Here is a 57,671-nt window from a genome sequence, read left to right on the forward strand (position 1 = left end):
TGCGGTAGCCGCTAAGCTCGTTGTCGCAGTGGGGGCAATGTTTTTCCGGACCGATCTCTTCGTCCCATACGATTTCTGTATCGCACCAAGGACAGATCGTTGCGTGTTCCTGTTCCGCCATTCTTCGATACTCCCTCTCCATATTATTGGTTTAAATAAACAACGCCCAGTGCAATAAACAGCAGTGCCAGCCCAAACAGCGTTCCCCATAAATATTTCATCGGTTCACTGCACCTTTCGCAAGGATTGACGCCATATCTGTTCTGCTAGATAAAGTTTTGGTTAGATCACCGTTGCCCCGATCAGATAAGAAAGGGACACGGAAATGATCATGGCAATAACTCCGACAGCCCTGTTGTCGGCGCGAATTTCTTCATCGATGCGGAATACCGGCGTCAAAAATTCGAACAGAAAATAAGCGCCGAGCAGCAGTGCGAACCCGTACGTTGCCCAAATGAGACTTTGATAGATGGAATCGCTCGTTTGAAAGGCGAAGCGGAAAATATTGCAAATTCCGAATATTTTTCCGCCCGTCGCCAGCGCCACCGCTACATTTCCTTTTTTGATCTCTTCCCAGCATTTGTACCGGGCGACCAGTTCAAAGCAGGCCAAAAACACAATGAGCGCAAAAACCGCCACGGCGACGGAAGCAAGCGATGCCGTATAGACATTGTTCATGAGCAAATCAACCATCCGCTCCATCTTCATTCCTTCCTCCCGTTACTTCAGCTCTGCAACCGTCACGCCGGCTCCGCCTTCCCCATAATTGCCGAGGCGGTAGCTTTTGACATGCTTATGACGGCGCAGAAAATCTTGAATGCCGGAACGCAGCACGCCAGTGCCCTTGCCATGAATAATGTAAACCTGCCCCATGCCGGACAAAAACGATTCGTCGAGGAAGCGGTCCACCTCCATGATCGATTCTTCCAAATTCGAGCCGCGCAAATCAAGCTCCATCCGCACGTTGTCGTCGCGCGTACGCTTCAGGCTCGCCGCCTGCTTCGGCTGCTGCGGCTTGATTGCGGCAGCCTGCTTGATCAGCTCAAGGTCGCCGGTTTTCACCTTCATCTTCATGATGCCGAGCTGCACCGTCGCTTCGCTGTCGGATATGTCAACCACATGGCCCTTCTGGTTCAAGCTGTACACCATCACTTCGTCGCCGGGTTCGATTTTCACCGCTTTAACGCTGCGCGCCGCTCCCGCTTTCTTCGGCTTGTGCAGCTCGGGAGCGGCTTCATCGAGTTTGCGGCGAGCTTCGATCAGCTTATGCTGCTTGACCGCGGCCCCTTCCTCCTGCGCCAGCTTGCGCAGATCGGCAATGATATCCTCGGCTTCCCGCTTCGCCTTGGCGACGGCCTCGCGCGCCTCCTCCTGCGCCTTCAGCAGCAGCTTGTCGCGCTGCTGCTCGAACTGGAGGCGCTCGCTTGCATACTTGGCGCGCAGCGCCTCCATTTCGCGGCGCTCCGCTTCGGCGCCTAGACGCTCGTTCTCCGCGCTTAAGCGGTCCTCTTCGAGCGAGGCGATCATGTTCTCCACGCGCAGATCGTCTTCGCTCACTTCGCCGCGGGCCTGGTCGATGATCATTTTGGATAACCCAAGCCGCTCCGCGATCGCAAACGCGTTGCTGCGGCCGGGAACGCCGACGAGCAGACGGTACGTCGGGCTGAGCGTCGCCACGTCAAACTCCATGCTGGCGTTAATCAGCCCTTTGCGGTTATAGGCGTAAGCCTTCAGCTCACTGTAATGCGTCGTCGCGACGATCCGGCATCCCATTCGGTGGATATGATCCAAAATGGCGATCGCCAGCGCCGACCCTTCCGCCGGATCGGTTCCCGCCCCAAGCTCGTCAAGCAAAACGAGGCTTTTCGGCGTCATCGAACGCAAAATGCGGATAATATTGGTCATATGGCTCGAAAACGTACTTAAGCTTTGTTCGATGCTCTGTTCGTCCCCGATGTCGGCGTAAATGGCGTCAAAGACGCACAGCTGGCTGCCGTCCTCCGCCGGCACGAACATGCCCGACATCGCCATCAGGCTAAGCAGCCCGATCGTTTTGAGCGACACCGTTTTACCGCCCGTATTGGGACCGGTGACGATGATGCCGGTGTGAGTGTTGCCCAGTTCCACATCCAGCGGCACTACCTTTTGCGGATCGATCAGCGGATGGCGGCCGCGCCGCAGCTTAAGAAAGCCGCGGTCGTTCATCCTCGGCAGCGCCGCTTTCATATCATGCGCCAGCCTTGCTTTGGCGAACGCAAAGTCAAGCTGGCCGAGCAAGTCGGAATTGAGGAGCAAATCTTCCTCATACTCAGCCGCTTGAGCGGTAAGCATCTGCAAAATTTTCTCGATTTCGCGCTCTTCGGCCGCCCTCAGCTCGCGCAGCTTGTTGTTCATCGCGACAATCGTTTCCGGTTCGATGAACAGCGTCGCTCCGGATCCGGACTGGTCGTGAACGATTCCGCCGAAGTGGGAACGGTATTCCTGCTTGACGGGAATGACGTACCGGTTGTTGCGGAGCGTAATGATGGCGTCCTGGAGCATCTTTTGAACGGAGGTCGAGCGGATCATGTTCTCAAGCTTCTCGCGGATGCGCGACTCGCCGCTGCGCAGCTCGCGCCGGATCGAGGCCAGCTCCATGCTCGCGCTGTCGAGCACCTCCGCGCTGTCGTCGATGCAGCGCATAATCGCTTCCTCCAGCGGCCTGTGCTCGGCCAGCTGCTGCGCCAGCGCCGCCAGCAGCGCGATCGGCTCATCTTCGTGCAGCTGCAGCAGATGGCGCTTCACGCGGCGCGCCCCGCGCGCCGTATAAGCAATTTCCAGCAGCTCCGCGGCGTTCAGCGTGCCGCCGATCCGGGCCCGGTGCAGCGACTGCGCGATATCGGCAATTCCTCCGAATGGGGCGCTCCCTTTGAGCCGGTCCGCTTTGCTTGCTTCGTCGGTCGCCTGCAACGACCGCTTCACATCTTCCAGGTCGGAGTTTGGTCGAAGCTCCTCGGCCCGCTTCCGCCCCATCGTCGTTGCGGTGTGCTGAAGCAATTTATGAATGATTTTGGAATACTCCAAGGTTTGCAATATTTTGTCGTCCAAACGGGCACAACTCCTCTCAAGCTACATTATAGCGGATGAATGTATTCGATGCCATGACCGGGCGGCGCGGTTCGAAATCATAACAAGCTTGTATTCTTAAAGAAGTTTTCGGCTTTCTAAACCTTCCATGTATGTTATTTACGGGTAAGGTGACAATAAGAACGGGTTCTTCAACTACACCAAGCGTGCAGGAGGTTAGCGAATGAATTTTCTTGGTCATGTTGTCCGCTTTATTGTGGCTGCCCTCGTTCTGATGATTGTGGGATTTATTGTTCCCCAATTCTCGGTTGGCGGATTCTGGAGCGCTCTGTTTCTCGCGCTTGCGATTGCCGTTCTCGGGTGGATTGCGGAAGGTATATTCGGCAGACGGATCACGCCGTTTGGACGCGGCATCGTCGGTTTTATCGCCAGCGTTGTCGTCATTTGGCTGGCGCAGTTTATTGTCGCCGGCGTTTCCACCACGCTGCTCGGCGCCATCCTCGCTGCCCTTGTGATCGGGATTATCGACCTGTTCATTCCGGTCACCAGCCCGTTTGAGGCCGGCAAAAAACGCAACTGACGAATAAGCACGCCGGTACTTTAGTGGACAAACCGGCTTCAAGCAAACAGCGTGCCCGCATTCTCGAAAGAAATTCCAAACGAGATGACGGGCACGCTGTTTTTGCATGATTTGCATGCTGGAAGGATTCAATTTTTGTTCAAATTTTTCATAGGTTTGACGATGCGTATTCCCTTTGAATTCATTACAATAGAGTTGATACGTTTTCCCGCAAACAGAAAGCTTTAATTCGGAAAGGGATGGTTCGAAGTGTACCCAACAAAGATCAAGTCGATCACTATACTTTTGGCAGTCGCTTTACTTGCCCTTGCGCTGACGGCCTGCGGCTCCTCCGGCAAACAGTCCGGCGCGGACAATTCCTCTTCGGGAGCGACCGATACAGCCACCGCTTCCCAGGAGCTTGTCGTTCACGCGAAGAACTGGGAGTTTGACAAGAAGGAGTATACGGTCAAAAAAGGCGAGCCGCTCAAAATTTCGCTCGAATCGCAAAATGTGCACGGGATCGAAATCGCGAACACCGATGTTAAGCTGGAACCAGGCGAATCTACGGTAATCACAATCGATAACGCCGGCGATTATGAGATTTCGTGTTATATTCCTTGCGGTACGGGTCATCATGAAATGAAGGCCACGTTAAAAGTCGTATAATCTTAGATTACAAACAAGCTTTATCATCGCGCAAAAAGAGAAGGCCGGATTTTGTTCGGCCTTCTCTTTTTTGAATGAAAAGCAAAGGTTAACTTTGCTCGATCAATTCGATCCATTCATTATATTCCGTTTGCAGCTTTGCATATTCCTGCTTGAGCTTCTCATGCTCGTCGTTCAGCCGGTCGTGCGTTGCGCGAAGACGGTCATGCTCGGAGCGGAGCCGTCCGACGCCGCGCTCATCCTCGGACCGTTCCTGCTCCAGCTGCCGCAGCGTTTCGCCAAGCTGCTGGGCCTGCTCCGTGGCGGCAGCCGCTTGCTGGGCGGCATGCTGCAGCTCTTCGCGCAGCTTGGCATCTTCGCTTTCGCGCTCCTGCCCAAGATGGGCGAAGCGGTGCAGCTCCTCTTCCGCCCGGTGCGCCCGCTCCCGCTCCTGCAGCAGCTGCCGCTCAAGCTCTTCGATGCGACCGGCGTTATTCCCGGCCTCGGTGCGAACGCGGTCCAGCTCCTGCGCAAAGGCTTGCTCGGCGGCTTCACTGTCCGCATTTCGCTTCGCTAGCAGTTCCTCGAACCGAAGCTCTGCCGCTTCTTTTTCCGCCGCCAGCTGTTCAAGACGCTCTTCGGCTTTCCGCTGCACTTCCGCAATCAGCTGCGCGGCATGTTCCGAAGCCTGCTGCTCTGCCGTCTCGGCCAGCCGGCGCAACGTCTCGAGCTGCCGCTCCTGCTCGCCAAAGCTGCTGGTGCGCTGCTGCTCCAATTGCTGCTGTTCGGCCAGCATCCGCTCGGCTTCGGCAAGACGGGCTTCGCGCTCCTGCAGCTCCCGCTCCAGATTGCCGATCGCCGACCGATGGGACTCCTCCTGCTCCAGCGCCGCCATCAGCTGATCTTCCGCTTCGCTGAGCCGTACCCTCCAGCTTTCGGACGCCGTTTCGTGCTCGCTTCTTAATTGGTCGAGCTCTGCGCGCAGCTGCTCCGTCTCCTGTTTCCAATTCGTTTGCCGCCGCTCCAGCTCCGCGCGGAAAGACTGCTCCAGCTGGGCAGCGTCGGCTTTCCACGCAACCAGCCGCTCTTCGGCCTGGCGCTCCGCTTCCAGCTTGTCCGCTTCCGCCCGCTGCTCCAGCTCCTGCAGCCGCTGCTGCGACTGGCGCTCCAGCTCCCGCTTCTGAGCTTCGGCTTCTTCCCGCAAGCTTGCTTCGCGCTCTTTCCAGCCGCGTTCCTGTTCCGTGAGCGCGAGCTGATGCAAACGGTGCGCTTCGGCAAGCTCTGCCGTCCGCACATGGTTTATTCGTTCAATTTCTTCCAGAGAATCCGATTCCTGGGCTTCAATAGCCGTCTTCATTTGTGCCCGCTCCGCTTCCATACGGACTTCAAGCTCCGCTAATTTACTGTGCATAGCGGCTTCAAGCGCTTCCTTCTCCTTCAGCCAGCCGACCTGCAGCCGCTCGTGTTCGATCTCTCGCTCTTCTTCCCACTGCTCGCGCTCGGCTTGCAGGCGCTTCTCATACCGCTCCTGTTCGGACTGTCCTGCCGATACTAGCGAATCGCGTTCGGCAGACCAGAGAGCTTCGAGCTCGGCCCGCTCGCGGCCGAATTGCTCCTCGAGCTCCTCCCGCAACCGCGCCAGCTGCGCCCCGCTTTCCGCTTTCAGCTCGTCCAGCTGCGCTCCGCTTTCCGCTTTTAACTCCTCCAGCGCGCGCTCCGTTTCGCTCCGCTGCTCGGACAGCGCTTGCTCCTTCTCCTTGCGTTCCCCGAGCAGCTTCGCTTCCAGCTCCCGCAGCTGCTCCGCGTACAGCGCTTCGCGGGCGGCAAGCTCTGCACGGTGCCGTGTATGACTTTCCTCGCGCTCCTGCTCGCGTTCCAGACATTCCGCCTCATATAGCCGCTCCAGCTCAAGCCTCTCCCGCTCGCGTTCTTCACGCTCCGCTTCATACAACCGCTCAAGCTCGGCAGCACGCTGGCCGAGCCGGCTCTCCAACTCGGCCCGCTCCTCCAGAAACCGCGCCGCCTGCCGCTCCAGCTCCTCCGTGCGCGCCTGCTCCAGCTGCGCGGTTTGCTCCGCGAACTGCCCCTCCAGCTCTTCGCGCTGCGCATCAAGACGCCCGGCGAGCTCGCTCTCCTGCGACGCCTGCAGCCGCTCCAGCTCTTCATTCCGATCCGCCAGACGCGCCTCGAGCTCTTCACGTTCTCCCGCATAGCGTCGCTCAATCGCTGCAAGCGCCGATTGATGCTTTTCCTCCCGGTCGATCCGGTCGGCTTCGTACAGCCCCTCCCATTCGATCCGTTCACTTTCAAGGAGCCGGCTTGCTTCCTCCTGCTGCGCTTTATGGACGGCTTCGAGCTCGGCGATCTGCTTTTGATGTTTTAGAAGCAGCTCATCCTTCTCGGCCAGAAACTCCTGCTCGATCCGCTCTCTGGCGGCTGCGGCTTCCTTTTCCATCCGGCCGATTTCTTCCTTTACCGCTCCCTGGACGGCCGTCAGCCGCTCCTCCGCTTCGGCGCGGATTCGCTGCTCCGCTTCTTTCCGTTCCGTCTGCAGACCGGAAAGCCGCTGCTGCCAGTGCCGCTCCCGTTCCTGCAGCTCGAGAGCAAACCGTCCCTCCTCTTCTTTGGCGCGTTCGAGCTCTGCCGCAAGCATCTTGCGCAAACGCTGCTCTTCTCCAAGCCGCGCGCTGTCCTCCCGCAGCCTGAACACATCTTCAGCCATATGCACCGCTGCGAGCACCGCAATCCTCGGCATATCGAGCCGCGGGTATCCTTTGGCAAGCTTATGCATATTGTCATCCACATGCGCAGCTACCTGCTTTATGTAGTCGGCGCTGGAATGTCCCATGAGCCGGTACTGATTTCCGTATATATCAACCGTCACCCTCAAGCGTTCAGCATCCTTCAAGGCGGTTTCCTCCCAAGTAAGTCGTTTCGCTTTCTTATGTTGTCGTCGCCCGCTGCTTCCGGACGAGTGGTAAGCCAATTTGTTGCAAGAGCCTTCCGCTTGCTTGCCCATACGTTTGCAAAGCCTTTACATGAAGCTTATTTCCCATCGTACGCAAAATCGTATGCGCTTCGCAACTTTTCCGGATTAAAATTCTCCAATCGTTGGATGCGGCCCCCGAATAACAGAACGTTTGACTTGCGTAAAAAGTTGATCATCATGAACGGATCATTGCGGACAAGCAGAAACGGCTAACGCCGTCTTATTGGGCGGCCATACGTTTCGCGGTGAAATCTAAGAAAGTATAAGCGTGAAACTTATCGTTTCTTGGATTTAAAAAAAAGAAACGCAAAAAAGCCGCATCGCAGTCCTTTCGAAACTAATTCGATGCGGCTTTTATCGTTTCCTGCCTATTTCCTCAATTCAGCGGCAAAAGATTGTTCCAGCTTCGTCACCGATTTGGCATGCAGCTCAGATGCCTCTTCGTCGGTCAGCGTACGCTCCGGATGCCGGTATACGAGCGACAGCGCGACGCTCTTTTTCCCTGCGCCGAGCCGCTCGCCGGTGTAAACGTCGAACACGTTCACCGACTCCAGCAGCTCGCCTGCAGCTTCGCGCACCGCCGCGCACAACGCGCCGGCTTCCACGCCGCTGTCCACCACGACCGCGATGTCGCGTTCAATCGCCGGATAGCGCGGAAGCGCTTTGTACTCGATGGAGAAGTCCGCTTCTTCATATACGGCATCCAGGTCGATCTCCAGCACAAAGGTGTCGTCCAGATCGTTATCCAGCTGAACCGAAGGATGAAGCTGGCCGACATATCCGATCGTTTCCAGGCCCAGCTGCGTCTGCAGCGCAACCGATGCGGTCCGTCCGGGATGGAACTGATCGGGCTGCGCCGCGGCATAGACGATTTTCCCGCTCAGCCCGAGCAGGTGGAACACCGATTCGAGCACCCCCTTGGCGGTGTAAAAATCAACCTTCTCGGCTTTGCGGTTCCACTGCGACGCCTCCCGGCTGCCCGTCAGCAGCGCGGCGAACCGGTGTTTTTCCCGCGGCAGCTGCGTCAGCACGTCCTCGTCGGTATGAAACACGCTGCCGATTTCAAATACCGACACGTCGGCCGTTTTGCGGTTCCGGTTGTAAGCCGCCGTCTCCAGCAGCTGCGGAATGAGGCTGCGGCGCAGCACGCTGCGCTCCTCGCTCATCGGCATCGACAGCCGCACCGGCTTCGCTCCGCCGCCCAAATCCGGGAACATTTCCGTACGCTGCGGGGAAGTGAACGAGTAGTTCACGACTTCGCTTAAGCCCGCGTCGGTCAGACGCTTGCGGAGCTCGCGGCGGATCGCCTGCGGCTTCGTCAGCGCCCCCGGCGTCGTGCTGCCTTCGATCGGCGTCGTCGGGATATTGTCGTAGCCGAACAGCCGCGCCACCTCTTCGATCAGATCGACATCGCGCGTAATATCGCCGCGGCGCGTCGGCACGGTAACGGCGAATTCGCCTTCCGGCGACAGCTCCGACTCAAAGCCGAGACGTCCGAAAATCGTCTGGATTTCCAGCTTGGACAGCTGCGTGCCCAGGTAGCGGTTCGTTTTGTCAATCGAAATCGAGATAACGGCCGGCTCTGCTTCCTGCACGACAACTTCGGCGATGCCCTCGGTTACGAGACCTTGCGCCAGCTTCGCAATCAGCGCGGCGGCGCGGTCGAGCGCGGCAATGACGCGGCCCGGGTCCACTTCCTTCTCGAAGCGGGCGCTCGATTCGGAGCGGAGCCCAAGCTGACGGCTCGTCTTGCGCACCGTACCGCCGTCGAACTTGGCCGATTCCAGCACGATGTTCGTCGTTTCCGCCGTCACTTCGGAATTGGCGCCGCCCATTACGCCGGCGAGCGCCACCGCTTTCTCGGCGTCGGCAATAACGAGCATGTGCGGCTCCAGCGTGCGCTGCTGGCCGTCCAGCGTTTCCAGCGTCTCGCCCGGCTTCGCCGTACGCACCGTAATGTGCCCGCCGGCGATTTTATCGCCGTCGAACGCGTGCAGCGGCTGCCCGTATTCCAGCATGACGTAGTTGGTCACGTCCACCACATTGTTAATCGGGCGGATTCCGGCCGCGATCAAACGGTTTTGCAGCCACAGCGGCGATGGAGCGATCGTCACGTTGCGGATGGAGCGGGCCGAATAATGAGAACAAAGCTCGCCGGCTTCCACCGTCACGCGGATATGATCCTCGGTCCGTTCGGCGGCGCGGAACACATCGTTTTGCGGAAGCTGCACCGGACGGCCCGTCAGCGCACCTACTTCGTAAGCAACTCCAAGCATGCTCAGGCAGTCGGAACGGTTCGGCGTCAAATCCAGCTCCAGCACGTAATCGTCAATGCCGAGCACATCGCCGATCGGCTGTCCGAGCTCCGTAGCCTCCGGCAGCACGAGAATGCCTTCCTGCTGCTCCTTCGGCAGCAGCTTGTCGTTGATGCCCAGCTCCTTCGCCGAGCAAATCATGCCCTGGGACTCCACGCCGCGCAGCTTCGCGCGCTTGATGGCAAGTCCTCCCGGCAGCTTCGCGCCCACTGTCGCCACAGGCACTTTTTGTCCCGCGTCCACGTTGCGCGCCCCGCACACGATTTGCAGCAGCTCGCCGCTGCCGACATCCACCTTGCAGACGTTCAGCTTGTCGGCGTCGGGATGCTTTTCCTTCGCGACGACGTATCCGACGACTACGCCGCTGACCCCTTTGTTGCGGGATTCGACGCCGTCGATTTCGATGCCGCCGGCGGTCATTTTTTCGGCCAGTTGCTCCGGTCCGATTCCTTCCAAGTCGATATATTCGCTAAGCCATTTATAGGAAACATTCATTTTCTCTCACGCAGCCTTTCCGTTACATTCTCGCGAACTGGCCGAGGAAGCGCAGATCGTTCGTATAAAAATGGCGGATGTCATCGATGCCGTACTTCAGCAGCGCGATCCGTTCGATACCCATCCCGAATGCGAAGCCGCTCACCTCGTCCGGATTGTAGCCTCCCGCTTCCAGCACCCGCGGATGAACCATGCCGCAGCCGAGAATTTCCAGCCAGCCGCTTCCTTTGCACATCCGGCAGCCGTGGCCGCCGCACTGCACGCACGTCACGTCCACTTCCGCGCTCGGTTCCGTGAACGGGAAGAAACTCGGACGCAGACGGATTTCCGTCTGCTTACCGAACATCAGCTGCACGAACTGCAGCAGCGTTCCTTTCAGGTCGCTCATCTGGATATTGGGGCCGACAACGAGCCCTTCCACCTGGTTGAACTGGAACGAATGCGTCGCGTCGTCGTCGTCGCGGCGGTATACTTTGCCGGGGCAGATGACTTTGAGCGGCGTTTTGCCGTTCATCGCGTGCATCGCGCGGACCTGCACCGGAGACGTATGCGTACGCATCAAAATTTCGTCCGTCACATAGAACGAATCCTGCATATCCCGCGCCGGATGGTTTTTCGGCAGATTGAGCGCTTCAAAGTTATAGAAGTCCGTTTCCACCTCGGGTCCTTCGGCAATCGTGTAGCCGAGGCCGACAAAAATATCTTCGATTTCCTGCGCCACTTTCGTCAGCGGGTGCAGCGCGCCCTGCGGCAGCGGCGTGCCCGGAAGCGTCACATCGAGCGTCTCCGCGCGCAGGCGCGCTTCGGTTTCCGCCTTCTGGAACGAAGTCTGCTTCTCTTCGATTACCGCTTCGATGGCGCCGCGCACCTCGTTGCCGACTTGGCCGATGATCGGGCGCTCTTCCGCGCTAAGCGAACCCATGCCGCGCAAAATTTCCGTGAGCGCGCCTTTTTTGCCCAAATATTTGACCCGCAAATCGTTCAGCTCCTGGGGACTGCTTACCCCCTGCAGCTCGCTGAGCGCTTCCGTTCTGAGCGCCTCCAACCGTTCTTTCATCGTTTATTCGCCTCCAATAAATACGTTGCTTCACAATACAAAAAGGCCCTTCCTCCCATAAGGGACGAAAGGACCGTGGTACCACCCTAATTCGGGCCACCGCTAATCTTGCTCGCGGCAAACCCCTTTGAACGGATAACGGACCGCAAAGCCGTGTCTTCCTACTGAACCGTTGCGGCTGCCTGTTACCGCGCCCGCTCCGCCGTTCAAAAGACCTGCTCCGGAGTGAAATTCGGCGCAGCTCTTCCCGCAAAGACGCTCGCAATCTATGGCGTCTTCTCCCTGTGCGTCAAGCAACGCTTACTTGTCTCCATCAAAGCATTCACTATACATATATCACCTATTATACTGTCAGTGCGGCAGCGATTGCAAGGGCAATTGACCTGCTCGAAGATCTGCAATTGATTGTATGATACTTTGCTTGAGATCTTCACTCGATCTGCTTGAGGGTTGCTCATGGATATGATTGAGTTTCTGCCCGATATTTGCCCGTAAGCCTCATGCGCCGCATTTCCGCTATTGCCGGCGGTGAACACCTCCCGCCTTATAGACGCTGCCGATAATCCGGAACGGAACATTGGCCGTCTTAACCGTTCCGTTCCGGTACAACACCTCGAACCGGAGCGTGTAAAGGCCTTTGTCCAGACCGTCTGTCAGCGAGCTCCAGCGGGAGTCGTACAGCCGGCCCGCATAATGATTGGCCTCGCCGGTGAACGCCAAAACGGCTTCCGTATCGAGCTGATCGCCCGAAAGTCCGGCGGCGCTCAGTTTAACGGTGACACGGCTTACCGGAGCGGCCGACGTATACCCATGGACGATCATCACTTCTCCGGCATAAAAATCTTTCGGATCGCCCGCTGTCTCATGTCCCGCCTGCTCATGAATTTTCAGCCACTCCGCCGTATGCTCGACGGACGCGCCCAGCGTCAGCGGCTGCACCTGAACCGCACGCTCCGCTTCGCTCTGAGCCTTGCCGTCCGATACGGTCAAACGAATTCTGTACGTGCCCTGAAGAGCCCGGGCGATAACCGGTGGTGTGTCATATACCGTCATCATACCCATTGGGTCGGTTACCGTCCATTGCCCGGTCACCAGATCTCCATCCGGGTCCGTCGATTGATCGATAAGCGTCAAGTCATCGCCTTCCCATACCGGCTTCGGACTCCAGTCAAACGCCGCGTTCGGTGGACGGTTCGTTTCGATATAGAAAAATTTCGGGCTGCTCCACCCGCTCCAATCATAACCGTCAAAGACCCGGATCTGCACATACATGTTCACATGCTCCGGCAAATCGACCGACGGCCGCATGCTCAGCGCATTGCCCGGTTTGATGTCCGTATCCAGAACAACCGTCCCTCCGTATTGGTAAATTTTCAGCTGGTAACGCGTCTGCGGATCGCCGTCGGCGTCGAAGTAGTTCCATTGAAACTGCGGCCTAATCTCCGTCAGCTTCGTCGGGTTATTTGCGTCGGCGCTGGCCGGAACGGTAACCTGCGTCCCCGGAACCTGATTGTATATGTTCACCTGGCGGCTGAATTGCGCCTCGGCGCCCGCCGAATCATGTACGATCTGACGGATGTTGAACGTGCCAAGGCTGCTGAACGTTTTCATCCAACTCGTCCGTGACGTGCTCGCGAACGACTCGGCCCCGTTTGTCGTTACGTTCCGGATAAAATATTGATGCGGCAAATTATCGCGGCCCCCATCTTCATTATCGCGGGCGGTCGAATCGATCGTAATCCCCAAGCCCCGAAACGTGTTCACAGAGCTCGTAGTAAAGCCCGGTACCGGCGGCGAGTTCGGCGTCGGAATCGTGGAAACATCGAGCGATTGCACCGCGTAAGTTGACCATGCTCCATATTCATCTTTGACAGCCATACCAATTTCATACATTCCTTTTTCCTGCGGTGTTACCAGCTTCTCGTATACCGTGTTGCCTGACGGAGTAATATAGTAGAATTTTTTTTCAAGCACGCCGCGTGTCGTCCGGTAATCGATCCCCGTATTTTCGGTCGAATAGCTGGTTGTACTTTCATACCGGTCCGGATCGAAACTGCTGTCGGTCCAAATCACTTTTCCGTCCCCTGCCGGCGTCACCGTAAACAGAGCAATCGGCCGGCGGTGCACCGTTACCCGTTTTGAGAATGCGTTGGAATATTTGCGGTATTCATTGAACGTATTGTCCGGATACAGGTAAGACGGATTGGGATCGTCCTTCGCCTGCAGCGTAACAACGTAGTCGCCTACCTTATCGAAAATCAGCTGCTCGGAATCAAACGTTATGCCGTTTAATCCGGACATCCCCTGATTGTTCAGGAACCGCGGCGTATGTTCCACGCTCCACTTGTACGATCCGGCTTTCGGATCGCCCTCGGGATCGAGAAACTGAATGTTGTTGTACGCAACCTCGGCTCGGGCCGTGCCTTCGTCCCAAATGGCGTAGCTGTCCGACCACTCAACCGTTCCTTGCTTAACGGGCTTGTACGTGAAAGCACTGAAGCGGACAAACGCCTTGTTGGAAAAATAACCGAAGCGTCCCTGACTGTAACTGCCATCGTTCGCGGTCAGAATCGGAATGTTATTAAGGAACACATCGATCTGACTGCCGGCCGCCTTCACTTTAACCGCATAGCTTGCATTGGATTGAAACGCATAGCTGCCGCTTTTCAGCACCGTTTTATTTCCATCCACGTACTTCACCAGATTAAAGCTGTGCCCGTCCGTCTCAACGGCGTACCGGTTGCTCGTATCCTGCATCCGGAAGGAAAAACCGTTCCATTCGTTGTCGTAGTCGATGTCCTCCATCCGGAAGCTGTATTTCATCTCCGCATCGGAAAGCGATACGTCCGAAAGGAACTGGCCGCTCGTGAACGATTGCCGGACCAGGGAAGAACCGTTTGGCGTGCCGACCGCGACATTCAGCAGCAAATTAGCATCGTCACTTGAACTTGAACCGCCGGTCAAATAAACATACACACCGTCTCCGTAATATTGCCCATATCGGACGTAGCACGCTTTTATCGTATTGCTGGTTGCCCCGTTTGGCCCATAAACCGCGATCCCGTCATTGCAGGGTGCCGTATTGCCGTAATTGCCGGGATAGCGCATATTGAACTCCGTCCGGCTGCCATCCACCGTCACACTGCCTTTTCCGGGAGAAAGAGAGCCGTTCCAGTTCGTATAATGGGAAGCAAAATCAAACATCCCCGTTCCCGATCCGCCGCGCGCATTATGATAAGCCTTAATGGTACCGTCCCACATATTAAGGGTATAAATGCTCGGGTAAGAAATAAATCCGTCGTACCCCATTTCATAGACCTGTACCGAAATTTCGCCAGCAAACGTATTGATTTCCAGCGGCGAAAAATTATCGTAACTGTAAATTCCGTTTAAGCCGGGCGCTCCCCCAGGGCTAACCGTTGTAAAATCATTCGGAGCCGTCAGATACCGTTTCCAAATCGGATTTAGGTTCGCGTCGTACTTGTTAATGCTGAGGTCCAAATATTGCGTGTTTTCGCCATTTCGAATGGTGAATCCTTCGTAGGTGTAAACATTCCCATACGGGTCGGTAAAGAGCGGTTTTGCCGCGGCATATGGCCGAGCACCGAAATCGGCTCTCGGTTGCGGCACCCTCCAATCGGCCAATTTTCGCAGCGATAAATCAGGCGACAGCTCGGCAAACTGGGCGTATACCTCCCCAGGCTTGGCATTCGATTTTACCGTCCTCAGCACGACGCTGCTCCCTTTTGCATAGACGATTTGCCAGTATTCATACCCGCTCGATACGGGGTCGGTACCCGAGAATCCAAGATCAAACGGTTTGGTCGTCTGATTGAGCAGTTGGCCTGAAAAAGCGTCATAGACGGCCAATCGGTAGCCGCTGCTGTTTAAACTGGACACATATAAATATTTTCCCGCGACTTCCCAGTTGTTGAAGTAGTTGTTTTTATTCTTCAAATTGATTCGGAACGCATACGGATCGCCGTTCCGGTACTTGTATTTCATCGTCCATCCGCCAGAGATTCCATCAAGCGGGGACAGTTTCTTTGGATCCAGCGCGTAAATGACCGTATCCTCATAAACCATACCTGTTGCCGCAGAATCGTCAAAGTACAGCAGCTTTTGATTGGAGCGCATTTTAAACTGGTCCGCATCATCCGTGTATACGTTATTACCATAAGCGAGCCGGTGACTGGAAGGGATAATTTTGACCGGATCGCCGTTATCGTTAATGATGTAATCATTCAGCTGCACGCTGCTTAAAGAACGCCACGGCGATAAATTGTTGGTACCGAAACCGTTCGGCTGCTGATAAGCAAAGTTCCAAGCCTTACCCCCGCCGAAAACAGGATAGTTATTCATATAGTTCGCCTGATTGCCGAAGTTCCGGGCATCGCCGCTCACCAGGCTGCCGCCTTCAATCCGCCACAGGTTGTTTTTGCTGAAAACCTGCTCGCTGCTGTTCGGCACGTAAAGCGGCCAGTTCAGCATCGTGTCCGGCCGGATCGTTGTGCTGGCTTCCAAATCCGGCTGCGGATTTTTCCCTTCGACTTCAAACGAAACTTCCGGCGCGTTGTTGACGATGTTGAACGTAAGCGTTGAATCCGCTTGATTCGCAGTATCGCCGGATTTACCGTAGTCTTCCGTCACTTTCACATAAAAGAGATACTTGCCCACCTTATTTGCTGAAAACGTCACACTCTTCAACGACCCTTTGATGTCCTGCCATGCATCATCGTAAAAGCCGTTGTTTGCCGCATCGTACTTGTATTTGTACTCCGCATTCACGATTGTATCGCCGTCCGGAGAGTACGATTGATTCAAAATGACGTTTGGTTCATTCCGGATACCGACGCTCGGAACATTCAGCTTCGCAAGCGGAGGCTGATCCGGCTTGACCACCAGATTGCAGCTGGCCGGGGAATCCGATTTACGTCCCTGGTTATCGTAAACGTCGAGGAAAATTTGGACCGTAAGGTCCTGATCGGTGTCGTTGGCGTAGGTCAGCTGCTTGTTTGTCCATTCATCCCGGCTGTGGTCAATCGTACGGCCGCTGACCGGACTGTAGCTGCCGCTGCTGTCAAACGCGCTGTCCGGTACGATATGATTGGCAATAACGCTTGCCGGGCATTTAATGACGGGAACCGGGCTTTTCGAGATGACGTTGATGTAGGTAACTGCTTGCGCCGTTGCTCCCCACTGGTCCCGGATTTGGCCGCTGATGTTATGAAAGCCTTTTTCCATCACGATGCCGTACATGCCCCAGCCGCTCTGCGGATATTTACCGGGAAGCGACTGCATCCACGGATCGCTTTTGTCGAATAAGAATCCGTCAAAACTCATCGTATCGCCATCCGGGTCAAACGGAGTCGGAACGGCCGGATCGTTAACGACGACAAGATCAAGCACTTCACCTTCGATAATCTGGTGAACCGGCTTCGTCGGCTCGCTTCGTTTCACGAATGCGATTTGAAATTGCGGCGGATGGTTATTTGAGGGTCCGTTTACCTCTAGCTGCTTTGGACCGATCCAGTCAGTTGTACCGCAGCTCGTAGCAATTTTCAAATACACGTTATGCGATCCGACGCCGACAACGGTCGGATAATCCGAGCGCGAAAAGCTCGTATCGCTGATGCTGCTATACGCTTGAGTCTGGTTTTCCACGCCGCCGCGCTCGAATTTGTAAATGTGGTACTGGTATGTACAGCCATTTAGGTTAAAGTCCTTGGGGTGGAGTGTAAAGCTCTGGCCGTATTCGATGGTGCTTGGGACGATGTCGAAATCTCCGGTGAAGTCGGAAGCCGCTGGCACTGCTCCGGGCGTGAACGTTCGTGTTACCTCGTTATTACCCTCGTTTTCTTCATTGATGGCTCCTGAACTGTCTACCGACAACTTAAATGTCTTGGCTGCCGCTGTCGTAAACGTGTAGCTGAAGGATAGGGAAGAGGAGGCGCCACTGGCTGCCGAAGGTATTGTATTAAGCTTAATCACTGTGCCCGTTTCATCCATAATCTTCACGTTAAACGGATTTCCGATATTTGTTCCGACATTACGATAAGTAGCCGTAAAGGTAGCTGCTTTTCCGACTTCGATCGAATCCGTTGAGGTAATGTCATCGGCAATAAGATCGGGTTTGGTTATTTCGCCGACACGCTCATAAGAAACTTCGACTTCATATTCTAGGATGTAAGTGGTTCCGGTCCAAACTGTGTTTGAATTCAGGAAGTAACTTCGACCTTGGACGTTTCCGCCGAGAGAATTATCGGCTTCATAATCAATGTTTTCAACATTGTACGAAGATGACAAGGGTTTGTGGACTTTGAGGTATCCGTAACCATCCTGACCTTTGCCTTTGTAATCAATGACCATCCCTGCATCAATTGGTGTTGCTTCTGTAATATTTATCGAATTTGGAGCAACTTTTGAACTCGATATCGTTTCTTTTGAAGGGGTTTGGAAAGCATCCGGTGGAGGAAGTCGATCCGACCAAGAAGCAGCACTTCCATCTGAAAAACGAAGTTGAGGAGGAATGACTTTACCGCTATCATCAGTAGCCGGAAACGACCCTGGATACTGGGAAACCCCTCCTGATAAAGTAGGAGGACTAGCCGTATATATAAAAGAACCGGTTTCGCTAGTACCTGACCTCCAAGTTTTACCGCTGGAATCACGCCATATGGCGTAATACATCGTTGATTTTCCTGAAGATGTTACTGTAACGGGATCACCATTAATTTGAGGGACTATAATTTGCTTGGAATTGTTATCATAACTGCCTAACTGGCCTTTAGTTGTCCCGTTTTTAATCAAGTTCCAAGATTTTACTTCATAATTTTGATATTGAGGGACATTAATTGTTAAATTATTTATGACCGAGTTTGGATAATATTTTTGGTACCCAGGATTATTGGACGATTTGATTGATTGTGTCATTGTGGAAGCTGCACCTTCAACCTTCTTCATTGATAAAACATTAAAGAAGGAAGTGAAAAATGAGAGAATCAATAAGCAGGAGACTATTTTTTTCATTTTTTATTTTCTCCAAAAATACGTCCATCTGGTGCAAACATAATATGATCCATTTGGCTGTTCCAATCAAGATACCAGAAACGATCATTATCTCTTTGATATATTTTCATGTCTTCTTTGCTAATCGTTGCGAGATACCAGGTTGTGACTTTGTTCATTTTATCCATTTGCAAAAAATTGATTTGGTTAATAGGTGACTTCAATTCGGCTGGATAAATAATCGCGTCCATGAGATATGGACTACCGACCATTGTTTTAAATGAGACCCTCGTTTTGGGTATGATTTTGGTATTTTCCATTACAACTTTAAAGGCAACCAAATAGTCTTCTTTCCAACTTTTTCTATCTACTTTTAACAAACCAGGAACCCAATCCCGGTACGGACTATTTGCATCACTTAAATCGATAATCAAAATTTGCTCAAACGTTCCTTTAACCGTATACGATAGGTTATGAGTAAGGGGGAGAGCATTCATCTTTCCTCCCCACATAGTTTCAATATTCGTTCCCCGGTAAGCGACTTCTGCATATGAAGCAGCTCGTTTATCCACGTTCAACTTACCGCCGTTCAATACAGTTAAGATCCGGTCCATAATGACCGTTGCTTGGGCTCGGGTGGATTTTTCTTTAAGGCCCAGCTCACCGCCGGCGAGACCAGAAATAATCCCGCGTTTCGTCGCTTCATACATGAGCTGCGTATCTGATGTCTTTGCTGAAGCAGCTCGTAAGGACTCGTCGACAGCCCGAACCGCAATACGCGCCATTTCTTGCCGAGTGATCGGCTGATCCCAGTTCCCGTTAAAGTCACTTATGCGATGAACACCGGCGTTAACAACAGCATTCAGATATGGGGTATACCACTTCTGACCCGGCTGCACTTCATCGATTGGGAGCTGAAGCAACGAACTGATAAGCTTTAAAAACTCAGCACGACTGATCTCCTTGCTAGGCTTAAAGGTTCCATCAGAAAATCCATTCACAAGTCCCATGCCCAGAAGTTTTTGTATGGAGGAATAATACCAGTCTGTGGCGTTTACATCTTTAAATCCTGCAGCAGATTCGGCTGAAACAGAGGAAAACTGTCCAAACAATAATGAAAAAAGGATTATTGTAAAAAATAAGCGTTTCATCATATTTATCACTCCTTGTTGGATGTGTTTTCTTTTCGATATTCCTAAACTATCGGCAAGCTTACGCCCGCTTTTTAGATGATCACTCTCCCACGAATTGCTCTTCAAAACCGCCCTATCGAACTCACACCTCCCTGCGCAGAAATTCCCCATCATTGTTCCATTTCACGAAAAAAACAAAAAACACCCCTCGCAATGAATCATTGCAAGCGGGTGCTTCCCGTTTGTTACTATTTAGTTCAACGTCCCGTTGCCGAGACGGCACTGATCATTTCCTGTACTATAGTTGCAAGTATAAAATAGAACCGAGCGGAGCGCAAGAAGATGTTAATTAACAATATGTTGAAAAAAAATGCATCCACGCTGCCCCGAGCCTACACCCGACTCCTCTTAAGCCCGAGCCTTCGCTTCAATAATGCTTTCGCTCAGGTTGCGCCGAGGGCTTGGTTTCTCGCGATCATGGAACCGTTCGTCCAGCGATTCCAGTCCTCCCCGGTAACCTAGCGCGACGACGGCGAGCAGTTCCAGTTCGTCGGGAACATCGAGCACCTCGCGCGCTTTTGCGCGGTCAAAGCCGCCGATCGCGCGCGTGGACAAACCGAGCAGATGCGCCTGCAGCGCGAGCGTGCCCCAGGCCGCTCCCGTGTCGAAGGCGTGCGCGCCGTTCGGCTCGCCTTTATCGTTCAGCTTGCTCGAAGCGAGCAGAATAAAGACGGGTGCTTTATCAGCCCATATCCGGTTGCCCGGCAAAATAAACGAGCGGAACAACTCAAGCTGCTCATCCGTTTTTGCCACGATAAATCGCCACGGCTGCAGGTTGCTCGACGACGGCGCCCAACGCGCCGCTTCCAAAACGGTGTGCAGCGTATCGTCGGAAACCGGCTGATCCGAATACGAACGGGCCGACCAGCGGCTAATAAACTGAGGCGATACCGGGTGATCGGCACTGCGGTGAGCTCGCACCTCTTCCGCCAACTCTAACGCTTTATTTTCCGCAACAGCATGTTTTTCACTCATTGACCACACACTCTCCTTTTTTCCTAAAAAAATGATTTAAACTTTTTCCCCTACCCGCGCATAACGGTTAGCCGGCACTTTCAAGCCGAGATTCCCGCGCAGCGTGTCGCTTCCATATTCGGTGCGAAACAGGCCGCGCTGCTGCAGGATCGGCACAACGTGGTCGACGAAATCCTCCAGTCCATTCGGTACCGCTGCCGAAAGCATGAAGCCGTCCGCGGCTCCCGCCTCGAACCATTGCTGAATTTTGTCCGCCACTTGCTCCGGAGTGCCGATAAAATTCCCGCGGGGCGTAACGGATCGAAGCGCCACCTGACGCAGCGTCAGATTTTGTTCCCTGGCGTCCTTTTTGATTTTATCGGTCGTGCTGCGGAAGCTGTTTTGGCCCAGGTCTCCGATGTCCGGGAACGGCTCATCAAGCGGATACTGCGAGAAGTCGTGATGCTCGAAAAACCGGCCGAGGTAATTCAGCGCCGTTTCAATGGTCACGAGACCCGCAACCTCCTCGTACTTACGCTCCGCCTCCTCCTGCGTCGAGCCAACGATCGGTCCGATCCCCGGAAAAATAAGCACCTCTTCCGCCGACCGGCCGAATCCCGCCGCCCTTTGTTTCACATCCCGGTAAAATTCAACCGCGTCCTCCAAACGATCATGTCCTGTAAAGACGGCGTCCGCTTCCTTCGATGCGTAATCCCGGCCGACATCCGACGAGCCTGCCTGAAAAATAACGGGATGCCCCTGTTTGGAACGGGCGATGTTGAGCGGACCTTTGACGGAGAAAAACTCGCCTTTATGATTGAGCGTATGCAGTTTATCCGGATCGAAAAATACGCCCGTTTCCTTGTTGCGGACGAACGCGTCGTCTTCCCAGGAATCCCAGAGCCCCCGCGTCACCTGCAAATATTCGGTCGCGATCCGGTAGCGCAGGTCGTGCTCCGGATGCTCTTTCCCGCCATAATTGAGCGCCGATCCTTCAAGCGGCGAAGTGACGATGTTCCATCCGGCGCGGCCTCCGCTGATTTTATCGAGCGAAGCGAACTGGCGGGCAACCGTAAACGGCTCGCTGTAGGAGGTGGACAACGTGCCGACAAGCCCGATGTGCGTGCTCGCGGCGGCAAGTGCGCTGAGAATCGTAACCGGCTCAAAACGGTTCAAAAAGTGGGGGATCGATTTTTCGTTAATGTACAGTCCGTCCGCAATGAAGATGAGGTCGAATTTGCCGGCTTCGGCTTTATGCACCCATTTCTTGTAAAGCTCGAAGTTTACGCTGGCATCCGGCTGCGTATCGGAGTGTCTCCACATCGCCGGATTTCCACCGACCCCATGCAGCAGAGCGCCCAATTTTAACTGTCTGCGCTTCGTCATCACATGTTCCCCCTCATTAGATTGGTATGGACGGTATCTAACGGCCTGGTGCTCAAAACATCCGGGCTGTATTCAAACCAGTTCATACGCCAGCTTGATCCGTCCGATCTGCTTCAGATGAACGTGCACATGCGCGATAAACCCGCGGACAGCGTCGGCCAGCGAAACGGTGTCCCCTTTGGCATTGACCGCCGTTTTGTGCCAATCTTCCGCGCGCAGGCGCCGGAACAGCAGCTCGTTATAGGCGAGCAGCGCTTCGTACAGATCGAGAATATCGTTCGCATCGCTTTCGTTTGCGCGGGTGCTGCGGACCCAATCGTCCTGGCTGAACGCCGGCAGGCGGCTGGTTGTGCCCGAGAGGATTTCGCGAATACGGAACGTCACGACAAAGTTATGATCCGCCAGATGCGACAGCACCTCCGTCACGCTCCACACTTCAGGAGACGCCTTCCATTTGAGCTGATCCTCATTCAGCCCCTCGATGGCCCGCTTCAGTTCGCCATGTGTTGCCAGATAGCTCTGCAAATCGATAATGACGTTTTCACTCATCCTTTTTCCTCCATTCTCAAAATGATCGTTCGTTCACGCGCAAGCCAGCGCTGCCCGATCTGCAGCTAAAGCCTATCGGACAAGCGTTTCTCCCTATGCAACCGTTTCTTTGTCAAAGCGGGCAAGGGCAAAAAGGGAAATATCGTGCCCGGTCTTCCCTTTCTCGGCCAGATCGGCCAATATTTCGCCGACCGCGCTTGCAAATTTGAAACCGTGTCCCGAAAAACCTCCCGCCAGCAGCACCCCTGGATGCTCCGGATGCCGGTCGATAATGAAACTCTCGTCCGGCGTCAATTCATACTTGCATACCGCTCCGCGCAGCAGTTTGCCTGCCGCCTGCGGCATATACGCTTCCAGCGTACTGCGCAAATCGCCTTCGTCGGACGAATAGCTGCCGAACGGCTCCAGCGGCTCGCCCGGCCGCCATTCGTTGCCGCCGTCGTGGCGGCCGATTTTGACGCCGGCGCCGCCGATGCTCGGAAACCCGTAATAGCCGCCTCCAGGACCGCCGAACGTAAAACCGGGGAACCGCTGCTCAGCGAACAGCTCCTCCTTCGCTTCAAACCAGCCGACCGCCTTGCGCACCGCGCGGATCGGCAGCTTCACAAACGGCTCCAGCGCCCAGAACCAGGCTCCGGCGCTTACGATAACCCGATCCGCATGAAATACTCCGCTTCGGGTATGAACGCTTGCGCTGCCGCCAGCCTCAACAGCAATCCGCTCCACGGGCGTGTACGGCAGCAGCTCCGCGCCCGCCGCCAATGCGAGCCGCCGGTAAGCGGCGACGCATTTCTCGCTGTATAAATAGCCGGCTGTCGGTTCGTACATCGCTTCATAATGATCCGGAAGATTAATGCCTGGCCAGCGTTTACGGACTTCGACAGCATCCAGCATTTCAACCGGTATTCCGAAACCAGCGGCTTCCTTTGCCCGAGTCCGGTACGAATATTGCTCCGGGTCGGCCATATTAAGAACTCCCCGCGCCTCGAGCAGTTGCTCACCGGACTCCCCCTCCAGCTCATCCCACAGCCGGTGCGCACGGAGCGCCAGCGAAATGTAAGCCGGGCCTCCGGAATAAGCGTGCCGGATCAGGCGGGGCTCCCCGTGGTGGCTGCCTTCGGTATGCGGTGGATCGAACGCGTCGAGCAACAGCGTCTTTAAGCCGCGCTTCGCCAAATAATATCCCGCGCTCATGCCCATCGATCCCGCTCCGACGATAATGACATCGTAGGTACGAATAAGATCACCTCCAGTTTTTGCGAAGCAAAAACACTTCGTAAGCTTCTACTCCAGTTTTTGCGAAGCAAAAACGCTTCGTAAGCTTCTACTCCAGTTTTTGCGAAGCAAAAACGCTTCGTAAGCGGATGCTCCTGTTTTGCCAAGACGAGACCGCTGTCGCTGCTTTAATCAGCGATCTTGCTTTCATATATTTGAAGCACAAACGCTTCGCATCCCTTGTCTCCCTTTCCTTACTCGCCACGCTCGCGCGAAAGCTTTGCAAGCACTTGCTCGGCGAGAGCGGCAAAGAAATTCGCCGCTACCGGCAGCGCGCGTTCATCGACGTCAAACGCCGCATGGTGCCACTCGCGGCTGCTTTCCGTGCCGACAAAAACGAACAATCCCGGAACTTCCCGCTGGTAAAAGGCGAAGTCCTCACCGGCAGGCGACGGCACCGGCACGACGGCCTCGTAACCCAGGCTGCGCGCCGTCTCCGCCCCCACCTCCGCCAAACCGGCGTCGTTGATGACCGGCGGGGGGCCTTGAATCCAGCGGAGCGAAGCGGTTGTGCCGTAAGCGGCCGCAACGCCGTCGACGACCTGCTTGAACCGCTCCAGCACCGTTGTCCGGACGGATTCATCAAAGGTGCGCACCGTCCCTTCCAGGATCGCCTTGTCGGGAATGACGTTCCAGGCTGTGCCGCTGTGCAGCTTCGTCACGCTGATCACCGCGCTTTGCAGCGGACCGACGCTGCGGCTGACAACAGCCTGCAGCGCCGTCACGATATGCGCCGCCGTCACAATCGGATCCAGGCCCGCCTCCGGCACCGCCGCATGCGAACCGATGCCGTCAACCTCCACGACAAATCCGTCCGCGGCCGCCATCAGCGGCCCTTCCTTGATGCCGATCGTTCCGACCGGAAGCTCTGGCTTGTTGTGCATCCCAAGCACGGCGCTAACCCCGTCGAGCGCACCGATGCGGATCAGCTCCTGCGCGCCTTTCGCTTTCTCCTCGGCCGGCTGAAACAGAAGCCGGACGGTTCCGTTCCATTCCGCCTGCCGCCGCTTGAGCAGATACGCCGCTCCGATAATGGCTGCGGTATGAAAATCATGCCCGCATGCGTGCATATTTCCGGGAACTTTGGAAGCGAACGGAAGCCCCGTCTCTTCTTCGACCGGCAGCGCATCAATGTCCGCCCTCAGGGCGACGACGGGCCCTTCGCCGGCGCCGCGTATTTCCGCGATCAGCCCGGTGCGCAGCGGATAATCCAATATCCGGATATCCGCTTCCTCCAGCCATGTCCGGATCGAGGCGGTCGTCTTGATTTCCTCGTTGGACAGCTCCGGATATTGATGCAGATGACGGCGGATGGCAACAAGCTTTTGCTCCAACAAGCTTCCTTCGGTCTCGTTAATTTCAGTGTAATGCGCCATGCATCGTTTCCTCCTTGTTCCGCTATCATGCTGCCCGGCATTGCAGCAGCCTTCTCGGCGGGAACCGTTTTTCCTCATTTTGCCCGTTGCAGGCTCAATCGGCAAGCGTCGATTGCGCATTGCCCCTCTTTTTCACCCGCTCCTAGACGTCCGCCGGCACGCCCGCAAAAGCCTCCTTCAGCAGCTCGAACGACCGAATCCGCTTTTCAAACGATTTGACCGACGTCGTAACGATAAATTCCGACACGCCGAATTTGGCCTGCAGCTGCAGCAGCTTCTTCCTTACCGTTTCTTTGGAGCCTTTCGTAATTTCCGGCTCCTTTACCTCGAGCGTGTATGCTTCGCTCGACTGCCGGCCGAATTCCTCGGCATGCTCCAGCGAGCCGACGGTGAGCGTTTTTCCGCTCGCCAGATGGATTTTAACCAGCTTATGGTCGCCGGCCAGCTGGGCCGCTTCCTCATCGGTGTCCGCCACGATGACGGACAGTGCCAGGATCGGGCGCGGAACGGCGCCATTTGCGCCGTTGAATTTGCTGCGGTACACGTCGAACGCCTGCAAAGCGGCGGTTTCATCGCTGTTAATGAATTGCGAGAATACATAAGGAAGTCCCTGCCCGGCGGCGATTTCGGCGCTGCCTGAGCTTGTTCCGAGCACGTAAATATCGGCGGGACGCAGCGGATTCGGATTTGCCTTCAAGCCCGCAAGCGGATGGTCGTCCGCGAGATTGTTCGTAATGAACTGCCTCAGCTCCGCGATTTTGTCGGACAGCGATGCCGGATCGCCAACGCCCCGCTGCAGCGCCTGTGTGGAACCCGGCAGCCCGCCCGGCGCGCGTCCGATGCCCAGTTCGACTCTGCCCGGTGCGAGCGAGGCGAGCACATTGAAATTTTCCGCCACTTTATAAGGGCTGTAATGCTGCAGCATGACGCCTCCGGAGCCGATCCGGATCCGGCTTGTTTTGGCAAGCAAATAAGAGATGAGCACTTCCGGCGAAGACCCGGCCACCTGCTGCGAATCGTGGTGCTCCGACACCCAGAAGCGGTGATACCCTAGCTGCTCCGCCTTTTGAACAAGCGCGACCGTATGGCTGAACGCTTCCTCGGCCGTTTCGCCATCGTAAACCGGCGTTTGATCCAAAATACTGAATTGAATCCCCATCCTCATACCCTCCCTGCGTTTAAACTAAAGTAAAATTTATAATTCATATATGTTTTATCGGAATTAGATGACAACAATTTACCATTGCCTTTCACGTTCGTCAACGGTTCCGTTTATAGACATTTTCTATTGATGAATATAAAAATCCGATCGTTTCGAAAAGGAGCCGCCAAGCACTGGGGGGAGGCCGTTAATTAGCAAGCGTTTTGCCGATTTTGAGCAAGGAATCGATAAACAGCGGATTTTCGCCCTGCATCGCGATCAGGTTGGTTTGCAGGCTGACGCCCGATACTTCGGAGATCTCGATCGGATGCAGCCGCCCTTCCCGGACTTCATGCCGAACGACCAGCTCCGGCAAAAAACAGATGCCCGCCCGCCGCAGCACAAGCTTCTTGGCCGTCTCGGAGTTGTCGACCTGATACTGGATGTCGGGCGGATGGTCGAGATTTTCGAAGGCGCGGTGAACCCGCATCCAGTCCAATGAACCGCATTCGAAAAATACCAGCGGCTGGCGAGACACCTCCTCGATCGTCACGTCTTCACTATCATTGAACGGATGGTCTTCGTAAACATAAAGCCGGATCGGGTCTTCATAAAATTTATACGATTGAATCGTCGGATGGACGACTTTGCGCACGAAGCCGATATCGATTTCGCTGTTGTGGAGCTTTTCCACCAGGCAGTCGGTCGTACCGGTAATGAGCTTGATATTGATTTGCGGGTATTCCCGCCTGAACGCCGGCAAAATTTCGGGAATGAGATAGTTGGATACCGATACCGTCGCTCCAATCCGGAGCTCGTGCGGTACGCTGGTCCGGTTCTGAATATGCAGCTTGCCTTTCTGGAACGTATGCATGATCTGCTGTGCATAGGGGAGAAACTGCTTCCCTTTTTCGGTTAAATGGATCTGCTTTCCGAGTCTGTCGAACAGCCTGCAGTCCAGTTCGCGCTCCAAAGTCTGAATGCGAGCCGTAACGGAAGGCTGAGACAAAAACAGTATTTCCGCAGCCTTGTTAAAGCTTCCGTAATGGTTGACATAAACAAAAGCTTCGATATTTTCGATGTTCACCCGGCTGCCCTCCTATAAATTTAATTATTCCTATACACAAACTATGTATTTAAGTAGTTGTATTTTATTCCAGCCTCTTTAATGGTGTCAACCAGCCTGACTGATGTTAAGCCTTTTGACCCCTGAAACTTTCTATCGGCCGATAGATAAAATGTATATCCTATTTGTTTACTTGTAGTTTAAAATAGACTATGATCAAATGCAGGAACGATTTGGAAAGGTGTGAGTTCGATGGGAATGGATGCGGGTCTGGTCGTTCGGGATGCACTGCCCCAGGAAGGCGAAACGGTTGCCGCCATTTTGCTGGAGGCCTACGGGCAATATGAATCGGAGCTGCCTGCCGACAGATGGATGCTCTATCAGGAAGCAATCCGGGCATCTGTACATAGCGAAGCGCCTCTTGCCAAAATCGTCGCCGTGCTGGATGGCGAAATTGCGGGCAGCGTCCAGCTTTTCCGAACCTCCCACGAGGCATACGGGCTGGATGAGCTGGACATTCAGGCTCCGTTCATCCGCTACCTGGCCGTACCGCCCCGCTTCCGGGGACACGGAATCGCGACGGCGCTAATCGCCGACGCAGCCCGGCGAACCGCCGGCCAAGGCGCCACCTGGCTGCATCTGCATACGTCGGATATGATGCGGTCTGCCGTCACGCTGTATGAGCGGCTCGGCTTCGAACGCGCAACCAATACCGATTTTCATAGCGGAGAGACGCTCGTGAAGGGGTATAAGCTGGACTTGAGCAAAAGCGGCATTTTTGTTCGCTAAGACCGCGTACAAAACTCGATGTTTGCCGACTCTTCGGTCTTCGCAAACGTACCAAACAGGTCGTTGTATTGGTTAATGATTTCCACTGCGCTAAGATTTCCTTGGCTCCACGTACTGTGTGCGTCTTTTGCAACAATAACTTCGTACCCTAAAGTACATGCACGACGGCAAGTTGCGTTTACACATAAATCAGTCTGGATGCCCGTCAGAACAAGTTTTTTTATCCCTTTGCCGGCCAATTCGTGTTGAAGATTCGTTTCATGGAACGAGTCCGGGGTGTACTTTTGAATGATGGTATCCTCGACATGAGGCGCGATCATAGGGTGGATATTCCATGCAGGGCTGTTTGATTCGAGAGGTTCTCCCACGTCTTCATTGTGTTGAACATAAATGATCGGAACCGCACAGGCTCGCGCCTTCGCGATGAGACCTCTAATCCGCTCCAGGAGTACCTCACCTGCATATACCGGGTCCGTTTCCGGGAACATGCCTACCTGAACATCAATAACCAGCAAAGCCGTATCAGCGTTCATTTTCGATCCCTCATCCCGTGATCAATAATTTGCACAACGATCAAGACTTTTCGTAGTTTGTTCTTATACTATACATCGAACATTTGTTCTTTTTCAAGACCATATTGTGTAATCATTTTTCACCTCAATCTGGATGTAGTGGAGATAATTCCATATCCATTTTATCCGCAATTAGAGTGTAAAACTCTGGAAACCTAGGATCTGTGGTGCTTGGTATTTCTTCAAATGTCCTAACACATAACCCCACTGTCCCAACTGCAGTTATAATCTCACCGACTGTCCAACTTCGCACTAAAACCTTCCCCAATTCAGAGCGCTCTTCCTCGGGAAGTTTAAACATTCCGTTTGTTTTCCTTCACTCCATTGATAAAACTTCTTAGGTCTTTTCCAGCTGTTAAAGGCTCATCCTCAAAATGTGGTATAACATGCAGGTGAGAATGGAATAAATGTTGTCCAGCCGCCTTATTCGTATTCCAAACCAGATTGTATCCTTGAAGTTGATGTAACTCGTCAAGAGGCATTTGGAAGAAGATACAATGTTCATTATTTATATTTGCTTTTGTTGTTTCTCTATGTCTTGATTACAAAATACACAGTTTTCATTATAAGACAAGTGAATCCCCTTAGTGGTGAGATAATTATATTGCCCCTCGAATAATTCCTAAATAATAGAACCCGTATCCGTTTATAACGTATCACTAATGAGAATGCAACCATTTCAATGTGAGGTGTCGTGAATTGGCAATAGAGATATCTAAATTGAATACATCAAAAGGGAAGTTGCAATATAATATTAGCGGGAACGGTAAACCGAATATCATATTCATTAACGGAGGTTCTGGACCTATTGAAGGTTGGATGAATATACTGCCCGAAATTTCGGAATCATCATCCGTATTTTCCTATAATCGTTTTGGTGTTTCGGGTAGTGATAAGCCGCAAGAACCCAAAGATGGACTAACGATTGTCGAAACGTTACGGGAGGCATTAAAAATCGTAGGATTTGAACCTCCATTCTTGCTGGTTGGACATTCATTAGGAGGATTATATGCAAATTTATATGCCCGGCGTTACCCAAACGAAGTGGCTGGCATTGTCTTTTTAGAATCCAGCCATCCGAAAGATATTCGCCTTGATCAATATCAAGGTAAAGTAGTAAAAACAATTAACAAGTTGTTCTCGATCTTTGATTTCTTGTCTCCCCATAAAAAATTCAATGAAGTTCATTTTGTTGAAAAAACGGTGGAACAAATCCATGCAATCGATCGTTTTCCCGACATACCTATATATGTAATTACTGGTGGGAAAAAAAATCGTATGATGCCGGAGGAAGTTCGTAAAAAACGACTAGAGCATCAGTTGGAACTACTATCATTGTCCAGACAAAGCAAACATATTCCTGCTGAAAAAAGTGGACATTTTCCTCAATTTTCTGAGCCAAGGGTCGTCATTGATGCGATCAAAGATTGTGTCGAACAAATCAAACAAACCACATAATAGCAAATTTCTCCCGCCACGCTATTCTCACAGTTAGGTAAAGGCTGCCGCTCGATCAATCCAGCGGCAGCCTGGTGCTGTAGTCTATTCAGCGAACAAACCCCTGCGAATCAAGTTAGCCGTAATCGGCTGCTTTCCAATTTCTCGCGACCATATAGACAATTGGCCGACGTGGTGGATCTCTTGGGCGAGAATATGTCGCATAAGGCGCTCATGTTCCGGAGCCGGAGGCTATTCGTTCATTCAATGGCCAGCAGCTCGCGGATATCCTGCTCGGTGAGGGCAGACAGTGCCTCCTCGCCGGGCTGGATCACTTCCGCAATCAAGGACTTTTTCTTCTGCTGCAGCTCGTACATCTTCTCCTCTACGGTGCCTTGGGCGATAAGGCGGATTACCTGCACGACCTTCTTCTGTCCGATGCGATGTGCTCGGTCTTCGGCCTGCTGCTCCACAGCGGGATTCCACCAGAGGTCATACAGCACAACGGTGTCCGCGCCCGTCAAGTTCAACCCGGTACCGCCGGCCTTCAACGAGATTAGGAACAGATCATGCTCTCCCTCGTTGAAACGAGCGCAAAGCTCGACCCGCTCGGAAGCTGGCGTGCCACCGTCCAGGTAAAAGAACGGCATGCCCCGATATCCAAGTTCCCGACCGATTAGTCCAAGCATCTCCTTAAACTGCGAGAATATGAGCAATCGCCTGCCAGCTCTGCGGCAATCTTCTATTGTCTCCAGCAGCTGTTCGAGTTTGGCCGAGCTGCCCGCATAGTCTTCGATGAACAAGGCGGGGTGACAACAAAGCTGGCGCAGCCGCGTCAGTCCGGCCAGTATCCGAATCCGGTTCTTTTGGAAGTCTTTCTCGTCCAGATGCTTTAACGTTTCCTGCCGAAGCTTGGCGAGATAAGCCGCATACAGCTTCTTCTGCTCCGGCAGCAGCTCGGACGCCTGAAGTGACTCAATCTTCTCCGGAAGCTCCTGCAGTACGTCGCTCTTCAGCCTTCGCAGCAGAAACGGGCGGGCTCGCCTCGCGATCGTCTCTCGTGACAGCTCCCCGAACGCCTTCCGGTTCGGATATAATCCGGGAAATACCGCATCGAAGATTGACCATAACTCCTCCAGTGAATTCTCAATCGGCGTTCCGGTAAGAGCGAACCGGAACTCGGCACGAAGCGCCTTCACCGCCTGTGCGGTCTGGGTGGCATCGTTTTTGAACGCCTGCGCCTCGTCCAAAATCAGCGTATGAAACGAAAACTCGGCGTAACGCACGATATCCCGGCGCAGCAACGGGTAGGAGACGATCACGGCGTCGGCGTTCTCCGCTTCCTTCAGAATCGCGTTCCGCTCGGATTTGACGCCGTCGGCGATGACCGCCCGGATGTCCGGCGCGAATTTGCGCAGCTCGTTGCGCCAATTGTACATGAGCGAGGCGGGCGAAACGATCAGGGCCGGCTGTTTGCGGGCTCTGATCTCCGGCAGCACGGAGACGAGGAAGGCGATGCTCTGCACCGTCTTACCTAGCCCCATATCGTCGGCCAGAATGCCGCCGAACCGGTAATGGGCCAGCGTCTTCAGCCACTGGTAGCCAAATTGCTGGTAATCTCGCAGCACGGGCGTGAGCGTCTTCGGTACGGGAAAATCGAGATGATCCGGGTTGCGCAGATTTTCCAGCAGACGCCGGACCATCTTGCCCAGCCGGACGACGCCCCCTCTGTCGCGATCGCGGGCATCCAGCAGATGCAGCCCGCGCGCGACAGGAAGACGGAATTGCGAACCAACTTCGCCCTTGGGCAGGCCGACCTCGTTCAGGAAGCGGATCATTTCCTGGAATTCCGCCGTTTCCAGCGGAAGCAGCGCACCGTCCTGCAGCCGGTGATATTTTCGTTTCTCGGCCAGCGACTTTATGACGTCGCGAATTTCCGATTCGGGAATGCCGTCCATCTGGAAACGAAATTCCAGCCAATTGGTGCGCTCATCGAGGTCTACCGAGATGTTCGGCGGAGGATTGCCGGTGTACAGCCTCTCTTTGACGGCGGACGTGGCATAGATCTTGGCCATCTTCTCCAGCTGCGGCACGATATGATGCAGAAATTCGTACTCGCTTTCCTCGTCCTGCATAAAGTAGCCGCTCTCAGTTCTGGCGAAGGCGACCGCCTCCATCAGCTCCAGAATGCGCGATTCCTTTTCCCCTTCGCGGATGAGAATGCGGCTTTCCCCTCGTCGCGAGCCTTCGTCCTCAAGCGGATTGATGACGATATCGCCGTACTGGAACTCCAATCCGACCAAAAGCCGTTCGCGGACGCGGTCCAGATAGATGCGGGCCATCAGCGGAGACTGCACGATCCGGTCCGAGACGGGCCGCGTGATACGAACGTCGCCCAGCTTCATCAGGCCGGGGACGACCCGTTCCATGAAAGGCTCCATCTGTCGCGCCGGAATCCGGATCCGTTCGGCCTCGTTACTTTTCATAATCTTCTGCAGTTCTGCAAGCCGTTTGCATTCAACCGGTTTCAGCTTGACGAGGCGGCCTTCCGACAGCGCCATTCCGTACGCTTCCAGAATGAGGATGTCCTTCAGACCGCGGACGGCGAGCTGGAAGCCTTCGTCCTCAGACTGATCGAATTCAAACTGCAGCGGAAGCGGTTCGTCCGTAAAACGAACTCCTTCATGGATCCGCTCGCCGAACTGCAGCTTGACGAGCGGTGCCTCGACAAGCTTGGGAGCGATCGCTTCCCAGGCATAAGGAGGAATCGGCAGCGTCCGTGTATCGCCGATTTCTCCCGTATATAGAGCGCCCGCTGCTTCGCGCTGCAGCTTCTCGTTGCGGCGAACCTCGATGAGCCGAGCGAGAATCGCATCGGCGGCGCCGGCAAAGCAATGCCGAGCCGGATCGTACGTAAAATGCCGGGAGAAGGCATGCTCTTCCCCGCGTTCGAACCGGCTGAGAAACTCCCGGATGTCTGGCACGACATACCGCCTGCCGGGTCCTACCTTAAGTTCGATCCCGAGCAAATTCCTGCGGGGGCCGAGCAAGTATGGCATAACAAGGAATTCCGCCTCCAGCTGCATTCGGGATTCAAACAGGGCTCGAGTGCCGCTGAAGGGACGCGGTTGGTACCTGAACAAGTTCAGCACACGGCCCGCCAGCCGCATTTCTTCCGTATTTACGGAAGCGTTGCCGTTCGGCGCTTTCAATGCCAATAGTTCGTCAGGCGTCTCCTCGAATCGTTGCACGACCATAATCTGCTGCAGCGCGGCGGCGACGTGCTTGCAATATTTATCGAACGAGAAGTGGACGGAACATGCGCATTCCGCCGCGATATTCCCGTCCGGACGAATCTCGACCGTGACCCGGTAGCTGCCGTTGTCCTTCACGGCCGCTTCGTAAACCGACCGCTCGGCTCCTGTCTCGCCAAGTGTTAACGCTACTTTACCGGCACGACGATATGCCTCGCCCTTCCGATAGGAGCTCTGGCCGCATAACGATTGAATGATACGTTCGGTAATTTGAAAGCTCATGGCTCGTTCTTCAATACACTCCCTCTATTACAAAATGAGTCATTTGAATCTCCTCTCACCATGACTTGGCATTAACTTGGAAAATAACCCTATATCGATCATATAGAATATACGTTCGCTTGTAAAGACGATGTGTTGAACCCAAAAAATGCAGCCGCCGCAGAGGAAACTCTGCAGCAACTGCATACTTTGTTGAGCAATCCTCTTTTTACATTGCTCTTTACGGACTAAGACTGACGCTCCGCTATTGGATAACGTTCACCGGTTTATTTTCCAAATACCCCGCGATATTTTGAATCGCGATATTCAGTAATCTTGCCCGCGCTTCTTTGGTTGCCCAAGCGATATGAGGCGTAATGATACAATTGCTCGCGGTCAATAAAGGGTTATCCGATTGTGGAGGCTCCGTTGAGAGCACATCGACACCCGCTCCGGCAATATGGCCGTTATTTAAGGCGTCTGCAAGGTCCTGCTCGACGACAAGACCGCCTCTGGCGGTATTGATCAGGAAAGCGGAACGTTTCATCCGCTCCAAGTTACCGCTGTTTATGAGCCCTTGCGTTTCCGCGGTCTGCGGGCAGTGCAAGCTGATTGCATCGCTTTGCTCAAACAGTTCAGACATACCGGTCAATTTGATATACTCATACCCGGGCGAAACTTTGTTCGACCTTGTGGCGGCTATAACGTTCATCCCGAATGCTCTCGCGATCGCGGCAACCTGTTTGCCGGTTTGACCGAACCCGATGATCCCCAGCGTCTTTCCTTGCAATTCAATTAGCGGAGACTTCGTATAACAGAAATCAATGCACTGCGTCCATTCCCCTTGTCTTACTGAATCGCTGTGAAGCTGAACTTGATTGCAGAGCTCAAGCAGCAAAGCGAATACCAACTGCGCCACCGACCCGGTTGAGTATCCAGGCACATTGGTTACGGTAATGCCCAATTCTTTGGCCGCCTTGAAATCCACAATGTTATAGCCGGTAGCCAGAACGCCAATATATTTCAGCGCTGGAAGCTTGGACAACGTTTTCGCCGTCAATGGGGTTTTGTTCGTAAGCACGATTTGCGCTTCTTGAGCGCGCTCTATGATCTGTTCTTCACGAGTACGGTCAAAGATGCTCACTTTGCCAAGCGTTTCAAGGTCTTTCCAGCTTAAATCTCCGGGATTCAATGTAAATCCGTCAAGCACAACAATGTTCATTGATCCTCATCCTTTTTTGAATTCAAAATGTCATCAAGCATTAGCGCCACGATTTTGGCAGCCTTGAACAGATCGATCAATTAGAAATAAACGGATATTTGCGGATGAACCGAGAATCTGCAATTTGTTTTACAATAAATGCCGAAATATCGGCGCTCCGCATCTTCATCCCCGGCATATCCAGCTCGTTCACTTTTACTTCGTTTATTGCCGGTCCTTCGATCACGAAAGGGAGTCTTAACAACGTCCAATCGACATGGCTATTCTGAAGTATGTTTAGCTCTTTGCGTTTGTCTTCCATCATAGCCGGATAGAGCAGACGAAAGATTGCAGCTCCGATCCGGTTTCCGGTCGATTTGCGGTCTCCGGGTGCGTTCAGCGAAGCTCCTGTAATTCCAATATACCGCCGAATTCCTGCCTCTTTCATTAACGATATGATGAGCCGAGTCAGCTCGCTGTAAATCGGAAATTTTTCTCTGTTAGGTTGGCCGAAGGCATTAATGACCACATCGCAATCCTGAAGTGCTGCGGAAACAGCCTTCGAATCTTGAGCATCTCCTTTTACAACCTCCAATCGTTCATCTGATATCGTTACACGATCCGGATTCCGGGCGAGCATGCGAACAGAGTATCCTTCTGCCAACGCTTGCTTTACGATATAGCGCCCTACCTTGCCAGTTCCTCCAATGATGGCAATTTTATTTCTACCATTCTCCATTGATTTCGCCCCACAAATCTAAACATACTGGAATTCTCTTTATTTTATCGCTTTATCTGAACATATGAATTACTTTATCATAAATTACTGTTTTCCACTATTCTCCATAGTGAGTATCACCCGGATGTTAATCGGGCTAATGTTCTTGTTATCCGTCCGCAAAGCAGCAGCAAGGGCCGCAGCTGACGCATCATCGATAAGCGCAGCTGCGGCCCTTGCGGGGTTGCCGAATATGAAAAAATTAAAGCCTGCTACCGTTTGCGCCGGCCGGAAATTGCCGTAATGAGAGCCGCAGCACCGAGGATAAGCGCAGCGATGGACAGATAGAGCGGCACTTTGCTCCCCGAAGCTTCGCCAGCGCCGGCAGCAGCAGAGCCGGATTCTGCAGCCGCATTCCCGCCTGCTGCAGCTGTTCCGGTCTGCGCGCTTTCATCCGCAGCCGCGGTTCCGGACTGCGCGCCGCTACCGGCTGTGCCGCCGTGTCCGTCTCCCGCTCCCGTTCCTGCCGTCACGGCCGTTACCGATGCCGGGTAATCGGAATCCTTCGCTCCGACCCAATCTACAGTACTATTGTCGCTGTATGTCTGGTAAGCTTTCCAGCCAAGCTCGGTCACATTGTCCGCTACTTTGCCCGTCAGCCTGAATTCGGTAAACTCCGTACTCGCCAGTCCTTTGCCTGCGGCAACCGTCCACGTGACCGACACGATTTTGCCGTCCGCTCCTTTTTCGAGCTCGGCCGTCCACTCCGGTTTCGGCTCTGTCCGCGATACGTTCACGCCATCAGGCACCCTTACTTTCACTTTCGTTGTCTGTACCCCGTCCTTCTCGCTCGGCACACGAACCGAGAATACTTCATATGCGCCCTGCGTCGTTTGTTTCGGCTGCACCGTCACATGCGCGCTGGCAATGCCCGCAAAGCAAACGAGCGAAAGCGCCAGCAGCAGCGCGACAATCGAATTTTTTTTGGAAAGCGTCATTTAAGTTGACCGTCCCTTTCATGATGGATTCTTTTTTATCAAGTATAGAGCTTGATTTTGAAATCCGGTATGACTCGAAAGGGCTACGGCCTCATGACAAGTTTGTGACGAGGCTATAGCCCCATATATCCCTGCTCATACGCGTAACGGGTCAGCTGGACACGGTTGTCGAGATGAAGCTTTTGCAAAATATTTTTCAGATGGTTTTTCACCGTATGTTCGGAAATGTTCAGCATCTGCGCGATTTCACGGTTTGATTCGCCAAGCGCGACACGCTCCAAAATTTCTTTCTCGCGCTCGGTCAGCACATTTCCCCTTACCTGCGTTTCCGCGCCTTTTCCTTCCGCAGTTTCCGCAGGTCGCCTCTCTTTGCCAGGGTTGATACTCCCGACATATCCGCCGCCTTCCCCTCCAGTATTGCTGCGGCTTCCCGCCTTAAATTCACTGAGAATCGCCGCCGCAATGTCCTGCGTCATCGGCGCCTCATCCAGAGCAACCGCGCGCAAATAGTCGATCCACGCCGACGGCGACAAGTTTTTGAGCAAATAACCTTGCGCTCCCCGTTTAATCGCCTCGAACAGATGCGTGATATCGTCGGACACCGTAACCATGACGATACGGACCGAAGGCATCTCCGCTTTAACGAGCTCCGTCGCCTTCAAGCCGCCCATACCCGGCATATGAATATCCATCAGGATGACATCGGGGGCAAGCTCCAGCGCCATGCGGATCGCTTCCTCGCCGCTCGCCGCCTCACCCGTAATTTGAAAGGACGGGTCGTCCGCTATCAGCTCGCGCATCCCTTCACGGCCGTGCGGATGGTCGTCGACGATCAGCACATGCACGGCAGAAGGCTTTTTCGACGTGATGTCTTCACCTTTGCCGCCTTGAGCCCGGGAATCTTCTTCGTTCATTTGGACTCCGCCTCCTTCCGTAGGGTTTGCCCGTCCTCTCTGGCAAGCCTGCATATTTTAACTTCCGTGCCGCCAGGAGCAACGGTCAAGCGGCTAGCCGTCAGCGTCCACCCCATGCTGCGGGCGCGGTCGGTCATCATGCGGATGCCGAAGCAGCCGCTGCGTTGTCCGGAGCCGTCTGGCATGCCGGCGCCGTCGTCGGCAACACGGCAGCTAAATCCACCGCCTTCCGCAGGTTCGCATCCGATTACGGCCCGCTCCGCTCCGCTGTGCTTGCGCACGTTCATGACCGCCTCCCGCATAATGGCGAGCAGATCAACCTTTTCCTTGGGCGAGAGCGAACTCTCCGGCAGCCGCCAGTCGATCTCGGCCTGTATTCCGCCCTCTTCCAGCTCATCGGCAAGCGCGCGCAGCGACTGCATCCACGAAACATCCGCCGGAGCGGGTACGGCCCGCAGGCCGGCAATGGATTGACGCACGTCATCGTAAATATGACGTACCGTTTGGCGCATTTGCGCCGTCTGGTTCCGGATGCGTTCCGCGTCGCCCATCCGCTCTAAACGGTCCAGCTTCACCGACAGCAAAAACAACGACTGCGAAATGCCGTCATGCAGCTCCCGCGCCAGTTGTTCCCGTTCCTCCAAAGCGGCTTTCACCGCCTGCTCCCGCCGCAGCTGCTTCTGCGTCTCTTCAAACATGGAGAACAGCTTCCGCAGCAGCGTTACGGAAACGAAAAAAACGATGAGCGGCGTCAGCAAGTTGCCGAGCGTCATGGACAGATAAGGCAGCAGCAGCGTATGCCGGACATACTCCCATAAACCGACGGCCGCGGTCGGCGTCCATAATATGAGCCTTTTGATCGTGATATCCGTCATAAAAAAGCGGCCCCCTAACTAATAGTTGCGGAACGGCACGTCCTTCACCCGTTCGTCGTCGTTGCCGTCAAGTACCCGTACCTGAGCCGTCCAATGGCCGGCAAACGGCACATACGGGCCGTCCGCCCTGTAGGCGGTCTTCACAAACCCGTCGAAGGAACTGATTTCATCGTCGGTATACGGCCGAAGCGGAACGGTTATCGCCCCCAGCTCCGGATTATCGTCCGAACGGAGCAGCAGCTTGACCGACTTCGGCTCCCCCATCTGCTGCGGCAGCCAAACTTTCACGATAAATTCGTTATCGCCGGGAACGTTTGGCGAAATGCGCATCGACAAGTGCATCTGCTCGCCCATTTCGTGATATGCGACAGGCTCATTGGCCGGCAGCGGACTTAAGTAGGTAAAGAGGCCGACGATGATCAGGATTAACCCCATCAGCAGCCCGTCGGCTTGCAGCAGAAGTCCGGACGGGAAGCCTTTCCGCTTCATCCGCAGCCGCAGCAGCGCGCCGGTTATGATCACAAGCACGACGAGCGCCGCCTTCGCGAGCAGCAGACTTCCCCAAGTCGTGTACAGCAAATATTCAAGCCCCGGCATATAGAGCAGCGTCATGCCGATCCCGCTTAGCGTAAGAATAGCGATGCTGATCCAGGCGGCAGCGGAAAAGCGGGCCGCGAAGCGTCCCGCTTCCTTGCGGTCCGTAAACCAAAGCGCCAGCAGCAGCGACAGTCCTCCTGCCCACAATGCCCCGCCGGCAAGATGGACATAATCCAGCGCCAGCGTCGCCCATTTGGGCGTCAAAGCGGCGGCATGGCCGCTCCACGCTTCCTGCGCCAGCAGCAGCAGCGCCCACAGCATCCGGACGGCTCCTCCCGCCCGCAGCAGCAAAAATCCGAGCAGCGAAAGCAGCAGCAGCGCATCCCAGGACAAGCCTACCGACGTGGAGACAAACAGCTTCAGCCATCCTTTTTGCCCCTCCATCAGCTCTTTGGCATGAACAAACACATACAGCAACGAAACAAGCAGCAGCGCCCGCAGGGCGATAACGGCCCATTTTCTTATATGCGCATTCAAGGCTTCGTGCAGCGGGCCTCTGATGAGCGCGCTCCACAGCATGACGCCTGCCGCAAACAGCAGCGCCGCATAATAAAGACAGCGGATCACATAGAGCTGCATGCGGCCGGCGCTGAGCTCCGTTCCATCGCCGCCGTGTCCGGAATGGCCAAGCTCCTTGTGCGGATCAAAGGCCGACGCATCTTTGGCTGCCGGCGGATTGCCGACGACAAATACATAGGAGCCCGATATGGGATGGCCGTCCTCTGAAATGATCCGGTAGGAGACGGTGTAGACGTCATCGTCCAGCTTCGGCAGTTTTAACGTAAGCGAGCGGCCGTTATCGCCCGCTTGCGCTTCGTTCCCGGTTACCTTGTTCAAGCCGCTGCCCAGCACCTGCAGCGAGCCGACGGACGCTTCGATGCCTTCGCTGAAGTGAAGCGTCACTTCCTCCGGCCCCTTTGCAAGCATGGCGCCCGGCTCCGGCGCCGAGCCGGTCAAGGCAGCGTGCGCCAGCGCAGTCCCCGGACGAGTCCACATGCCGCAAACGGCAATGAGCACAATAAGCAAAAAAACGCCCAACGGGCGGAATAAAGCCTGACTGCGGTTAATAGGTCCGTAATCGTTATCCATCGTCAATGAAGCTTCACGTCCTTTCAGGTCGTCCGCTTCAAGTTTACTAAATGACGGGGGCAAAAACCATCTTCGAATTGGTGAACGATACATACTTTGCCGGCCATTCGTCCACGCTAACAATAAGAAAGGAGGCGGACAGATGAAGTCTACTAACGATGCCTACAAATTCGCGGAGCTTGACGGGATGGAGGACGCCGTCGAGGAGATCCGCAAGCTGGAACAGCAGCTGTCCCGGCAGCACGGTTCACCCGTCACCCTCATCGCTTACGAGAACAGAAGCGGCGATGACCGATAACGAGAATAACTTTGAAACGAAACAGCCTCCCTGTTCCGCGCTTGCGTTCAACACAAGCACCGGAACAGGGAGGCTTTTCATCATCTGCGCATATCCGAGATTAACGTTAATTCATGAGGCAATCCGGTTCCGCTTATCTTACACCGAACTTCTAGACCCAGCCTCTCCATTTCATCGCCTCCGCCGATTTCTTTAAACCGACGATGTAAGCGGCCAATCTCATATCGACGTTTTTACCCAGCGACGTTTGGTAAATATTATGGAAGGCCGAAACCAAAATCTTTTCCAGCTTAACCTTTACTTCTTCTTCCGTCCAATAGTAGCCCTGGTTGTTCTGCACCCATTCGAAATAAGAAACGACGACGCCACCTGCGCTTGCCAGCACATCGGGCACGATTAATACGCCTCTTTCCGTCAGCATTTCCGTCGCTTTCATTGTCGTCGGCCCGTTGGCGGCTTCGATCACGATTTTCGCCTTGATTTGGGCGGCGTTTGCTTCGGTAATCTGGTTTTCGATCGCAGCGGGCACTAACATATCACACGGCTGAATTAACAGCTCTTCATTCGTCAGCCGGTCTTCGAACAAGTTCGTCACGATGCCGAACGAGTCCCGTCTATCCAATAACGAATCGATATCAAGCCCGTTCTCGTCGTACAGAGCGCCGCAGGCGTCGGAGATACCGACCACTTTCGCACCGGCGTCATAAAGGAACTTCGCCAGAAAGCTGCCCGCATTGCCGAATCCTTGAATGATGATCCGGGAGCCTTCGATCGGGATTCCGACTACTTTGGCCGCTTCATTCATCACGATCGTCACGCCGAGAGCCGTCGATGATTCCCTTCCCTGCGAACCGCCCAGCACAAGCGGCTTGCCGGTGATAAATCCGGGGGAGTCGAATTCGCGAATGCGGCTGTACTCATCCATCATCCATGCCATCACCTGCGAATTCGTATAAACGTCCGGCGCCGGAATGTCTTTCGTCGGCCCGACCAATTGGCTGATGGCGCGCACATAACCGCGGCTTAACCGTTCCAGCTCGCCCGCAGACATCGACCGCGGATCGCACTTGATTCCGCCTTTTCCGCCGCCGTACGGCAGATCGGTAATGCCGCATTTCATGCTCATCCACATCGAAAGGGCTTTAACTTCCTCTTCCGTCACGTCGGGATGGAACCGCACGCCGCCCTTCGTCGGTCCGGCTGCATCGTTATGCTGCGCCCGGTAGCCGGTAAACACCTGCACCGAGCCGTTGTCCATTTTGACGGGAATGCGGACGGTCAGCAGACGGAGGGGCTCCTTCAACAATTCATAAAACGCTTCATCGTAACCCATTTTGTGCAATGCGGTGCGAATGATGTGCTGCGTTCTGGCGAATACGTCTTCCTTTTCATGAACGCTTTGCTCCACGACAAGTCGGCTCATCTCGATTCTCCTCGACCTTTTAAATGTATTTGCGGTTAAGCGGCTTTGTTCACCGATTCCACATATTGTTTGGATTTGCCGGTATCAAATTGACCTTCCGATTTGGAAATGACAACGCTCGCGAGGCTGTTGCCGAGCACGTTGACTACGGTCCGCCCCATATCCATAATGCGGTCGATTCCGGCGATGAAAGCAAGTCCTTCCGGCGGAATGCCGACCGAGCCAAGCGTCGCCAGCAGCACGACGAAGGAGACGCCCGGTACTCCCGCGATCCCTTTGGAGGTCACCATCAGCACGAGCAGCAGCGTCACCTGTTCCGCCAGCGACAAGTCGATGCCGTACATTTGCGCAATGAACAGCGCCGCAAGCGCCTGATAAAGCGTGGATCCGTCCAGATTAAAGGAATAGCCGGTCGGGATGACGAAGGAAGTAATCGCCTTCGGACAGCCGAATTTCTCCATTTTTTCCATCACTTTTGGCAGCACGGCTTCCGAGCTCGCGGTCGAAAAAGCAAGAATAAGTTCATCTTTCAACACTTTCATGATGGCAAAAATGCTCGTCCCGGACCATTTCGCAATTACGCCGAGAACAATAAAGACAAAGAGCAGCATCGCCAAGTAAACGGCGACGACAAGCTTGCCGAGAGGAATGAGAGAAGCGGCCCCGAATTTCGATACCGTTACCCCGATCAGCGCAAATACGCCAAACGGCGCAAATTTCATGATCTGGTTCGTAACCCAGAACATGGCGTCCGCAACTCCGTGAAAAAACTGCAGCACCGGCTTTCCTTTTTCGCCGACAGCGGCGATGCCTAAACCGAACATGACGGAGAAAAAGATAACCGCCAGCATATCCCCGTTTGCAAAAGCGCTAACGACATTTGTCGGCACAATGTTCACAATCGTATCGGCAAAACCGTGATTCGACACTTCTTCGGCCGTATCCACATATTTATGGACATCGGTCTTCGCCAAATGGCTCATATCGACACCTTTGCCCGGCTGCATCACATTGGCGGCAAGCAGCCCGACGACGATGGCGATCAGCGTCACGATTTCAAAATAAAGCAGCGTTTTGCCACCGAGCTTCCCGAGCCGTTTCATGTCGCCCGTGCCCGCGATGCCGACAATAAGCGAAGAAACGACGATCGGAACGACGATCATTTTGATCATGCGGATAAACAGATCGCCAATCGGCGTCAAATAAGTTGCCACCGCAGCATTTCCGTAAAACAGAACCCCGACACCGATGCCGAGAATAAGCCCGACCAATATTTGCAAAGCCAAACCAAATTTTTTCATATTCAATCACCCCACCAAATTTTAACAATGTCCGGTAACTATGCTCTCATTCTAGCGGGGGAACTATCGGAAACTACAAAAATAGACATGACGGATTAAAAATAAATGTGAACTATTGTGACATTTGATTGAAGGGGCGTAATAGAAAAGCAGATCGAAAGGAAAAAGAAAAAACTTGGCCGCAGCGGCCAAGCGTTTAAATGAGCTTATAAGTTTTGCCCATGCTGTCCATCGCCTTCACGACCTGCTTAAAGCGTTCCACAGACATGGTGCAATTTTTGGAATGCCGGGACGGATTCAATTCGAAATACGCCTTGTTCAGCTTGTTGTCCAGCAGCTCTACCTTTTCCGGGTTAATAAAAATGTTGCGGTCGGCTTCGATTAACGTAATAAAGCCGCTTCCCGAAATGGCATTGCCCCAAAACTTCAACGTTCCGGGAAGATATCCGTCCTTTATGCCGGTATGTACAAGCACGCATCCGCTTGCACGCAAATACTCCAGGTAGAGTATCGTTTCGTAGGGGATTAACGTCAAGCTTGTCCCCTTAATGTCAACCGAAACGGACAGATAGGACTGATCCATAATCCGATCACATCCTTACTTCAGCAGCTCTTCCGGCGTATCGCCCTGGTACACATACCAGACACTCGCAGTCGATACAACTACGGTAGCGATTAATGCCAGAAGCGTAGCGAATTTGTACACGGCTTTTTTCACTTGACATCCCTCCTTTCTCTCAAAGGAAATCTTACAAGAGTAAGGCATTGAACTAAAAAAGTTACGGCCAAAATGGGAGAACCAAAAACGAAGTTTGCTGCTACTACCAGTGTAGATGATATTTTTAAAATTGGGAAGTATTTCTTTTTAATTCTCGTTTGCTTTTCAATTCGCGAGGGGGAGAAGATTAACGCTAGCAATATATTCATAATATTGATAATAAATACCGTCTTATCGTTCAGAAATGATGAAAAGGAAATAATTGTTATACCAATTGTCGAAACGGCGACACATGCGATTCCTGACTTTAAATGTACGCCGCCCGATATTTGTCTTAAAAATGCAAATGCAATTAATATTGTTGCAACTTCTGTTGTTTTGTCGAAAAATAATGAAATCAGCAATGAAAAAGTAATGATAAAGATGCCGTTCAGCAGGATCGCAAGCGAGAACCGAAGCACGTCGACGGACGCCGGATGATTCGGGACAATCGCTTTAATGTTGACCGCCAGTTTTTCAGCCATCACATTTATCATTGATCGCTCTTCTCCTTTCGTATCGAGTAATATAAAAAGAAAGCCATCGCAGCCGTCAATACGAGAAAATCAAGAAACACTTCCTTCTCATACAGCATCAGTCCGAATGCGATCAAGACAACCGGGATGCTGACGTAAATAATCGCCTGTTCCCACTTCAGCCGCTTGTCGTCGAAATCAAACGAAAATCCGAGGCCTCTTGAATAGAGAAACCTGGACAGCAGGTAGGCGATGAGCGCGGTGACGGCTTGCAGAATGTATCCTCTGATGTGGTTGTGCTGTACTTCACTGATCGACAGCCAGCCGAATGAAAGCCCGACGATGGCCACCTGAAGCAGCACATAACCGATATACCCGACCACGGACACGAAAAACGACCATTGAATCGGAACGCGCAGGATGACGGTCAATAACAGTGAAATCAAAAATACGTTGACGATCGGAACAAAGTTGGATAAAGACAGCTCCTCCCGCAGCAAAAAGCTCTGCAGATCCATAATTAATACGGTGAACATGATCTGCCAGAAGCATTCGGATAAGCGGAACCGGTAAATACAGAGCACCACTGAAATTAACGCGATGCCTTCAAGTGTTGAAAAAAGCGTAAACAGCAGAAATTCCGAAATCATACTTAACTTTCCTCACCCTCGTTTGTTTTGGTTTCGATGTTCGGGCCAATAGTCCGTAAGGACGGGCGGACAGTCGCGGTCGCTCTCCCACAAATAAACCCAGCCGGATAGCCCTGCCTGAAAAGCATCGTTCGTCCACACCCGAATGTAGTCGTTGCTTTCTTCAATTCCGCAGTAATCCTCCAGCGCATCCATCGCCGCAAGACCTTCGAAGCCGACTTCAAGCCAGCATCCGCGTACGACAGCCTGCCGCCGGGCGGATGCCTCATCGCGCACGAGGGCCGGATATTGTTGCCCGGTCACTTCTACCAGACGTCCCGGTACCGATCCGGGAACAATCGACCGGATATACGGCTCCGCAATGCCGTGGTTATACTGCCCGGGCAGCAGCGAACCGTAAACAAATACCCGCAAGGTGACAATCCTCCCTGAGCCTGTCCATATCTAAGTAGTTCTAATTGAGCAGCAGAACAGTACTTACTGATTATATTGTAACGAATTCCGGGTTGTCCGCAACTGAAAAACCGCAATTTTTCGCGCACTCCGGTTCCGCACGCGGCTCTCTCTCATAAACGGGACGGCGATGGCCGCTTCCGCTTGTTATAATAGAGACGGACACCCTCTAAGTCCAAAACTTTTTGCAATCCGGAATCGTTCACTTGTGCAGGAGGACATGAACTTATGCTTAAGGTCCAACATCTAGGAAAACAATATGATAACGGCTGGGCGCTCCAGCCGCTCGATTTGGAATTGAAGCGCGGACTGCACGGGCTGCTTGGTCCTAACGGCGCCGGCAAGTCGACGCTGATGCGGCTGCTCGCCGGACTTTTGCCCGCCACGAGCGGGGACGCATACTTGAACGGCAGTTCGGTGCGCGACTTTCGCCGCACGAGCCGCGCGATCGGGTACCTGCCGCAAATTGTGCGCGTGCACCCGCAGCTGACGGCGCGCCAGTGGCTGACGCACGCGGCCGCGCTGCACGGCGTGAAAGGAAAAACGGCGCGCGCCGAGACGGTTCAGCGCATTCTGGAGGAAGTTAATCTGGCGGAAGAAGCCGACTGGCCCTCCCGCGCTTATTCATTCGGGATGATCAAGCGCCTGTGCATCGCCCAAGCTCTTCTTAGCGGATCGGAGCTGCTCATCGTCGATGAGCCTACGGCGGGGCTCGATCCGGAAGAGCGGCTTAGGCTGCGCAGCTTGCTTGCCGATGCCGCAGCGACGCGCATCGTGCTGCTGTCTACCCATGTGCTCGGCGACATTCAAGCCAGCTGCAAAAATGTATTGGTGCTGGCGGGCGGACGGCTGCTTTACCACGGGGAGCTAGCGGGCCTGACCCGCTTCGCGCAGGATCGGACATGGACATGGGAGGCGTCGGAAAGCGAATGGCGGCGCATGCCGCTGCGCGGCCTGCTGTCGGCGCGCAGCACGCCGGATGGCATCGTTTGCCGCGCGCTCGCCGACAAGCGGCCGACGCCGTTTGCCGAGCCCGCCTTCCCGACGGTCGAGGAAGGTTATCTTGCTTTGATCAGCTCCGGAGGCCGGATGTTATGATCGTGAGGTTTCTGCACCAGACATCCATGGAATTGCTGCTGCTGCTGAAGCTGCGCTGGCCGCTGCTGCTGCCCGCGGCAGCGGGCGTTTGGATGCTCATTCATACGCAAAGCCCGACCGCCACCGCTTCCCAGGACGTTAACCTGTACGCTTTTTCCGAGCACTCCAACATCTTGGTCATTTCCACCGTCGTCCCGGTGCTGCTTGGGGTTCTAATGCTGCGGCGGGATTTGCTGCATCCTTCCTATGAATGGATGCTGAGGCTGCCGGTCAGCGGCGCGGGATGGATCGCCGCCAAATGGACGGCGGGCTTTCTGTACATGAGCCTGTTTACGCTGGCGGTTCATCTCGGCTATGCGGTCTCTGCCCTGCGCATGCATTTGCCCTTGTCTTCGCTGTTGCACGAAGCCGTCCGGTTCTCGCTCATTTACGAACAATCGTACGGGATTTCGCTCGCGCTCGGCATGTTTCTCGGGGTGCTGCTGCCGCTGCGTTTTGCGCTTCCGGTCGCGTTTTGCGGGTGGATGTTCGGATCGATCTTCCTGCAGCTGTATGTCGTGCGGACGTTCAGGCTGACAGAGCTGAAGGCTTTCTATCTGCATCCGCTGATCGATTCACAGCTGCTCGAAAATGAAATCTGGTCTCCGGTGTTAACGCTGCCGGATCAAGCGGACATCGCGCTGTTCAACGCCGCGTTCGGGCTGTTCCTGCTCTGCGCCTCCTGGGCGCTGCTGGGCAAATACCGGCCTTCGCTGCACAGGGGGAGGACATCTGTAATCGCGCTCGCCGCATTGGCGCTGTCGGGGGCCGCTTTCATTCCGTACGCGAATCTGGTTCAGAGCAGGACGAATCACCAGTTAGAGCTCGCCGCGGTCAGTCCGGGCGAAGAGGAGTTGGAGCCGAACCATTCTTATTCGTTCCGGCTCTACTCGATTCGAATCGAGGCAGCAAGGCTGCCGGACAATTCCTTGCAGGCGCGCGCAGTGCTCACCGTGCCGACCGAGAGCGGCCAGCTGCTGCCGGCAGATCCCGGACGGACGCACGTAAGGGCGCATGTTGACGGATATGCCACCTTTCTGCTCTATCCAACCCTCACGGTCGATTCCTTGCAAGTAAACGGAATGGAGGCCCAGTGGCAGCGCGACGGGGACAAGCTTTCCATACCGCTTCAACAGCTGGATGCCGGTTCGGATAAGCAAACCGTTATCGTTACGTATCATGGCCCCATTGACGAATGGACACGGGGATACAACAATGAAAGCTATCTCACTTTCATCCGCCAAGGCGGCGCCTATTTGCCCGCCAATATCGGCTGGTACCCGCTTCCGGGCGGGGACAGTCTGCTGTATAAGCCGGGCGGAGAAGCTTCGATTGTTAGTGAGCGGCAAGATATGAACCGGTTCACGTCAGCCGATTTTGATGTGACGCTGACCGGCTTTCAAAGCAAAATGTTCGCGACGCTGCCGTCGGCTGCGGACGACAAGCCGGTCAAACGGCATTTTTCGGCAGCGGGGGTCAGCGGAGTATCGCTTTATGGCGGAGCGTTTGAGCGGGTAACCGTTCCCGGCGAACCGGTGTCGATCGTGACGACTCCGGGCAACCGGGAGGAAAGCCGGCGTTTCTTGGAAAGGCTGCATGAAAGACGGCAGTATTTTGAAGGGATGACCGGAGAGCGATTAAGTTCGCTGAGACAAATCATTTATTTTCCGATGAATTTGGTCGAATCGCCCGGCATTAACCGGCAGCAGTATACGATTGGAGACACGTTTATCGTTCCGGAAAGCCAGCACGGCAATTTGGATTTCTATTTGCTCGACACGGTGACGAATATGCTGCTGTTCGGCGATGCCGGCAAAGCGATCAACGCTCCCGCTCCTGCGCAACATGCGCCCGATCCTTCGCTCGTATCGGAAATACGATGGGCATTCGGTTTCATGTATAACGAATATTTGCAGAGCAGTGCCATTGACAATGTGCCCGTTTTATCCGATCCTTCTCTTAACGACAACGCCGATTCTTACCGGGAGGCGATCCGGCAGATGATCGACGCCGCAGTCATGCGCGGGGACGGCCCGAAGGTGTGGAAGGTGCTGAATCGCTTCCGCACGCAGGGGCTGAGGCTCCCGGTCCCTATCAATGCCGCAGGAATGAGAGAAACGCCCGCATACGATTTTCCGGTCATTACTCCCGAAGAGTGGCTGCGCGAGTGGCACCGCTATATGCCTGAGGACGGAATGCCCCGGATCGGATCCGATCCGAACTGATTGACGGGCCCAGCATTATAACAACATGGAAGAAGGAGGGAGAGCCATGACGGACGAAGAGCTGCTGCAGGGGATGGCGCGCGGCGATCAGGCGTGCTTCGAAGCGCTCATTCACCGTTATCACGCACCGCTTTCCGGGTATTTGCAACGGCAGCTGAAAGATACGGGCCGCGCCGAAGACATGGTGCAGGAAACCTTTTTGAAGCTGATCCGGCAGCTGCAGATGGGCCGGATACCGGGCAACGTGCAGGCGTGGTTGTACCGGGTTGCCGCGAATCAATGCCGGGACTACTGGAAAAGCGCCGCTTACCAGACCGACAAAAACCGGTTCGGCGAACCGCCGGAGCGGCGCGACGAGCGCCCTTCCGTAGTCGAGCTGGCGGAACGTCAGGAAACCCGCAAAGAGATTATGGAATCGCTGGACGGGCTGCCCCTGGTTCAGAAAGAAGTGGTGATGCTCCGCTTCTACCAGGACTTGAAGCTGCAGGATATCGCGGATATTTTGCAGCTGCCGCTCGGATCGGTCAAAACTCATTTATATAAAGGCCTGCGCACGTTAAAAAGCCGCATCAGCGCGGAGACGGCGGACCTAGGCACAACGCAAGGAGGAGAGCAGAATGAGCGTGCCAAACGACAATGAACTGAAACAGCTTGAACAAGAGATGCACGATTCGTTATCCCGGCTCGTTGTCCGTCCGGTTGCTTCGGAAGATACGGTGCGCCTGCTGCGCGCGCTTCAGCCCGCTTTTGACGAATTGAAGCCCTCTTTAAGCTCGGATACCGCCGGTATGACCGACATAAGCAACGATTATCCCGCCAGGCGCCCTTCGCTGTCCAAACTGGTAGCGAACCAGCTCAGTTCCTACTCCCGGTCCTATTGGCTGGCCAGCACGGGGTTGTTCGTCATGCTCCTGTTTATTTTGCCTAAAGGGGAAGAATATTCGTATTTGAACGTGCTGAACATCGGCAGCACCCTCGCGATGTTTATGCCGATGATTTTTTTGGCGGGGCTGCTGTACAGCTTCCGTTCCTGGAATAAGGAAATGCGCATGATCGAAAGCATTACGCCTTACCCTCCCGCTCTGCTGCTTATGTGCCGGATCATGATCACTTCAGGCTTGAATATTTTATTCGGCGCCTTCGTCTCGCTCTATCTGCTGACGCGGCTCGACCGGTTTCCGCTGCTGCCTTTCATGCTCCAATGGCTCTCCCTGATCTCGCTGATCAGCGGCGTTGCGGCGTTTGTCATGATGCGCATCGGAATTAAGAGCGCTTTTGCCGTCGGCGCGCTGTTCTGGATGGGTTGGAACGTGCTCGACTATATGATGCGCAGTCCGCAGCCCGGACTGGAATGGCTGCTGGATCTCCGCACCGCCATTTACGTCGGCTCGCTTGTCTTCGGCATTACGCTGGCGGTTCTGGCGTACCGGCGCAGTCTGCTCATGAAGGCAATCGTTTGAAAGGAGGCTCTGACCGTATGCTTGAGCTTAAGCAGGTGCGCTGGCACCGCCAAGGGTATGGATTTACGCTGGCAATGCCGAACCTGATATTCCGCAGCGGAATTACGCTGCTTGCGGGCTCCAACGGCTCCGGCAAAACCTCCCTGCTGCAGCTGCTCGCAACAGCCGCTTTTCCTTCCGAGGGAATGATCCGGTACGGCGACATGACGACAGACCGTCATCTGCCGGCTATCCGCGCCTCCATCGGTTTCGTCCCGACCGGTCTGGAGTTGTACGAAGATATGACATGCGAGAAGATTCTGCGCTATTTGGCGGAGCTGAAAGGGGAAACGAGCCGGATCGAACACGAACGGCTGCTCGAAACGTTTCATTTAAACGAGTTCCGCAAGCGCAAAATCAAGTCGCTCGCGCATGGCGTCCGCCAACGGATCGCGCTGGCGCAGGCATGGATCGGTTCGCCCTCCTATATTTTTTTGGACGAACCGCTCAACGCCATGGACTCGCTGGAGAGACTGCGGTTTATCCGCTACTTGTCGGCTTATGCGCGCGATAGGGTCGTAATCGTATCTACCCATGAGCTTAACGAGTGGGATGCATGGGCGGGCCGCATATTATGGCTGCGTAATGGGCGCCCCGGCTTTCACGGCACTACCGAGGAATGGTGCCGCTCGCTGCCCCTGTCGATCTGGGAGGGAGCGGTAACCGCAGCCGATTATGAATCGCTGCCTCCGGCAAGCGTGCTGCAGGTTCGGCCCGAAGGCGCGACTCTCAGCGTACGCATTATTGCCGGCGAGCAACCCGGGCCGTTGTTTAAGCGGCAGCCGCCGACACTCGAGGACGCGTACTTCATTCGCAGCCGCGCCGTATAACGCTGGCGGACGACAGGGTTGAAAGCGCTGCGGCGGCCTTGTACAATAACGTTAACTATGCCGAATTTCCGCGGAGCGGGAAAGCGGCGGTTCAAACACCTGAGATTAGCGGCGCACCAAGCGCATAACGGAAAGGGGAAGCGGCCCGTGGACACATTCGTCCTGCTATCATTGGAAATTGGCCATGCCGATTGGCGGCGCAGCCTTCATTTTGCGACAGCGGAGCTGGTCCTCCTTACCGAGATGGGATCAAGACTGTGGTACATCGATGTGAACGGGATTTCCGAGAAGGATCTTCTGTCTTACTTTAGCAGCAGCGAAGACATTAAAGTGGAGCTGACCGCAACGACGGCCGGAGGACGAGTTGTAAGCGGAACCGGTTTTTTTCATCCCAATACGGTTCTTCCGGCAGCTGCCATCCGCGGGGACGGCGAACTGAAAGGAATTTCATGAATCTGAACTAACTATTATCGCTGTCCGAAGCCACACCTTCATTGATGATTGGGCTGCTTGGGATTAGAGGAACAAAAGCCTGCAAGCCGTTTTGACACGGTTTGCAGGCTTTTTTTTTGCGGCTGCGAAAGCTGCATGCGTATGCCGTCGAAGTGATGCCAATTCCCAAGTCCATGCTTAAAATTGGACAAATAGGGTATAAGAATAGTGTTGGGAGGCGATTGACATGATGATAAGCGCTCTGGAAGACCGTCTGTACACGATATTTTTTTATGTGATGGTGGTTGGCGGCGTTATTGGCATGGGCTGGTGGATCCATTTTTTAAGCAAACGGGCTGCAAAGAACAAACCGAACAAATAATGAAAGGCACCATTGTCGAACGCAAATAACCCGGACGTCGTAAACGCCCGGGCATTCGGTCCTAATTTATTTGGAATGAACGACTTCAGGCGTCGTCAGCTTATCGTAGAAATCGACGCTTTTATCCTTGTCCGGAGTATCGCGCAGAGCCATGGCGGAGCGCGGATGCTCGTCCAGCATTCCGGTAATCATGTAAGGAATAATGTAGCCCCACTCTTCTTTTTCGCGAAGCGGGATCATGTGCTTCTCGATCATGTCCAGTACGGGACGAATATTGTACTTCGCGTTCGGCAGATGCGCGACCAGCAGCTCGGTATTGCAGTTGCCCGCTGCGCGGCCCATGCCGTATACGGAAGAATCGAGCAGCTCAACGCCTTTATCGACCGCAACAAGCGTGTTCGCAAAGGCGAGCTGCATGTTGTTGTGCGTATGGACGCCAAGACGCTTGTTCGGCAGGTGCTCCTTGAATTTGTCGATCAGGTAGCTCATGTCGGTCGGCTTCAAGCTTCCGTACGAATCGACGATATAAACGTAATCCACGACGCTTTCGCGGATAAGCTCGAACGCTTCGATCAGCTGATTCTCCATCACATTGGAGAGCGCCATAATGTTCAGCGTCGTCTCGTAGCCGCGTTCATGGAACAGGCTGACAAGCTCCAGGGCCTTGTCCACGTCCTGAATGTAGCAGGCAACGCGGATGAGATCGAGCAAGCTTTCGGAACGCGGAAGAATGTCGTTCTCGTCCACGCGGCCGATATCGACAAGTGCGGAAAGCTTCGTTTTGCCTTTGTTCGGGATGACCGTGCGGAGAAAATCATCATTCAGGAAACGCCAAGGGCCAGCGGAGTCGGCTCCTTTCAGCAGCTTCGGAGAATTTTTGTAACCAATTTCCATATACTCGACGCCGGCTTCGTTTAAGCTGTTGTACAGATGCTGCACGAATTCGACGCTGAAATCCCAGTTGTTGACGAGTCCGCCGTCGCGGATCGTGCAGTCTACGATCTTGCAATGGCATGCTTTTGCAGACATATTATTGTTGCTCCTTTGACATTTGAACATGAGTTCTTTTCTAATACATTAAATAATACTTGAAAAAATCAAAGAACGCAAAGTAAAATTTGACCGTCTTCGACTTCTTCCTTCCTTATTCGCCCGTTATTCTTCCTTATTCGCCCGCCGTCAGCAGTTCGGCTAACGTTCTGGCCATGACGCCGGTGGCGCCTTTCGGTTCCCAGCCCCGGCTTTTCTTCAGGAAAGCCGTTCCGGCAATATCCAGATGCACCCACGGCTTCTCCTGCGCGAACGCTCCGATAAATAAGCCGCCGGTAATCGCGCCGCCTTGCCGCCCTCCGCTATTCTTCAGATCGGCGGCATCGCTGTCGAGCAGCTTCCGGTATTCGGGGTACGAAGGAAGCGGCCAAATTCGTTCACCCGCTCTGCGTCCGGCCGCCTGCACGCTTTGCAGCAGCACCTCGTCGTTCGTTACCGCGCCGGTCGTCACATCGCCGAGCGCCACGACGCACGCGCCGGTCAATGTCGCCACGTCCACCAGCCGCGTTGCGCCGCGGCGAATCGCCGTCGTTAGTCCGTCCGCCAGCACAAGCCTGCCTTCGGCATCGGTGTTAACCACTTCGATCGTCGTGCCGTCCATCGCCGTAATGACGTCCCCGGGCTTCATCGACCGGTCCGAAGGCATATTCTCGGCAGTCGGAATGACGGCGACCACATTGACCTCCGGCTTCAGCTGGCCGATAATTTTCATCGCTCCCAGCACGGCCGCCGCGCCGCCCATATCGGAAATCATTTCTTCCATGCCGGCCGCCGTCTTCAGCGAAATGCCGCCGGTATCGAACGTAATGCCTTTGCCGATCAGCCCCCACACCTGATCATTGTCCGCAGCTCCTTTGTAATGAAGCACGACCATTCGCGGCGGATTCGCGCTGCCTTGGCCCACTGCGAGCAGTGCGCCTATTCCCTGCTCCGCCGCATCCCATTCGTCCAGCACTTCGCTTTCCAAACCGTATTCCGCAGCAAGCGACTCGGCATGCCCCGCCAGTTTCTCCGGCGTCAGCTCGTTGCCCGGCAAATTCGTCAGCTCGCGGGCGAGCAGCACGCCGCTGGCGAATATTTCTCCCCTGCTCACACCTTCCGCCCATAGCGCTGAAATGGTATCGGCCGGTTTCTCCTGAAAGACAAACGTCACCGTGCGCCCGGTTTCGCCCTCACCGGCTTCTTTGCCGCTCCGTTTGGAGCGCTCATTCAAGCCGAGCAGCAGCCCTTCGGTGAGCGCTTGCGCAGCCTGTCCCGTGGTGCAGCCCAGGGCTCCCGCATACAGAGAGGTCGGAAGCAGGAAGCGCACCTTTTCCGCTTTCAACCGTTTGATCGCCCGTGCCGCTGCAGCTCCCAGCAGCCGCAAATCATCCGCTGTCACCGCCTTGCCGCTCAGCCCGATATATACGGCGTGCAAAGCGGGATACAAGCCCAGCGTCGGGATCGCTTCCGTCTGTTCCGCTTTCGCCTTGAACAGTCCCCGCGCGTGCAGCGCCTTCAGCGCTTCGTCAAGCTGCGGGTGCAGCCACGGACCGGCCTCCGGCGCATTCAGCTCCTCGGGGCTGATCGGCCGGATTACAGCATCGGAACCGATGCCGGCAGTGTCAAGCTCTTCATATGTAAATGTAATGCTCACAATTATTCCCCGCTTTCAAATCGATGGATAGGATGAGCAACTGTCCCACGATATCTATATTGGAAATAGAAAAAATTAGAACCGGGCGGCTCATTACCCGATTCTAATCCTTTACTCTGCAATTGGCAAATAAATATTAAAAGCTGTTCCTTCTCCGGCGCGGCTGTTTACCCGGATCGAACCGCCGTGATTGCGAATGATACGGTAGCTTACCGATAACCCGAGACCGGTGCCCTCCTGCTTGGTCGTAAAAAAAGGATCGAACAATCGGCTCATCGTTCCTCTGTCCATCCCTTTACCGTTGTCCCGCACCGTTATTTCGGCAAAACCGGTTTCTTTGCGGACGACGACATCAATCCGTCCTCTGCGCTCTCCATGGATTTCTTCAATGGCATCCATTGCATTTTTGAAAATATTAAGGACGACCTGCTTCACCTGTTTCACGTCAATGGCGACAAGCATATCGTTATCGTACGTTTCCAGCTGAATTTGGCATCCGTGCAAATTCGCTTCGCTTTCGCTGAGCAGGATGACCTCCTTGAGCAGAGCCATAATCGATACGGATTGCTTCATCGGAGCGGTCGGTTTGGACGAGTTCAGAAATTCATAAATAATATCGTTGGCCCGATCGATTTCCGTCAAAATGATGCGGGCGTATTCTTCCTTTCCCAACTCCAGAAAATCGGGGCGAAGCAATTGAATGAACCCGCGGATCGAGGTTAGAGGATTGCGTATTTCATGCGCGATGGAAGCGGAAATTTTCCCGAGCATGGCCAGCTTATCGTTCTGGTAAGCCGTTTGCTCGATTAGCTTGTATTCGGAAACATCCTTGACGCTGATCAAATAATCTCCTTCAAGCTGATCTCCGTACGTAACCGTAATCAGATAGTGCCTTCCGTTGCTGTCCTGAAACTCGTAGTACCGCCTTCGCCTCAAAATCATTTCTCTATACAGCCGCAGAAACAGCTTTCGGGTCGATCTTCTCAGGTTGCGGTGAAGCAAAATTTCGCGGAGGGTGCATCCGACGAGCATTTTTCTCGGTATATCGAGAAACTTGGCCATCTGCAAATTAATAAAGGATAACATGCCGTCACTGTCAAACAGCGCGATTCCGCTATCCAAATGCTGAAGTACATTTTCGTATTTGTTCTTGACAATTTCAAACGAACGGTGAGTACGCGTGAGCAGTTCCCGCATTTCGTTATACTTCTGATCGGTTGTAATTTCGGGGCTAGAGCGGAACCTGTAGGCGACCATTAATTCAATCAAAAATAAAAAGGAGCGGTTATACAGTTTAAGCGCTTCTTCCGAATCCATGTTGAGCACAAGCGTCTGCATGCATTCCTCGTGAACGGCAATAACTTCTTCCGGCTGAACATGGCTTAGCATTTTCCCAAGCTCGGTAGCCTGATACAAGGATGCCTCGCTCCCGCTTCGAATATATTCGGCAAGCGCCGGGAAGTAGCGCTTACGAATGGCTTGCATAGCGGTCATTCCTCCCCCAATGCAAAATGCTGCATTTTCATGGATGTTGTTTCCATACCGTAAGGTAAGGGAATCCACTTTCGCAGCGAAAAGCACGTCCCTCGCTTCCGATTAACCGTTATATCCCATTCTTCAGACCATACGGCAATCCACTTCAGCTCCAGATCGAGAAAGCAGTTGTCTTCGCCCACCAGCGTTAGTTCGATTCCGGCTTCTCCTTTTTCACTTTCCAGCCGCCCAATCATCAGATGACTCATTTCATGCATGGTGGCTGTCGAGTTCGTAAGTTCCGATATTGTGAATGCGATCCGCGTCTGATCCACAATGCCGAAACCGATCTCTTTCGCCATTTCCCGGCCTCTCTGCCGGGCATAAATCGCGTCCGAAAGCCGGCTAATATTAAACAGCTCCATCTCCATACGCGCGCCTCGCCTCCGTTCCAGTAGTCTGTCAGGATGCGTGATAGTGCTTATGTGTACTTTTATCATAGGTTTGCAGGGTAGGAGTGTCAATCGGAAATAATGTCGAATACGGGTAGGCGATTGGCGCATATATCGCTCAGCCGGGAGGATGAAGATAATGAAGATTGCATCTGGAAAAATAAGCAAATTCGCACTTGACGGGGGTGATCTTTACTCGTTAATGACTCATTTTGAATGCTGTGGATCCTTTCGATCGCAATTCGAACGGGATTAATTAGATGTGCCTTCAACCCGGCCCAATAGGTCTTCGGTCAGCTTCACCTCGATGCCGATCCCAACCTGTATGTCCGAAGACCCGTCCGACCGGCTTTCACGGTCGTCCTTCTTATCCGAAGACTCGTCCGGCCGGCTTCCGCGATCATCACTCTTAGCCGAAGACTCGTCCGGCCGGCTTCCGCGATCATCACTCTTAGCCGAAGACTCGTCCGGCCGGCTTCCGCGATCATCACTCTTAGCCGAAGAATCGTCCGGCCGGCTTTCACGATCATCCTTCTTAGCTGATGACTCGTCCGGCCGGCTTTCACGATCATCCTTCTTAGCTGATGACTCGTCCGGCCGGCTTTCATGATCGTCCTTCTTAGCTGATGACTCGTCCAGCCGACTTTCGCGATCGTCCTTCTTAGCCGAAGAACCGTCCGAGCGGCTTTCGCGATCGTCCTTCTTAGCTGATGACTCGTCCAGCCGACTTTCGTGATCGTCCTTCTTAGCTGAAGAATCGTCCGGCCGGCTTTCGCGATCGTCCTTCTCTCCGGATGTCTGCTTCGAGCTCTTGTCGCGATCGTCCCGATCCTTGTCATTCCCTCTTTGCTCGGACTGCCGTTGGGCGTTATCGTTGCGGTTCGATGACGGCTTTGAAGCCGACCGATCGACGGAACCGTCTTGACGAACCGAATCGCCGTCCGGTTTCGGTGCAGCCGGGAGTGCCGGCGCCTTATCCTTAACCTTATCCTTATCCTTATCCTCATCCTTATCCTTATCCGTTCCTGAAGACTGGACAGAAGACGATGCGGCTTCCTTCTGCTTGGATAGCTCGGAGTCCAGCCACTGGTTAAGCTTGTCTCTTCCTGTTTCTTCCTGCCCGCTCAAAATGTTCTTGAGCCCGCCCCACTGCTCCGTCAGCTCCGGAATGGACTTTTGCTTCATATCCTGCAAATCGATGCTGTAGCCCTTGTTTTTGGCCAGCAAATAAACCGTCATCTTGCCGGCAGAGACACCGTTGCGTTCACCGGCTTCCCGTACTTTTTCCGTAGCGGCTAGAGTTGTGATCTCAATGCTGTCCGTCATGTCCGGTCCCATCGCTTTCTTAACCGCTTCCTTGGCTGCGCTCTGCAGCTCGGCTACGTCGGAATCGGTCATTTTGGAAGTATCCAGCA

The 57,671-nt window shown here is 54.2% G+C and carries 48 protein-coding genes, 1 pseudogene and 1 other annotated feature (2 of these 50 running past the window's edge); of the genes and pseudogenes, 12 read left to right on the forward strand and 37 right to left on the reverse strand.

All coding sequences use genetic code 11. From position 1 onward, the window contains the following. The 3 genes from VN24_RS02130 to VN24_RS02140 form a co-directional block, all read right to left on the reverse strand. On the reverse strand, positions 1-121 hold the 5' end (the start) of the coding sequence (locus VN24_RS02130; protein WP_045669079.1) for a hypothetical protein. 392 nt of this gene lie to the left of the window's left edge; only the first 121 of its 513 coding nucleotides appear in the window; it begins with the start codon at positions 119-121; its stop codon lies beyond the left edge, outside the window. 161 nt (positions 122-282) lie between these two features. After that, positions 283-702: a DUF350 domain-containing protein gene (locus tag VN24_RS02135; protein WP_045672880.1), complete on the reverse strand. Its 420-nt coding sequence runs from the start codon at positions 700-702 to the stop codon at positions 283-285. A gap of 18 nt (positions 703-720) precedes the next feature. Further along, the gene (locus VN24_RS02140) at positions 721-3,087 is read right to left on the reverse strand and encodes an endonuclease MutS2 (protein ID WP_045669080.1); all 2,367 of its coding nucleotides are present in this window, start codon (positions 3,085-3,087) and stop codon (positions 721-723) included. A 202-nt stretch (positions 3,088-3,289) separates the two neighbouring features. Here VN24_RS02140 and VN24_RS02145 point away from each other — a divergent pair, with 202 nt between their 5' ends. Further along, entirely contained in the window at positions 3,290-3,646 is a 357-nt protein-coding gene (locus VN24_RS02145) for a phage holin family protein (protein WP_045669081.1), read from the forward strand. 249 nt (positions 3,647-3,895) lie between these two features. Next, positions 3,896-4,294: a cupredoxin domain-containing protein gene (locus tag VN24_RS02150; RefSeq protein ID WP_052702741.1), complete on the forward strand. Its 399-nt coding sequence runs from the start codon at positions 3,896-3,898 to the stop codon at positions 4,292-4,294. Between the two features lie 88 nt (positions 4,295-4,382). On the opposite strand, the gene zapA is transcribed toward VN24_RS02150, so the two are convergent. From zapA to VN24_RS02225, 12 genes are all read right to left on the reverse strand, one after another. Beyond that, positions 4,383-7,181 carry a cell division protein ZapA gene (gene zapA / locus VN24_RS02155; protein ID WP_045669082.1) on the reverse strand — a complete coding sequence of 933 codons (2,799 nt, stop codon included), beginning with the start codon at positions 7,179-7,181 and terminating at the stop codon, positions 4,383-4,385. Positions 7,182-7,630: 449 nt separating this feature from the next. Beyond that, positions 7,631-10,072, reverse strand: coding sequence for a phenylalanine--tRNA ligase subunit beta (gene pheT, locus VN24_RS02165; protein WP_045669084.1), 2,442 nt, complete (start codon positions 10,070-10,072; stop codon positions 7,631-7,633). Positions 10,073-10,094: 22 nt separating this feature from the next. After that, positions 10,095-11,129, reverse strand: a complete 1,035-nt coding sequence (pheS, locus tag VN24_RS02170; protein ID WP_045669085.1) for a phenylalanine--tRNA ligase subunit alpha — start codon at positions 11,127-11,129, stop codon at positions 10,095-10,097. A gap of 57 nt (positions 11,130-11,186) precedes the next feature. Further along, positions 11,187-11,455, reverse strand: a binding site (T-box leader). A 190-nt stretch (positions 11,456-11,645) separates the two neighbouring features. Further along, on the reverse strand, positions 11,646-18,158 hold the full coding sequence (locus VN24_RS02180) for a CARDB domain-containing protein (protein WP_082083577.1): 6,513 nt from the start codon (positions 18,156-18,158) through the stop codon (positions 11,646-11,648). Next, the gene (locus VN24_RS02190; RefSeq protein WP_045669089.1) at positions 18,155-19,291 is read right to left on the reverse strand and encodes an S-layer homology domain-containing protein; all 1,137 of its coding nucleotides are present in this window, start codon (positions 19,289-19,291) and stop codon (positions 18,155-18,157) included. Before VN24_RS02190 ends, VN24_RS02180 begins: the two co-directional genes overlap by 4 nt. Before the next feature lie 387 nt (positions 19,292-19,678). After that, positions 19,679-20,305, reverse strand: a complete 627-nt coding sequence (locus VN24_RS02195; RefSeq protein WP_045669090.1) for a nitroreductase family protein — start codon at positions 20,303-20,305, stop codon at positions 19,679-19,681. Positions 20,306-20,341: 36 nt separating this feature from the next. Then, entirely contained in the window at positions 20,342-21,670 is a 1,329-nt protein-coding gene (locus VN24_RS02200) for an LLM class flavin-dependent oxidoreductase (RefSeq protein WP_045669091.1), read from the reverse strand. Between the two features lie 72 nt (positions 21,671-21,742). Further along, the gene (locus tag VN24_RS02205; protein WP_045669092.1) at positions 21,743-22,219 is read right to left on the reverse strand and encodes a DinB family protein; all 477 of its coding nucleotides are present in this window, start codon (positions 22,217-22,219) and stop codon (positions 21,743-21,745) included. Between the two features lie 93 nt (positions 22,220-22,312). Continuing rightward, entirely contained in the window at positions 22,313-23,458 is a 1,146-nt protein-coding gene (gene solA, locus VN24_RS02210) for an N-methyl-L-tryptophan oxidase (RefSeq protein ID WP_274520438.1), read from the reverse strand. Between the two features lie 230 nt (positions 23,459-23,688). Beyond that, positions 23,689-24,870, reverse strand: a complete 1,182-nt coding sequence (locus tag VN24_RS02215; protein WP_045669094.1) for an amidohydrolase — start codon at positions 24,868-24,870, stop codon at positions 23,689-23,691. A 142-nt stretch (positions 24,871-25,012) separates the two neighbouring features. Continuing rightward, positions 25,013-26,029 (reverse strand): LLM class flavin-dependent oxidoreductase, encoded by a 1,017-nt coding sequence (locus VN24_RS02220; RefSeq protein ID WP_045669095.1) that lies wholly within the window; start codon positions 26,027-26,029, stop codon positions 25,013-25,015. A 190-nt stretch (positions 26,030-26,219) separates the two neighbouring features. Beyond that, on the reverse strand, positions 26,220-27,098 hold the full coding sequence (locus tag VN24_RS02225; RefSeq protein ID WP_045669096.1) for a LysR family transcriptional regulator: 879 nt from the start codon (positions 27,096-27,098) through the stop codon (positions 26,220-26,222). 231 nt (positions 27,099-27,329) lie between these two features. Between VN24_RS02225 and VN24_RS02230 the strand changes: the two genes are divergently transcribed. Then, positions 27,330-27,866, forward strand: coding sequence for a GNAT family N-acetyltransferase (locus VN24_RS02230; RefSeq protein ID WP_045669097.1), 537 nt, complete (start codon positions 27,330-27,332; stop codon positions 27,864-27,866). Here VN24_RS02230 and VN24_RS02235 read toward each other — a convergent pair. Together VN24_RS02235 and VN24_RS28540 are read right to left on the reverse strand one after the other, a co-directional pair. After that, on the reverse strand, positions 27,863-28,399 hold the full coding sequence (locus tag VN24_RS02235; protein WP_045669098.1) for a cysteine hydrolase family protein: 537 nt from the start codon (positions 28,397-28,399) through the stop codon (positions 27,863-27,865). The two genes, VN24_RS02230 and VN24_RS02235, sit on opposite strands and share 4 nt — an antisense overlap. A 332-nt stretch (positions 28,400-28,731) precedes the next feature. Then, positions 28,732-28,920 (reverse strand): HIT family protein, encoded by a 189-nt coding sequence (locus tag VN24_RS28540; RefSeq protein ID WP_338012217.1) that lies wholly within the window; start codon positions 28,918-28,920, stop codon positions 28,732-28,734. A 217-nt stretch (positions 28,921-29,137) separates the two neighbouring features. Between VN24_RS28540 and VN24_RS02245 the strand changes: the two genes are divergently transcribed. Beyond that, positions 29,138-29,896 (forward strand): alpha/beta fold hydrolase, encoded by a 759-nt coding sequence (locus tag VN24_RS02245; RefSeq protein ID WP_045669100.1) that lies wholly within the window; start codon positions 29,138-29,140, stop codon positions 29,894-29,896. An 84-nt stretch (positions 29,897-29,980) separates the two neighbouring features. Here VN24_RS02245 and VN24_RS26735 read toward each other — a convergent pair. The 8 genes and pseudogenes from VN24_RS26735 to VN24_RS02280 all read right to left on the reverse strand — a co-directional run. Beyond that, positions 29,981-30,103: pseudogene (locus tag VN24_RS26735) on the reverse strand (DinB family protein); the annotation flags it as partial. 32 nt (positions 30,104-30,135) lie between these two features. Then, positions 30,136-33,411, reverse strand: a complete 3,276-nt coding sequence (locus VN24_RS02250) for a DEAD/DEAH box helicase (protein WP_045669101.1) — start codon at positions 33,409-33,411, stop codon at positions 30,136-30,138. Between the two features lie 244 nt (positions 33,412-33,655). Beyond that, positions 33,656-34,612: a D-2-hydroxyacid dehydrogenase gene (locus VN24_RS02255; RefSeq protein ID WP_045669102.1), complete on the reverse strand. Its 957-nt coding sequence runs from the start codon at positions 34,610-34,612 to the stop codon at positions 33,656-33,658. Positions 34,613-34,688: 76 nt separating this feature from the next. Beyond that, a complete protein-coding gene (locus VN24_RS02260) occupies positions 34,689-35,330 on the reverse strand; it encodes an NAD(P)-dependent oxidoreductase (RefSeq protein ID WP_045669103.1) in 642 nt (213 codons plus the stop codon). Positions 35,331-35,581: 251 nt separating this feature from the next. Further along, positions 35,582-36,307, reverse strand: coding sequence for a YcnI family protein (locus VN24_RS02265; protein WP_045669104.1), 726 nt, complete (start codon positions 36,305-36,307; stop codon positions 35,582-35,584). Between the two features lie 113 nt (positions 36,308-36,420). Continuing rightward, positions 36,421-37,107: a LuxR C-terminal-related transcriptional regulator gene (locus VN24_RS02270; RefSeq protein ID WP_238590903.1), complete on the reverse strand. Its 687-nt coding sequence runs from the start codon at positions 37,105-37,107 to the stop codon at positions 36,421-36,423. A gap of 110 nt (positions 37,108-37,217) precedes the next feature. Next, positions 37,218-38,096, reverse strand: a complete 879-nt coding sequence (locus VN24_RS02275) for a sensor histidine kinase (RefSeq protein ID WP_045669105.1) — start codon at positions 38,094-38,096, stop codon at positions 37,218-37,220. A gap of 18 nt (positions 38,097-38,114) precedes the next feature. Then, positions 38,115-39,782, reverse strand: a complete 1,668-nt coding sequence (locus VN24_RS02280) for a copper resistance CopC/CopD family protein (RefSeq protein ID WP_052703167.1) — start codon at positions 39,780-39,782, stop codon at positions 38,115-38,117. A 142-nt stretch (positions 39,783-39,924) separates the two neighbouring features. On the opposite strand from VN24_RS02280, the gene VN24_RS27790 reads away from it, so the two are divergent. Further along, positions 39,925-40,080, forward strand: a complete 156-nt coding sequence (locus tag VN24_RS27790; protein WP_169751040.1) for a hypothetical protein — start codon at positions 39,925-39,927, stop codon at positions 40,078-40,080. Between the two features lie 151 nt (positions 40,081-40,231). Here VN24_RS27790 and VN24_RS02285 read toward each other — a convergent pair whose 3' ends face one another. From VN24_RS02285 to VN24_RS02310, 7 genes are all read right to left on the reverse strand, one after another. Beyond that, entirely contained in the window at positions 40,232-41,503 is a 1,272-nt protein-coding gene (locus VN24_RS02285) for a Glu/Leu/Phe/Val family dehydrogenase (protein ID WP_045669106.1), read from the reverse strand. Positions 41,504-41,538: 35 nt separating this feature from the next. Then, on the reverse strand, positions 41,539-42,804 hold the full coding sequence (locus tag VN24_RS02290) for a cation:dicarboxylate symporter family transporter (protein WP_045669107.1): 1,266 nt from the start codon (positions 42,802-42,804) through the stop codon (positions 41,539-41,541). A gap of 196 nt (positions 42,805-43,000) precedes the next feature. Beyond that, entirely contained in the window at positions 43,001-43,387 is a 387-nt protein-coding gene (locus tag VN24_RS02295) for a hypothetical protein (protein WP_045669108.1), read from the reverse strand. A gap of 15 nt (positions 43,388-43,402) precedes the next feature. After that, on the reverse strand, positions 43,403-43,522 hold the full coding sequence (locus VN24_RS26740) for a cyclic lactone autoinducer peptide (RefSeq protein WP_238590803.1): 120 nt from the start codon (positions 43,520-43,522) through the stop codon (positions 43,403-43,405). After that, the gene (locus VN24_RS02300) at positions 43,519-44,058 is read right to left on the reverse strand and encodes an accessory gene regulator ArgB-like protein (protein ID WP_045669109.1); all 540 of its coding nucleotides are present in this window, start codon (positions 44,056-44,058) and stop codon (positions 43,519-43,521) included. The genes VN24_RS26740 and VN24_RS02300 overlap by 4 nt, the downstream gene beginning before the upstream one ends. After that, positions 44,055-44,687 carry a hypothetical protein gene (locus VN24_RS02305; protein ID WP_045669110.1) on the reverse strand — a complete coding sequence of 211 codons (633 nt, stop codon included), beginning with the start codon at positions 44,685-44,687 and terminating at the stop codon, positions 44,055-44,057. The genes VN24_RS02300 and VN24_RS02305 overlap by 4 nt, the downstream gene beginning before the upstream one ends. Before the next feature lie 12 nt (positions 44,688-44,699). Further along, positions 44,700-45,101, reverse strand: a complete 402-nt coding sequence (locus VN24_RS02310) for a gamma-glutamylcyclotransferase family protein (protein ID WP_158453634.1) — start codon at positions 45,099-45,101, stop codon at positions 44,700-44,702. A gap of 267 nt (positions 45,102-45,368) precedes the next feature. Here VN24_RS02310 and VN24_RS02315 point away from each other — a divergent pair, with 267 nt between their 5' ends. From VN24_RS02315 to VN24_RS28375, 7 genes are all read left to right on the forward strand, one after another. Beyond that, entirely contained in the window at positions 45,369-46,238 is an 870-nt protein-coding gene (locus VN24_RS02315) for an ATP-binding cassette domain-containing protein (protein WP_045669112.1), read from the forward strand. Continuing rightward, positions 46,235-48,502: a hypothetical protein gene (locus tag VN24_RS02320; RefSeq protein ID WP_045669113.1), complete on the forward strand. Its 2,268-nt coding sequence runs from the start codon at positions 46,235-46,237 to the stop codon at positions 48,500-48,502. Before VN24_RS02315 ends, VN24_RS02320 begins: the two co-directional genes overlap by 4 nt. A gap of 46 nt (positions 48,503-48,548) precedes the next feature. Continuing rightward, positions 48,549-49,142: an RNA polymerase sigma factor gene (locus tag VN24_RS02325; protein ID WP_045669114.1), complete on the forward strand. Its 594-nt coding sequence runs from the start codon at positions 48,549-48,551 to the stop codon at positions 49,140-49,142. Next, on the forward strand, positions 49,120-49,962 hold the full coding sequence (locus VN24_RS02330) for a hypothetical protein (protein WP_045669115.1): 843 nt from the start codon (positions 49,120-49,122) through the stop codon (positions 49,960-49,962). The genes VN24_RS02325 and VN24_RS02330 overlap by 23 nt, the downstream gene beginning before the upstream one ends. A gap of 17 nt (positions 49,963-49,979) precedes the next feature. Next, positions 49,980-50,831 carry an ATP-binding cassette domain-containing protein gene (locus VN24_RS02335; RefSeq protein WP_045669116.1) on the forward strand — a complete coding sequence of 284 codons (852 nt, stop codon included), beginning with the start codon at positions 49,980-49,982 and terminating at the stop codon, positions 50,829-50,831. Between the two features lie 147 nt (positions 50,832-50,978). Further along, the gene (locus VN24_RS02340; protein WP_045672884.1) at positions 50,979-51,284 is read left to right on the forward strand and encodes a hypothetical protein; all 306 of its coding nucleotides are present in this window, start codon (positions 50,979-50,981) and stop codon (positions 51,282-51,284) included. A gap of 226 nt (positions 51,285-51,510) precedes the next feature. Then, positions 51,511-51,645 carry a hypothetical protein gene (locus VN24_RS28375; protein ID WP_274520409.1) on the forward strand — a complete coding sequence of 45 codons (135 nt, stop codon included), beginning with the start codon at positions 51,511-51,513 and terminating at the stop codon, positions 51,643-51,645. A gap of 66 nt (positions 51,646-51,711) precedes the next feature. On the opposite strand, the gene VN24_RS02345 is transcribed toward VN24_RS28375, so the two are convergent. The 5 genes from VN24_RS02345 to VN24_RS02365 form a co-directional block, all read right to left on the reverse strand. Beyond that, positions 51,712-52,674, reverse strand: coding sequence for an aldolase catalytic domain-containing protein (locus VN24_RS02345; RefSeq protein WP_045669117.1), 963 nt, complete (start codon positions 52,672-52,674; stop codon positions 51,712-51,714). A gap of 136 nt (positions 52,675-52,810) precedes the next feature. Then, positions 52,811-54,331 (reverse strand): leucyl aminopeptidase, encoded by a 1,521-nt coding sequence (locus VN24_RS02350; protein ID WP_238590804.1) that lies wholly within the window; start codon positions 54,329-54,331, stop codon positions 52,811-52,813. A 111-nt stretch (positions 54,332-54,442) separates the two neighbouring features. After that, on the reverse strand, positions 54,443-55,816 hold the full coding sequence (locus VN24_RS02355; protein WP_045669118.1) for an ATP-binding protein: 1,374 nt from the start codon (positions 55,814-55,816) through the stop codon (positions 54,443-54,445). A 5-nt stretch (positions 55,817-55,821) separates the two neighbouring features. Beyond that, complete coding sequence (locus VN24_RS28380; RefSeq protein WP_045669119.1) at positions 55,822-56,235, reverse strand: ATP-binding protein; 414 nt, start codon at positions 56,233-56,235, stop codon at positions 55,822-55,824. A gap of 273 nt (positions 56,236-56,508) precedes the next feature. Next, positions 56,509-57,671 carry the 3' portion of an anti-sigma-I factor RsgI family protein gene (locus VN24_RS02365; protein ID WP_045669120.1) on the reverse strand. 463 nt of this gene lie beyond the right edge of the window, so the window shows 1,163 of its 1,626 coding nt (coding positions 464-1,626); its start codon lies beyond the right edge, outside the window — the gene reads right to left on this strand; it ends in the stop codon at positions 56,509-56,511.

Origin of the sequence: Paenibacillus beijingensis, assembly GCF_000961095.1 — a bacterium.
GTDB lineage: Bacteria > Bacillota > Bacilli > Paenibacillales > Paenibacillaceae > Paenibacillus_O > Paenibacillus_O beijingensis.

Coding starts and splice junctions, on each gene's coding strand:
- VN24_RS02320 (WP_045669113.1), top strand. CDS start 46,235: ATGATCGTGAGGTTTCTGCACCAGACATCCATGGAATTGCTGCTGCTG.
- VN24_RS02345 (WP_045669117.1), bottom strand. CDS start 52,674: ATGTCTGCAAAAGCATGCCATTGCAAGATCGTAGACTGCACGATCCGC.
- VN24_RS02300 (WP_045669109.1), bottom strand. CDS start 44,058: ATGATAAATGTGATGGCTGAAAAACTGGCGGTCAACATTAAAGCGATT.
- VN24_RS28375 (WP_274520409.1), top strand. CDS start 51,511: ATGATGATAAGCGCTCTGGAAGACCGTCTGTACACGATATTTTTTTAT.
- VN24_RS02190 (WP_045669089.1), bottom strand. CDS start 19,291: ATGATGAAACGCTTATTTTTTACAATAATCCTTTTTTCATTATTGTTT.
- VN24_RS02200 (WP_045669091.1), bottom strand. CDS start 21,670: ATGACGAAGCGCAGACAGTTAAAATTGGGCGCTCTGCTGCATGGGGTC.
- VN24_RS02280 (WP_052703167.1), bottom strand. CDS start 39,782: ATGGATAACGATTACGGACCTATTAACCGCAGTCAGGCTTTATTCCGC.
- VN24_RS02265 (WP_045669104.1), bottom strand. CDS start 36,307: ATGACGCTTTCCAAAAAAAATTCGATTGTCGCGCTGCTGCTGGCGCTT.
- VN24_RS02220 (WP_045669095.1), bottom strand. CDS start 26,029: ATGGGGATTCAATTCAGTATTTTGGATCAAACGCCGGTTTACGATGGC.
- VN24_RS28380 (WP_045669119.1), bottom strand. CDS start 56,235: ATGGAGATGGAGCTGTTTAATATTAGCCGGCTTTCGGACGCGATTTAT.
- VN24_RS02230 (WP_045669097.1), top strand. CDS start 27,330: ATGGGAATGGATGCGGGTCTGGTCGTTCGGGATGCACTGCCCCAGGAA.
- pheT (WP_045669084.1), bottom strand. CDS start 10,072: ATGAATGTTTCCTATAAATGGCTTAGCGAATATATCGACTTGGAAGGA.
- VN24_RS02290 (WP_045669107.1), bottom strand. CDS start 42,804: ATGAAAAAATTTGGTTTGGCTTTGCAAATATTGGTCGGGCTTATTCTC.
- VN24_RS02285 (WP_045669106.1), bottom strand. CDS start 41,503: ATGAGCCGACTTGTCGTGGAGCAAAGCGTTCATGAAAAGGAAGACGTA.
- pheS (WP_045669085.1), bottom strand. CDS start 11,129: ATGAAAGAACGGTTGGAGGCGCTCAGAACGGAAGCGCTCAGCGAGCTG.
- VN24_RS02260 (WP_045669103.1), bottom strand. CDS start 35,330: ATGGAGAATGGTAGAAATAAAATTGCCATCATTGGAGGAACTGGCAAG.
- VN24_RS02180 (WP_082083577.1), bottom strand. CDS start 18,158: ATGAAAAAAATAGTCTCCTGCTTATTGATTCTCTCATTTTTCACTTCC.
- VN24_RS02295 (WP_045669108.1), bottom strand. CDS start 43,387: ATGGATCAGTCCTATCTGTCCGTTTCGGTTGACATTAAGGGGACAAGC.
- VN24_RS02250 (WP_045669101.1), bottom strand. CDS start 33,411: ATGAGCTTTCAAATTACCGAACGTATCATTCAATCGTTATGCGGCCAG.
- VN24_RS02215 (WP_045669094.1), bottom strand. CDS start 24,870: ATGGCGCATTACACTGAAATTAACGAGACCGAAGGAAGCTTGTTGGAG.
- VN24_RS02315 (WP_045669112.1), top strand. CDS start 45,369: ATGCTTAAGGTCCAACATCTAGGAAAACAATATGATAACGGCTGGGCG.
- VN24_RS02325 (WP_045669114.1), top strand. CDS start 48,549: ATGACGGACGAAGAGCTGCTGCAGGGGATGGCGCGCGGCGATCAGGCG.
- VN24_RS27790 (WP_169751040.1), top strand. CDS start 39,925: ATGAAGTCTACTAACGATGCCTACAAATTCGCGGAGCTTGACGGGATG.
- VN24_RS02145 (WP_045669081.1), top strand. CDS start 3,290: ATGAATTTTCTTGGTCATGTTGTCCGCTTTATTGTGGCTGCCCTCGTT.
- VN24_RS02270 (WP_238590903.1), bottom strand. CDS start 37,107: ATGCGCGAGCTGATAGCGGACGACCCGTCCTTTCAAATTACGGGTGAG.
- VN24_RS28540 (WP_338012217.1), bottom strand. CDS start 28,920: ATGCCTCTTGACGAGTTACATCAACTTCAAGGATACAATCTGGTTTGG.
- VN24_RS02275 (WP_045669105.1), bottom strand. CDS start 38,096: ATGACGGATATCACGATCAAAAGGCTCATATTATGGACGCCGACCGCG.
- VN24_RS02255 (WP_045669102.1), bottom strand. CDS start 34,612: ATGAACATTGTTGTGCTTGACGGATTTACATTGAATCCCGGAGATTTA.
- VN24_RS02135 (WP_045672880.1), bottom strand. CDS start 702: ATGGAGCGGATGGTTGATTTGCTCATGAACAATGTCTATACGGCATCG.
- VN24_RS02205 (WP_045669092.1), bottom strand. CDS start 22,219: ATGAGTGAAAACGTCATTATCGATTTGCAGAGCTATCTGGCAACACAT.
- VN24_RS02355 (WP_045669118.1), bottom strand. CDS start 55,816: ATGCAAGCCATTCGTAAGCGCTACTTCCCGGCGCTTGCCGAATATATT.
- VN24_RS02195 (WP_045669090.1), bottom strand. CDS start 20,305: ATGAGTGAAAAACATGCTGTTGCGGAAAATAAAGCGTTAGAGTTGGCG.
- VN24_RS02330 (WP_045669115.1), top strand. CDS start 49,120: ATGAGCGTGCCAAACGACAATGAACTGAAACAGCTTGAACAAGAGATG.
- VN24_RS02235 (WP_045669098.1), bottom strand. CDS start 28,399: ATGAACGCTGATACGGCTTTGCTGGTTATTGATGTTCAGGTAGGCATG.
- VN24_RS02305 (WP_045669110.1), bottom strand. CDS start 44,687: ATGATTTCGGAATTTCTGCTGTTTACGCTTTTTTCAACACTTGAAGGC.
- VN24_RS02335 (WP_045669116.1), top strand. CDS start 49,980: ATGCTTGAGCTTAAGCAGGTGCGCTGGCACCGCCAAGGGTATGGATTT.